Below are 57,671 nucleotides of genomic sequence, written 5' to 3'. Positions count from 1 at the left end.
AAAGATTCACGAACTCCCCAATAAACTGACGAAATCTCTTCGTAACACCTAATACTAGTAACATAAACACGAACGCCCAAACGATGCGGTGTGCTAATATTTCATCTGCAGGGACTTCCTCAACCCATTTCCAATAGATTGGTAGTATTCCCCACATCGTATACGCACCAGCCGCATATATAATCCCTTTTTTTTGCTGTGCTGATTGACTCCCCATCTTCCTTTTTCTCCTCTTCTCATTTTTTCTCCATTATACGGTTTTACATGCTCACTTTACCAATAATCAATCTGCATTTCTTTCGACATTTCTCATACAACGAATAATAAACATACCGTTATTACAACAAGTAACGGTATGCCGAAAACAAATTTCTTTTTATGAGTTTTATGATGAAACATATACATACCGATCCAAGCTCCAACTGCTCCCCCAGCTGTTGCTGATAAAAACAACGTACTTTCTGGCGTTCTCCACTGTTTCTTCTTCGCTTTTCGTTTATCAAGCCCCATAAGGCTAAAAGCTATAACGTTAATAATAAGAAAATAAATCCATTTCATCGCTTTCTCTCCCTATGAAAAATTCGCTTAATGGTAACATGAAAAAACGATGAAAACAACTGAAGAACGCTTTTTATTGATTAGTTACCTTCATATTTACATAGCCAATTAAACAGAAAGATGTTATGGGCAAAATCTTATATTTCATTCCCTTCACCCACTACCTTAGCATCGAAAAAACTTCTCTCAATCTCTTTTTCATCAAAATGAAGAACTACGATTAGCCCCACATATAAAGAAACGAAATTTAGAAACCATTCCTCATTATCATCTTTCTTAGCTAAACATTTAAATATCTCTTGAAATTGCATACGCTCGTCTACAGCAATAATCGGTCGCACGCCAAAATATTTCAATACAAGATGTAGGTTTAGCTGCACGGATAATGATAAAATATACTTTAATAGCTCCGTATAATGAGCAACATTTTTTTGACTATATAACTTCACAAGCTCTTGATGTAAAGTAGAAATCGATAATTCTTCTTTAGTCACTTTTGTTGCGTCTATCATTTCAATCATCTTTTTCATATCCATTACATTTACCCCTCCTGTTACAAAACAAAAGCCAAAGTGTATTTATTTTATAATCAGCAATAATTGAGTATTTCTCCCCTCTCTTTCTTCTTCACTTACTAAGTCATACTTTTTTAAAAGGTGAAATACATCATTTAACATTTCTTGTGAGTGATTACCTTGTAAAAAATTTTTTAACCCTTTAAAAATCTCTTCAGTTAAAAAACTCTTTTGACTTTCAAGTTTATTCATTACATCTTCAATAGAATGATCGATATTACACGCCATAAAAACCCCTCCTCTATCCTTTATAAATAATATCTTCTGCTAACGATGTAAACACTTCTCCAACAAGAGAATCTTCATCATATACAGATGAACCGCTATTTTCTTCACGTTTTGCAAAAGGTACTTGTGCGATTACTTCTGTTTGCAATTGTTCTGCTAACATTTCGCCACCGCCTTTTCCAAACAGATAATTTTTCAATCCATCTTGTTCTTCATAATAAGCCATGTTTTCCACAATACCTAAAATCTCGTGTTTCGTATGTTTTGCCATTACGCCTACTCTAGATGCTACGAATGAAGCAACATTATGTGGTGTTGTAACAATAATTTCTTTCGCCTGCGGAATCATTGCTGCAACATCAATGGCAACATCTCCTGTACCAGGTGGTAAATCAAGAAGTAAATAATCTAATTCTCCCCAGTGCGTATTCGCAAGGAAGTTTTGAATCCATTTATTTAACATCGGTCCGCGCCACATAACCGGATTATTTCCTTCTGTAAAAAATCCCATCGACATGATTTTAACACCGTGACTAATAACTGGAATTGCTGTTTGATCAATCATCGTTGGTTTTTGATGCGTTTCCATCATAGCTGGAATGCTAAAACCATATATATCTGCATCTAATATCCCCACTTTTTTGCCCATACGAGCTAAAGCCGTTGCAAGATTAATTGTTACAGTTGATTTTCCGACTCCACCTTTTCCGCTCGTTACAGTAATAAATCGTACTCCTGAATCAGGACGAAGCATGCTCGGCATACCAGTTTCTGTTCTACTATTTTTCTTTAACTTTTCTGTTAGCGCAGCTCGTTCTTCTTGTGTCATAGAACCAAACGTCAAATCTACTTTAGATGCACCAATTGCCTGCAGAGACTCTTCTACATCTTGTTGAATTTTTGCTTTTAACGGACAACCTTGAATCGTTAGCACTACTTCAAGTTTAACCTCTGTTCCATTCATTTGTATATTTCTAACCATGTTTAACTCTACAATACTTTTGTGTAATTCTGGATCCTCTACATGTTTTAACGCATTCATTATTTGTTCTTGAGTAATCATAAAACTCATCCCTTCTCGTATTCTAATTTATCCGACTTTAACTAATAATCAGTGTGGGATGAAGAACCCCCCCACTGATTAAAGTTTCACTTTATATACAACATCTTCTTGTCGTTGCAAGAAACACTTATTATCCACCACTAACAGGCGGGATGAATGCGACGATATCTCCAGCTTGTATCATCTCGTCATTCGTTACAAACTCTTCATTAACAGCCACCATCACTTTATCAAACGATTGTAAGCTATAATTTGCTTTGAGCCATTCTTTTAATTGCTGCACTGTCACTTCTTGTTTTTCTGAAATTACGAATTGATCTAATCCGACTTCCTCACGCAAATTTGCAAACAGTAAAATTGTAATCATTTTCTCATTCTTCCTTCTTCGGTTTTCCTGCTGGATATGGTGTATTTTCAAGTTGATCTCCAATCCACATCGTCCCATCTTCCCAAAATTCTTTTTTCCATATTGGGACGATTCGCTTTATACGTTCAATTGCGTATTCATTCGCTTCATAAGCTACTTTGCGATGCGGTGATGAAACTGCAATGACTACCGCAATATCCATTATTTCTAGCCGGCCTACTCGGTGAGTAATTGCTACTTTTGCATCCGGCCATCTTTCACTAATTTCTTCACCAATTCTCATAAATTGCTTTACTGCCATCGGTTTATATGCTTCATACTCTAAATGTAGCGTTCGTTTTCCTTTTGTTAATTCTCTCACTGTACCAATAAAAGTTGTAATCGCACCTGCCTCTCTTCTTGCAACTTTATTCGTTACTTCTTCAACTACAATCGGTATATCAACAATCTCAAATAGCACTTGTCCCATTGGAACCACCTCTCACTTTGCGAAATGTCCAAGGCCATTCACTACCTTCGTTATCTTCCAATAAAAGAACATCCACAAACATATCTTTTTTATATCCTCTTGTCCCACCTGGTAATACGATAAAAACATTCGATTCTGCTAATGAAGAGACCGAACTAGATTTATCAAATCCTGAAGGACAAGCAATTAACTGACCTTCGTTATATGTCAGTTTCGCTCGTACAAATCTTGTAAATGGATTTGGCTTTAGAAAGTCTTCTCCTAATAACGCTTTTTCTCTCTTTAAATGTGCTTTTTCACTAAACATATACGTCCGAATACAAGGTCTTACAAATAATTCAAACCCTACGTAACAAGCAGATGGATTTCCTGATAAACCAAATAATAACTTGCCATTTAATTGTGCTACAGTCGTAACACTTCCTGGCCTCATTGCAATTTTATTGAAAAGAACAGATGCACCTAACTTTTCATATATAGCTGGTAAATAATCGTAATCCCCTACTGATACACCGCCTGTTGTAATGAGCATATCTACTTGGCCAAGCGCTTCTTTTACAGCTTTGAAACATGTATGAAAATTATCGCTAAACTTCCCAAAACATTTTACTCTTCCGCCCGCTCTTCGAATTTGAGACAATATCATATACGTATTACTGTTTCGGATTTTCCCTGGCTGTAATGAATCGTTTACGTCCAGTAATTCACTTCCAGTCGCTAATAGTCCAATTACAGGCTTTCTAGCCACCGGTACCTCGCTATACCCAAACGTAGCAAGAAGAGCTGAAATACCTGGATGAATGTATGACCCTTTCTTTGCAAGAACCGTGCCTTTACGAGCATCTTCACCTTGAAAAGAAATATTGTCGCCCGTTTTGAATGATCGCTTCACTTCCATATATTTGTTGCCATCCTCCTCATATTGACGAGTTAGCTCTAACATAACAACCGCATCACACCCCTTCGGAATTTGCGCTCCTGTCATAATTCGAACTGCTTGAAATGGACCTACTTTCTCATCGAATAGCGATCCTGCACCGATTTCACCCACTACTTCAAATACAATTGGCGTTTCATAACTTGCTAAATCCGTATCTTTTGCTCTAATAGCAAATCCGTCATACGGCGAACGATTAAATGACGGCACATCATGGTCAGCTACTAAATCCTCTGCTAATATACGTCCATAAGCTAATTCAATAGGTAGTAGCTCCTTTAATCCTTTATGAGCAAATCCCATTACTTTACGAACAGCTTCTTCAACCGTAATTGGCACTCTTCTTTCCATTATTGACAACCCTTTCTATTAACCGAATACACGATAATATAATTGTTTCGCTTTCGAAATATCATTTGTACCATGAATGAAAACGCGACCATCTCGAAAAATAACAACGCGGTACTCATCTATTTGGCAAGATAGTAAATACGGATTCCGATCTACTTTCCCCACTTTTTTTAATACTTTTTCTATATCATCAAAATTGTATTTTCTATTGTCTACTGGTCTAATTTGAACTGTATTTCTTCCGCATAAAGCAGCTACCTTCGTTTGATTTTCGTATGATAAATAAGGATAAATGCGATTCAAACCGCACGAAGAGCAATTGTCTGTCTTGATTTTCCCTAGTTTTATAAAATGGTTTTGATTACTCCATATATCAAATATGAAAAATGTTTTTCTAATTGCTGCAAAATCTTCTACTAAAATTTTGAGTGCTTCCGCCACTTGATATGCTGCGACGATTTGTACAGTCGGGCTAATAATTCCAGCTGTATCACACGTCACACCTGTAACTGGAACGTTTTTCAGCACACAATGTAAACACGGTGTCTCTTGCGGAATAATTGTATAACACATACCGTACGAGCCAACGCAAGAACCATATACCCACGAGATATTATGTTTTTGTGATAAGTCATTTATTATAAATCGAATATCGAAATTATCTGTTGCATCAATGATTACATCGACATTTTCTAATAGCCCTTCCAAGTTTTCTACACATGCATCCATTACGAAAGCATGTATTTGTACTTCCGAATTAAGTTTTTCTAGCCGATTTTTAGCAGCAATTGCTTTTGGCAATTTCTCTCTTGCATCTTGTTCAGAGTACAATTGTTGCCTTTGTAAATTACTCCATTCAACGTAATCGCGATCTATAATCGTCAACTTGCCAATACCTGCACGTACGAAACTTTCGGCACTTGCACTTCCTAATGCGCCTACTCCTACAATTAACACATGTTTATTTCGAATTTTTTCTTGCCCTCTACTCCCAATTGGTTTAAACAAATGTTGTCGTGAATACCGCTCAGCCATTACATACCCTTCCTCTCACGAACTCTATTTCATATTTGAATGTTGTTTTTGATAACAAGCAAAGTACGCAAATCCAACAAAACCAGCTCCGCCAATTACATTTCCGATAAAGACAGGAACAAAATTTTTAGCAAGATCCATCCATGTCAGATGACCTGCAAAAATAACTGCTGAGATGACAAACATATTTGCTACCACTTGCTGAAATCCAATCACTACAAATGCCATAATTGGAATCCAAATTCCGATTATTTTTCCGACAAAATCACTCGTCCCATAAGCGAGCCAAAGCGCCAAACAAACGAGCCAATTACACCCAATTGCTAAAATTAAAGTTCTCCCAAATGATTCATGTAACTTTCCTTCTGCTATCGCTACCGTTTTATTTAAATAATCTCCCTCTGTTAATCCGCCAAGATGCCCGAAACAATACGCTACGAAAATAGCTCCTACAAAATTCATGAAAGTAATCCAAATCCAGTTATTTAGCACACTAACCAATGTAATTTTCTTTGCATATAGCGCCATAGATAGTGACATCATATTTCCGGTAATTAATTCTCCTCCTGCTAATACGACGAGCATGAGTCCAACAGGAAAAACCGCTCCTCCTAAAACATTCACTAAACTCCCCCAGCGCTCAGGCAAATTACCTAAAACGCGAATGTTAAGTAAAAAACCTAGCGAAATAAACGCTCCTCCTAAAAAACCGAGAATAAGCATTGCTGGCAAGGTCTGACTTACTTTTTGAACACCGGCCTCAATTACAAGCTCAGCAATTTGTTCCGGTTTATGAAATGCCATTACTAATTCCTCCATTTTCTCCAAATAAAAAAGCAGCTTCAAAAAACCTCCTCAAAATAAAGGTTTTTGAATGCTGCTTAATTTCTCTGCACATCTTTTACAGAGAGATCAATCATCACTTTTACTATAAAATAGAAAATCTACAAACGTTGCACATCTTCCATTTTGTATATACTGCATCATAGTCTCACGCTTATATATCAACCACCAATATGTGACATTTCAATTTTAGGTGCTCTTTTTTTACTTGTATGACTTAAGCGTTCATCTGAATAATGATCTTCTCGTTTGTTCCATATATCGCGTACGACATCTGTTATTTCCTCGTCAGTGTATTCAGATCGAAGCAGTTCTCTCAAATCATTTCCTTTAGAAGCGAACAAACAAGTATATAACTTTCCTTCTGCAGAAATACGGGCTCTCGTACATGAGGAGCAGAAGGAGTCTGTTACTGATGAAATAATACCTAGTTCTTCATCACTTCCAATATAACGATAGCGAGTCGCAACCTCTCCTGCATAATTCGCTTCTATTCGTTCTAATGGCATAACTTGATGAATCGTATCTACTATTTCTTGTTTAGAGACAACCTCTTTTAAATCCCAACCGTTATAATTTCCAACATCCATATACTCAATAAAACGAAGGATATGTTTATTTCCCTTAAAGTATTGTGCCATCTGCAAGATGTCCTGTTCGTTTTTCCCCTTTTGAACGACCATGTTTATTTTAATTTTCATACCGACTTCAGCTGCAGCTTGTATTCCTTCCAGAACCCTTTGTACTTTGCTTCTATTACCATTCAAATAGAAAAATCGCTCTTCTTCTAAGGAATCTAAACTAACTGTCACACGTGATAAACCCGCCTTATATAAATCAGGAGCAAACTTTTTAAGTAACGATCCATTAGTTGTTAAACCGATATCCTCCACACCATCTATTTTATTCAGGCGCTCGATAAGCTGCGGAAGACCTCTTCGAAGTAACGGTTCTCCGCCTGTAATCCGTAATTTTCTAACACCTAAAGAAACGAAAATACGTGTTATCCTTTCAATTTCATCAAAAGATAAAATTTTATCATTAGACAAAAACGAGTAATCAGGACCAAATATTTCTTCTGGCATACAATATCGACAGCGAAAATTACAGCGGTCAGTAACTGAAATACGTAAATCCTTTAAAGGACGTTGTAGTTTGTCTAATGTGACAGATTTCATATTTATTGCCTCGCTTTTACTTATTTTATATTTAAAACACGCTCCGGATGCGTATATACATTTAAGGATTGATTCCGAATAAATCCTATCGTAGTAATACCTAGTTCTTCAGCTAGCTGCAAAGCCAACTCAGTTGGCGCTGATTTTGACAGTATAATTTCACAACCAATTTTTGCAACCTTCAATAGTATTTCCGAAGAAATACGACCACTAAAAACAATGATTTTATCTCTTATAGAAATATTATTTTTTAAGCAATAACCGTAAATTTTATCTAACGCATTATGTCTACCAATATCCATTCGACTTAAAATAATACCATTCACATTGCACAAAGATGCATTATGAACGCCACCTGTATGATGAAATGTCTCTGCAGATTGCTGCATTTCTTTCATTAATCGAAAACAGTCTTCTGCAGTAACCTGTACATGAACGCCATTCATTTTCTTTGCGCTTAATGCATCATTTGCAAAAACAAACCCTTGTCTACTCATACCACAGCATGAAGTAATATAACGTTTATTTTGCATTTGTTCGTAATACGGATTTACTTTTGCCGTCGTGACATGTACAAATCCTTCTTTCTCTTGTACCCATATGTCATCAATATCTTCATACTTCCGAATAATTCCTTCAGATGCTAAAAAGCCTATTACCATATCTTCTATATATTCTGGAGTACTAACCATTGTAACAAACTCCTGTCCGTTCATTTTAATCGTGACTGGAAACTCTGTTACAATGCTGTCCTCTATATATTTAAACGCCCCTTGTTCATAACGAAAGATTTCTCTTTCTACCTGTATCGGTTTCACGATCAGTATCCTTCTCTCACGTTATATTTTTATCAAAAACAAATACCGAAACTGCAATATCTTCTTCTACTTTCATATCTGAAAACAAATTCACCAATTTCGCTCCAACAAGTTCCTCCAAATGTTCACGGGAATTCGCAGCATACACTTCTTGAATCATTTTCGTTCTAGCCATATGAACCATTTCCGCACCGTCCATCGTACTTGAAATGAATTTTTCAGTAGGTGTTAAGTTTCCGTAAAGAGTCGCAATCGCCATATTTTCAGCAAAAACAGTATGAATTCGTTCTGGCCCTTTTCCGAAAAGTTCCTTTCGAAGTTTTCGTATCATATCATTAAATTCATGTACTTTTTTTGACATACCATTATACCTCCCAAAAGCCTCATTTTACTTTATTATATATTTTACCAAAATGAGCCTTCCGCCCAAACTATTTCGTACAAACATTTGGGCGAAAAGATTCACTTCGTGAAGGTTACTCGTCTTTTAACCCTTTACCCATACCTTTTAAGAAATGAAGCCCAAACCCGATAGCACGGTTAATGTCTGGATCTTTCAATACTTTCATAAGATCGAATACCCCTACTTTTTTATTACTCTCTAGATGTTCATTACCTTCTTCTAGCCCTACTAATAAGCTACCTATAAGCTTTTTCGTAAGTTCCGGATCAAGTTCTGTTAAAGCACCCGCAGCCCCCATCATATTATTAATTAAATTTGTAACCGGCTCACGAGTCACTTGGCCAAGAACAATCTTTGCGATTGGTTCTTTCGCCTTTAGCATAGAATTTGCAGCTTCTAACATGCCAATATCATTCAATTCCCCTACTATGTTAAACATTTGATTTAGAGCGTCTTCATTATTAGCTAGAAGCTCTTTTAAATCATCTAATTTTTTCTGTTTTATTTCTTCCTCAGTTAATTCTTGTTTTTGAATCATTTTTATAGGTGCAGCCATATTTTTCTCCTCCTACTTATCCGTTAAATGCACATACCCTGGACGTGCCCACTTACGATGTACCTCAATGCCAGCTTGAGGGTGACGTTTTTTATTACGCGGATTCGCTTTTGGCATCGGATTTTCGCCATCAACTTCTAGCACTTCCATACGCACTTTCGTCTGTTTATAAGCAGGTGTGTTCGTACGCGTATCAACGGCAGGACCTGTTAAGAAATTAATTGCTGTTTCATTATCTGTAGAGTTCATCGGTAAATATAACTCATTCGCTTTTACACGGTCTGTTACAAGTGCACGTAATTTTAACGCTCCAAACGGAGAGACAAGACGGACTAATGAACCAGTTTTTACTCCACGTTCTTTTGCAAGTGCTGGAGAAACTTCAACGAAAACGCCAGGCACTTTCGTTTGAATACCTGTTGATTTATTTGTCATATTCCCTTCATGGAAGTGCTCAAGCATACGACCATTATTAATATGAAGGTCGAACTCAGCCGGGAATTCAGCTGGGCGCACCCAGTCAGCAATCGCAAAACGAGCTTTTTTATCTGGGAAGTTAAATCCATCTTGGAAAAGAAGCGGTGTATTCGTTCCATCAAAACTTCCCCAATGGAAACTATTCCATCCTTCCAATACTTCATAGTTTGCTTGTGAAAATAGTGGTGATAAACTTGCCATTTCAGCAAAAATTTCACTTGGATGACTATAACTCCAGTTTGCACCTAATTTATTCGCAACTTCCTGCACGATCCACCAGTCTGGCTTCGCATCTCCAAGCGTAGGAAGAACTTGATATAGTCTTTGAACACGACGCTCTGTATTAGTGAAAGTACCTTCTTTTTCAAGAGATGGCGCTGCTGGTAATACAACATCTGCATATTGAGCCGTTTTAGATAAGAAAACATCTTGCACAACGAAGAAATCAAGGCTTGATAACACTTCATGTACATGGTTCGCATTAGAGTCTACAAGAGCCATATCCTCTCCGACAAGATACATAGCTTTCATTTTCCCTTTATCAATTGCGTGAAGCATTTCAATATTATTCAGACCTGGTTCACTATTAATTTTCACTCCGTAAGCCATTTCAAATTTCGCACGTTCCATATCGTTAGTAACGTGCTGATATCCAGGAAGCCATCCTGGTAAAGTACCCATATCACAAGCACCTTGTACGTTATTATGACCTCGAAGTGGATATGCACCAGCACCTGGACGACGATAATTACCTGTTGCAAGTAGTAAGTTTGAAATCGCGGCGGAAGTATCAGATCCACCTGTATTTTGCGTTACACCCATTCCCCAAAGGATACATGTACCATCTGCATCACGAATCATTTCAGCTATTTGAATCAGTGTTTCTTGCGAAATACCAGTCATTTCTTCTGCATATTCAAGTGTATATTCTGTAAGGCTCTCTTTGAAGTCTTCAAAGAAATTTACATTCTCATCAATAAATCGTTGATCGTGCCAGCCTTGATCAATCATATATTTCGTAACAGCCATTAACCATACTTGATCTGTTCCTTGTTTTGGACTAATAAAAACATCTGAACGCTCTGCCATTTCTGTTTTACGAAGATCAGCCACAATTAATTTTTGTCCGTGTAATTTATGTGCACGTTTAATACGTGTAGCTAAAACAGGATGACCTTCTGTCGGATTACACCCTACAATAATAACAAGACCAGATTGTGCAATATCTTTAATCGTTCCAGCATCTCCGCCCATACCAATTGTACGGAATAATCCGTCTGTCGCTGGTGATTGACAATAACGTGAGCAGTTATCAATATTATTCGTTTCAAATACTTGTCGAGCTAATTTTTGAATCACATAATTGTCTTCATTCGTAATTTTAGATGAAGAAATAAAACCGATAGCATCTTTACCGTACTCTTCTTTAATCGCTCCTAATTTACTTGCAACTACATTCAATGCTTCTTCCCATGTAGATTCAACAAACGTTCCATTTTTACGAATTAAAGGTTTCGTAATTCGTTCTTTAGAATTTACGAAGTCCCAACCAAATTTTCCTTTTACACAAGTAGAAATTGCATTAACTGGCGCATCAGAAGAAGGTTGTACTTTAAGAATTTTACGTCCTTTCGTCCACACTTCAAATGAACACCCTACACCACAAAATGTACATACTGTTTTCGTTTTCTTCGTACGAGTATCACGCATGGCCGCTTCCACTTCTGATACCGCAAAAATACCGCTATATCCAGGCTCAACTTCTTTAATTAAATCTACCATTGGTTCAAGAATATCTGGTTTTAATCCCGTCATAAATCCAGCTTCACCGAGCATCGTTTTTTCCATTAAAGCGTTACAAGGGCAAATCGTTACACATTGACCACAGCTCACGCATGAAGAATCATTAATATTTACTCCTTCATCCCAAATCACTCGTGGTCGCTCAGCTTCCCAGTCTATCGATAACGTTTCATTTACTTGTAAGTTTTGACACACCTCAACGCATTGACCACATGCAATACATTGATTAGGGTCATAGCGATAAAACGGATGCGTCATATCAACTTCACTTACATCTACTTTCGGTTCATAAGGATATTTTTGATGTTCGATTTCCATTAATTCTGCTGTATTATGCAGTTTACAGTTCCCATTGTTGTTGTCACATACTGTACAGTATAATAAATGATTTTCTAATAACCGATCCATCGCCTCTGTTTGTGCTTCTTTCGCACGAGTAGAGTTCCGTTCAATGTTCATACCTTCTGTCGCTACTGTCGAACAAGAGCGCATTAACTTTCCGTCAACTTCTACAATACAAGTGTCACATGTTTGAATAGGATCTACTTCTGGCACGTAACAAATTTGCGGATGTTCAATCCCGTTCTCGTTCATAACACCCAATATCGTTGAACCGGGCTCCGCTGTATACTTTTTTCCGTCAATTGTAATATGAACCATGTTGTTATTCATGGTCTTTCCCCCTTTTTGAGAATAAAAAAACTCCACCACGAAAATATACGCACCACATTTCGGCACGTTATTATCATGGTGGAGTAGTTTATTAGCACATCTTGCTAAAATACCAATCCATTTATTCATAAATAAAACGATAGATTCATAACAGGTCATATCACGATTCCATCTTTAACACTATAATTATAGCGTTAAAGTTAAAAATATACAATATAAAATTTAAACTACGCATATGTCAGCTTGGAACTATCCATAATAACCCATATAAAGTGAAACTTTAATCAGCCCTCACCAATCGGGATAAAACATAACAAGGAGTAAGCAAACAAATGGGGTCTTTTAATAAATGGATTCGTGGTGAAAAATCTTTTTCTACCCAAGAGCAAGCTGATCACACATTAAATAAACTTATCTCTTCTTCCCTTTCCCTTAATTTAAAGCACTTGTCCAAACTGTTTAGCGGTATTCCAGAATTAATAACACGCACTTTTCCATTAAAAAACGGACAGGAAGCTTCACTTATATATATGGAAGGACTTGTAGACAAAACTGTTATTAACGTAAACATTCTTCGTCCTCTCTTATTTAAAGAGTGGAATGAAGACGATTTTTGGGAAGCCTCTGTTTCTATCGGAAATATTAAAAAAGTTCAACAGTGGACAGACATTGAACAATCTCTTTTACACGGCAAAAGTATTTTATTTATAAACGGGCAACTATCCGCTTTAGAGCTTGATACGCAAGCGGCACCAAAAAGGAGCATTGAAGAGCCTACAACAGAAAGCGCCATAAAAAGCTCACACGAAGGATTTAATGAAGTGGCAAGCGACAGCCTTGCACTTATTCGTCGATATATTCCAAATCGCGAATTGAAAGTAAAGGAATTCACTGTTGGTGAACGAGCTACTTCAAAAGTTTTTTTGCTGTACTTAGCAGACATTGCAAATGAAGATGTTGTACAAGAGATGGCCTGCCGCATCGAATCAATCAAAGTAGATGCCATTCTTACTACCGGAGAATTAGAAGGATTTGTTGAAGATAATTCCTATACTCTCTTTCCGCAATTATCGATAACTGAGCGCCCTGACACAACAGCACATCATATTCTAGATGGGCGAATTGCTGTTGTTGTAGATCGTTCACCAGGCGTATTAATAGGACCCATGACCTTTTCAGCTTTTTTTCAGACGATAGATGATTACAGCTTCAGACCAATGATTCCATCTTTTATACGATTACTTCGTTTCACTGGATTATTTATTGCAATTTTTGCTCCTGCTCTTTATATTGCTATGATTTCCTTTCATTATGAAGTGATTCCACTTAAATTATTGTTAACGATTGGAGAATCTCGAGCTAAAATTCCTTTTCCTCCTATATTAGAAGCACTTTTGATGGAATTAGTACTTGAAATGCTCCGCGAAGCTGCAGTTCGGCTTCCTGGTCCTGTTGGACAAACCATCGGCGTCGTAGGAGGGATTGTCATTGGACAAGCTGCAGTTCAAGCAGGAATAGTAAGTAATGTCATGGTTATCGTTGTATCTATTACTGCAGTCGCTTCTTTCATCATCCCTAACTTAGAAATGTCTGCAGGAATTCGACTTCTTCGATTCCCAATGATGATAATTGCCTCTTTATTTGGTGTCATTGGCATTATGGTTGGGATGGCAATCATTATTATTCATATACTTTCTATGGAATCTCTCGGTGTTCCTTATGGTAGTCCTTTTTCTCCGTTATTTGCTTCGGATTTAAAAGATATTCTTATACGTTTACCATGGAAAATAATGAAGAAGCGCCCACTATCCCTTAACTTAAAACAAGAGAATCGACAACGCGATATAGAAGGAACGGAGGAAGATAAGTGACAAAGCGTGCAAAGAGGGCGATTAGTTTATTTCAATACATTTTAACGATTAGTGGTGTTCAAGTAGGATTCGGTGTACTTACACTGCCACGTGAAGTTGCACAAGGGGCGAATACAGATGGCTGGATGTCTATTATTATTGGATGCGCTATCACTACTTTAGTCAGTCTATCTATTGTAAAAATCATGGAAAAGCATCCTGGATATACTTTACTCGATGTGCTAACTCGTTATCTTGGGAAATGGCTAGGAAGAGTAGTAATGATTTTTTGGATTTTATATGCTGTCCTTGCAGCTATTTCCTTAATTTTTTCCCTCTTATACGTTATTCACATTTGGATTTTACCTAGAACTCCAATGTTTTTAATTATGATTTTACTATCTATTCCCATGCTTATGCTCGCATGTAAAGGCGTTCTTATTATAAGTCGCTACGCTGTTTTCACTGTGTTTTTCACACTGTGGATGCCTTTTCTATTGTTTATCCCTCTTAAAGATGGGCATTGGATATACCTCCTCCCTCTTCTTAAAGAGGGCTGGATACCAGTTTTAAACACCGTAAAATCAACTATTATTGCATTTCTTGGATTTGAGTTTGCATTTGTCCTTTATCCTTATTTGAATAACAAATCCTCTGCTAAAAAAGGGATTGTTATCGCAAATTTAATTACCCTATTCCTTTATCTTCAAGTCACGTTCGTTTCTTTCGTTTATTTTAGTCCAGATGGTATAACAAAGTTTTTATGGCCCACCCTTTCTCTTGTTACACCATTTCACTTTTCGTTTCTTGAACGGTTTGAAATTATCTTTTTATCTTTTTATCTCTTCATTATTTTTGATTCTTGCATTCCTTACATATTTACTGCTTCAGATGGAATCAATCAATTACTTAACAAAAAAGGGAGTTCCTTACCTATTTGGTTTTTATTATTCGGGTGTATTGTTGTCTTATTCTTTTATATCCCTTCCTCTTACCAAATAAGTGCTTTGCGAGACTTTTGGGGAACTGCCAGTTATTTTATCGTTTTTCTATTTCCAGTCGTATTTCTCTTATACATGACACTTTATCAGCATTGGAAAAGGAGAAGAGTTTAAATGAGGCGCTTTATTCATTTCACTATACTTTACTTTCTCATAACCTTCTTAACAGGATGTGGAGATCGACTCGACTTAGAAAAACAATCAATTTCATTAATTTACGGCTTTGACGCAAAAGCAAAAGGAAAATTAATTGTGTACCACGTAAATCCTATTTTTAATGAAGACGTAGAAAAAAAGTACGAAACACATGAAGCGAAAGTACGTACACCTCGAGAAGCAAAAGCAACGTTTAATAGTTCAAGTGGCGGTTTAGTATCTACAGAAAAGTTACAGCTTATTTTATTTAGCACAAATTTTTTAAAACAAGAAGGGGCTATGCCTTACCTTGATGTTTGGTATCGTGATCCTAAAAACACTGGAAACATGCGTATGGTTGCAGTAGACGGTCCAATTTCTTCAGTTATATATAATAACTTTAAAGACAAGCCTGCCCTTCCCGAGTATTTAACAGATTTAATTAATACGAACAAACTGTACAATCGGACCGTTTTTACGACATTCCATGAATTTCACAGGCAAACGTTTAATAAAGGTATAACACCTGCTATTTCAGAAATAAAAAAAGGTAAAAAAGATGTTATCGTTACCGGTTCCGCGCTATTAACTTCTCGCGGAATTTATAAAATGTCATTAAATCGTTATGAAAGCGCCCTTCTTCTTTTGTTACAAAAGAAAGCGAATACACCGGTTTCGCTTACATTGAAAATCCCTTCTACTTCAGTTGAAAGTAATAGTGATTTAAAAGATACCGATGGCGGCGATTTCGTAACAATAAATGTTCTTAGCATGAATCGTGATATCCATACAGACTATAGCGATAACCGCTTCAAATTTAACGTTAAAATGGATTTAAAAATTGCTGTATCTGAACTTACATTCAATATGGATATAGACAAAGATAGAAAGAAATTAACTTCTCTTATTACAAAACAACTAAACAAAGATTTGAACGATTTAATCCACAACATTCAAAAACAGCAGCTTGATCCATTCGGATTTGGTGATTATGCGAGAGCGTTTCAATATGAAGAATGGAAAAAAGTTGAAGACGATTGGCCGAGTGCCTTTTCAAAAGCTAACGTAAAAGTAGCACCTACCATTAAAATTTTAGAAAATGGGATTATTAAATAGCAAAAACACGCTACTTGTTCTTATACGTTTAAAGAACAAGTAGCGTGTTATCATTTTTATTTTGAAGCTTCTTATACAGTTACACTTCTGTTTCTGGTTCTTCGTTTTCCACTTCTTCCAATCTTTGCTGCTCTGCAATTTCAGCTGAAATCATTCCATAATAAATTTCTGGATACAATCCAAATATTTGATATACACTTCCTAAAAACGGCATCGGAATCCCTCTTTTCTAAAGTTGTATTGCCACTTTTAAGGATTCCCTTTTCATTCATTATACATTCGTTTTTGGCGTTTCTTCTTCATCATGAACGCTTAATAAATTTTGCCACTTTTTATAAGGCGCACTATTTGGATCTACATATCCTTTCGCGTACGAACGATCCCACAATTGTTTAATAAACATCTCTTTCTCTTTCTTGGCAACCATATCAGCACCTGTACCGTAATAGTTTTGGAAATATAACTCAATTTCATCAAGGAACAGCCTTAATAATTCATCAGAAGTTTCTTCTAACGTTGGATCATATTTCGCTTCACGGTCATACATTAAAATCATATCTAAAATATTATGGACATGCTCTTTACGTAGCCATCTAATATCTTGAGCACCTAATACAAATGGATGCGTATATAAATGTCCACCTTGTATCATCGCCTTTTCTTGTTCTTCTTCAAATCTGGACAAGATGTTTTCATAAATAAATGGGTTATGAAGCAATGCTCTGTGTAATTTATAACTTTCGCTTGAAATATTTTTCCCCATCGACTGAATTAAAAAGCTACGTCCAACACCATTATATTGATACACGAACTGACCATCAACAGCAACTAAACTTATCCAGCGATACATGTACGCGTATAGAAGAGCTCGATTACATTTATCATAATCTAACTTCGTTTGCGTTGCATTTAAGTCTGGCATGAATGCTGGTAAGTGCCAATACTTATCTAAATGCGGTGTTAAACTAGATTTTTTACTATTCAACTTGTTTACACGGCGATAGTACGACTGAAAATAATCACCTTTATCATTCATAAATCCATTTGCAATATGTCCAGAAGAAAGCTTAGGAAAGTCTTGTAGTGATAAACCGTAATGTGCACGATAACAAATGACTTCAAATGGCGAGAAAGCTTCATTTACTGTATCTTTTTCTTTAAACATTTCTTGCATTAATTCCTCTTGCAGTTCTTTCTTTAAAGATGGATGTATGCCCCAATATTGTAATTCCCTATGATGAGAAACTTTCGGCACGAATGGACTTGCTAAATGGAACAAGTCTTCAATTTTTTCACGAACATATTCATCACGATCACGATTCTTATAATCCGCCTCTTTTCGTAATGCCTCAACGATATTCAGCTCTAATTTATCGCGATAGCGTATTTGTAATTCATCATAGCAATAGCTTAGTATGTGCTCACGATAAAAGTCTTCTACCTTTTTCGATTGAATTTCTTCTGTTTTCGCATCCCGGCAATATTCCCCGTATAAGCTCATATAAATTTCTGCTGATATATCTTTCGGTAATACACCTAAATTTAAATGTTGTTGCATATCTTGCCATATCTTTTCTTGTAACTTCTCTTCCGCTAATACGTATACATTCGTTGGGTTTGTTTTCCCTTCAAATTCTTTGCTTCGTTTTTGAATTTCGAACAATAAATTTTCACGTGTTTCATGTAAATTATCAAAAAACCTTTCCCAATATTGAATCATTTTATTAACTGCTTGATATAGCGATTGATAAACGAGTTCTAATAGCATTTCTTTACGGTATTCGTTTAATTTGTGTACGTACTGCGTTACAATATCTTCAAATTCCTTTTTAAATAAACGCTGCTGATTATTAATCATTTTTCCGAACCAACCTTGTTGTTGCGCAATTTCTACTCGGCGTACAGCTGTTACCGTTCCATCAATGTTACTCACATTAAATTTCTTATCGTAATTTTGAATTAAATTACGCTTTTGTTCATTATTTTCATGTAGTCGATTCATTTTTTCCACTAACTGCTTTCGAATTTCATACAACATAAAACGAGCTGCTACTGGATGAACTGGATCTGTTTTCTTTAAAAACCATGTATTTAATTGATATGACTGGCCTTCAGAGCCACTCGGTGAAAAACGGTCTGATTCAATCATGTCATATAAAAGTGTCGTTACATGTTCATGTACACGGCTCGGAATCGCATACGCATATAAACGAACCGCATGATCGACCCTTGCTACTTCACCTTTCATTTGTTCCATCATTTTCAGCTTGGCAGCCGAAATTTTACACTCATGCTGCAGACGATTTAATTCCTCGTCTTTTTGCACCGTACGCTGTACATAACTTTCTACAGCTTCTAAAAACAGTTTAGATTTCGCAACTCCAACCTTACCGCCTTCTGCTCCTTCACGCGTTTCATTGTACATTTGTCTATAGAAAATATGAGCCTGCTCTGGACGAGTAGCAAGATGTTCTAAATCTTCTAAATAACTTTTCCCGCGCTCTGGCTTTTCACGTTGCATACCACGTTTTACATCTTGGTCATACCTTTGTTTCTTCTCTTGAAACAGTTGATCTAAATGAAGCCACGATTCATCTAAACCTTGCACAGCCCATTTTAAAGCACAATATTTTAACACGTGCTCATACGGATAAATAATCTTTGCCGTTCCTGCCCCGCAATATCGCCCTTTCCCGCTTGATTCTGCTAATTGCTGAATTTGATTATCTTCCTGTGCAAAATGGTTTGCAGACATCGGACTAAATAACTGTAAATAAATCGTATTTGCCATTTGCTCCATATAATCTGATAAATTGTGCAGATGGTGTCCATGTAAATTTTCGTAATCGTATAAGAAACAATAATTGTACGGTAAATGATGTTGTTTAATTGTATGATTCGTTCTTCCGTCTTCATCTACTTGATCCGGTCGATACTCTAATTCAATCGTAACCCCGCCGCGTTTTGATAATTCTCCAGTAGAGCCGAGCGTAATAGCATGTAATTCTTTTAACGAGGCATATCCATTTGCTTGCACCGTTTCAAACTCTTTCGCACTAACCGTTCTCGTCTTCACTAACACATCCGGCATTAGAAATGCACCGCGTATTAAAATGTTGTGATGCTGCAGTTTTTTCCGAAGCATTTCACGTAAATATAATGCAATTTGTAGAAACATTCCTGAACCTGTTCCGCCCGCTAGTGATGTTACGATAATGACACGCACTCCATATTCTGTTTGATCGCTCGTAACCGGAAAAATTTTCTCAATTTCTTGCCAAAAGGACGTGAGTTTATCTTCTTTCATCGCAGCACGTAGCGCTAAACGGGAAATAACGCGTAACTGTCCTGCCCCTTCTGTCAGTGGTTTATCAAGTATAGTCGGGTCCATTGGAAACCATTCCGGAATCGTTGGATCTCCTGCAATATACTCCCTAGGCGTTTTGCTCGAACTCGTTTGCGTCTTAAACTTTCGAATATGATCAAATTTACTCAATGTATTCACATCTGTATCAAATACGTGCATTGCTACTTTTTTTCGGCGCTCCTCAGGCAGCCTTTCATATATTTGATGTGTCACAGTACTACCGATTCCACCTAAACCAATTAATATCGTTGGAACTTGTAACGTCATGTGAACCACCTTCCTATTCTTGCTTGTTTGAAAAGAGAGGGAAAGATACTATTGTCCTCTTCTCTCCACCTACTATTCACACTCGTATTTGTAAATCTCCTTACCATATCCTCTATCAATTACTAAAAGTTCATTTGGATATAGTGTCTTATGTTCCATTCCAACCTCATCCTCTGTTATAAACATCCCATCAATAATCATTCCTACTACTTGTGACTCTTTCGCTACAAATATCGATTTTGATCCTTTCTTCGCTATAAATGTAACGGATTGTACAGTCTTCCTTTCCGCTCTAAACGGAATACCAAAATAATGTTTCCACCATTTATTTTTAAGTAATTCTGGCTCAGATTGATATAACCAATCTTTCGCTACCTCTTGATCCCATTCGTAATACAATAGTGCTTTACGGTGAAATCTCGGACGGACAATCCATCCTAAAACGATTATTCCTACTATTAACAGTAATAAAGTGATAGGAATAACAAACTTAAAAATAAGCGCATACTTTTCATAAAACGGTGCATCTTGAATATGAAGTTTTATGTTTTTCTTTACTTCTTGTAACTTTGAATCCTGTACTACGATGGTAGCTTCTACGGTGCCGGTATCTGTAAAATTGAACGTGTCGGAGTAATGAGGTCGAGGATAAATATAAATTTGATTACCATGTTGTTTTATTTCATAGTTGATGGATTGTTTAGATGTGACACCAGTAGATTTTAATAGTTTTTTTACAGCCTCTTCTGTCATCGGCTTATCATCTAACTGTGGTTGTATAATAAATGGTTTACTACTCTCTAAATTCGTTACTTTTTCTTCATAATCTTTCGTGACAGTTCGAAGAGATAATGCAGGCTTTTTCGTTGTTTCGATTTTAAATTCTTTCGTCTGTCTGTAAAATCCTTTTATGTTCATATGAACTTTCCCGCGTACTAATCCTTTAGTAAGCTTCGTTGCGTAATAAAATACATGTCTTTTATCGTCCCACTTCATCGCATATTGCTTTCCGTCTATTTCTACTTCTGCCTGAAAGTAAGAAGACTGAACTGGCAACTCAGTAGGTTTTGCTTCAATAACAGCTGTCACACCTTCATACATTTCCTCAACATTTTTTCTATCCTTATCCTCTTTGTCATAAGTAGAAACAGTATAATTAAGCGCCGGTTCGACTAGTACTTGTAACCCTTCTTTCTCAATATCTCGGTCCACTTCTATCGTATACGTCCCTGGTTTAATAACTTCTTCATTTTCCGTACTGATATGAACTATATTTCCGAACAATTTCGCTTCACCTGGTGCATGTATGGAAAAAGAAGATTGTAATTGTAATGGTTTAGAAATTTGTGTGACCTGATAATTAGACAAAGAAGGCGATTGTCGCACAAGCGTCATACGCTTTAATGGAAATGGTGTTGTAATCTCTACTTTCTTTCCTACCACTTTCGTTTTCACAATCGATTCAACAGATGAGAACGGATCACGATTTGCAACTAATGCCGCCACTTGATTGACGCTTTTTACAATACCATCCTCTCCACTAGATGGCATCGTAACTCCATTTATCTCTTTTTTCCATATTTCTTTAAACGTATTTAGTTGTGCCTTTTCTTGCTGTCCTAAATCCTCTTCCATCGTAATTAAAATTGGATGTAACGATATCTTTTTTGCATCCATTTCTTTCTTAAACTGTGCTAACTTTTGTGTAATTTGTTCTTTTCCGCCAATCTTATCTTTCTCTAAATCATTAAATGCCCCGTCAGTTAAGACAATAAGCCAAAATTCACGTTTCCCATCTATATCTGCTTCCTTTTTTATAGATTGCATCGCTGTTTCTACTGCGCTAAACGGAGTATTTAAATACGTTTTCCACGCTCCAATTCCCTCAATTTCCGTTTGTCTCTTATCCTTCGTTAACGAAATGTTTAATGGATCATTCGGCTTGCTCATTGGAACGTAAGAAAATGTATCTTTTTCATCTAATAGCGCAACTAAACTTTGCAAAGCATAATTGGCATATTTCCAGCGATCGTTATTTCTCATGCTGCCCGAATCATCATATACAAGTGAAACGACCCTTTCCTTTGCCTCCTCTCCTTTTGCAAAAGTCCAAAAAGGATGTAACCATATAAATAGAAACAACATGAATGTGGCACAAATTCGAATTTTCATGATGAGGCTTCGCCACCTTTGTAGACAAATTCCTATGTTTAAATTTATGAGAGGATACAAGATATATGACTTGTATTTTAGGACAACGAGCACAGCATAACTTTATTATGTAAACAGTTATAAAAGCTGAATATGATTCCTTCTAGCGTTTTCTATCCAATACTATAAGTAAAAAAGCCTGTTTAAGCTCTACACTTAAAACAGACTTTTCCTACTTTTTATTTTAAAAACACATAACAAAAAGTTTGATTTTTGACTTAACACATCACTTCTATTGTAAATCCACCAGGTGCTTCCACGTAAAACGTATACGCATGTGCACGTTTAGGAGCCTCAACCAAAAATCCATCTTCCTTCAATCTTTGATTTATCTTATTTACTTGTTCTTCACTTTCTTGTGGAAATCCTACATGAAATGTTTTTGGATAATGTACGTCTTTTCCTTTCATTAACGTTAATATAAACCCATCATTATCACGCATAACTGCAAAGCCATTTCCCCTTGTTCCGCTACAAGTTAAACCAAAATACTTTTCTAAAAACTCTCTCGCGGCTAGTACATCTGAAACTGTTAGATTAAGATGTTTAATTTTCAAATCATCACCATCTTTCTTAATTTTCTAATATTTTATCATACAAATAAAAAACACGCCTTTCACAGCGTGTTTTATTTCTTCACATACACTTCCACAATCGGATTATCTTTATGATCCGCATGCAAGCGTATATTCTCTTCACTTGTACGATAAACGCTAGCTAATAACATAATCGTTAACATATTAGGAGTTTTTGCATCACTCCCATATTTCCTTTCCAGCGCTTCCTTATATTCAAAATCCAAATCTCCTTGCACATATGTATACACTTCAAAACCATCTTCTAAATTGCAAACTACTGTATCAATAATATCTGCCCCTACTTGCTTCTTCATTTCCTCTCGCAATGCTTCAATAAATTCTTCCCACGGTACTTCGTATGTCTGAAACTGATCTGTAGATTTCATGCCTTTTCCTCCTTATATATCCTCTTCCTATATTTCCCCTTTCCTATAACAATTATGATAGTTAGGACATTCGTACAAGCCGCACTTGTCCCCTTTACATATCGTATTACTGTAATGGGGAAGGAGGAATGAATATGCATAGACAAAAATGTTATGATACGTGCCAACGTTATTTCGGTAAAGTCGTTCGCATTGAAGATCGTGATGGTCGCATTCATTTAGGCAAAATAATTGATGTGACGAAAAACTCTGTATGGATTGAACCAGTGCAACAGCACTCATCTTTTGATTCAGGATTCGGATACTATGATGCATATGCAAACGGTGGTTGCGATCTTTGCGGCGGCATTAGCAGATGCGATAGTTGTGGATTTGGATGCGGTGGTGGATTCAGCAGCTGTGGATGTGGCGGCCGTGGTTGTGGTAGTTGTGGTGGCGGTTGCTGGGGCGGCGGCGGTTGCGGCTGGGGTGTTGAACTCGGATTTGGTTTTATCTTCGGAATTACATTAGCTGCATTATTTTTCATTTAACATAAGTAAAGAGTTGACTATCTTTAGCCAACTCTTTTTCTTTATTTTTCACATATAAAAATACGATGCCCTAAAATGTTTTGGTACATAAGCCTTATATTTTCATGTTGCACCCATGCCTCATATAACTCATTCGGAATAAATTGTGATACATTCCATTCCGGCTCTTCTATATAAGCAGAGATTGTTTCTGCAATTGTACCACCGCCAGCAATAGTAACCCGCTTAAAATTTGCTTTCTGAAATAATTGTACCCACTCACTCTCAGTTAATAGCTCTTTCATCCCGTATAATTGAGCGATTTTCTCTTCCTCACCCTTATCAATATGCCTATCAATAATCATTTCAATGACAACAAGCTTACCATCTTTCTGTAGTACACGATAGCATTCCGAAATAACCCTTTCTTTCTCTGTAAAAGCAAGTATCGATTCTCCGAGTACCAATTCAAATGAGTCATGCAAACAAGGTAATTGCTCTGCCTTTCCTTCAATTAATTGAATGTCTATTCCTTCAAACGACCACCTATCTTTCGCCTTTTGAATCATAATTTCATTCTTTTCCACCGCTGTTACTTTATATCCAAAATTCCTCGCCATATATGCTGCGGTTTTTCCCGTGCCACAACCTATCTCTAGGACATTCGCCCCATGTCTAAGAGGGAGTTGTGCTAACAATTGTTTTGTTAATGTAAAACCACCAGGATGAGCACTCCCTATTCCGTAATAAGCTAGGAAATCGATGTATGTGTTTCGTTTCATGGGATTCTCCTTTAAATTTTCTATAATACATATATTCATCCTGAAAAAAATAGTGCACAGAAAAAAAGCATTTTCAAGTGCCATACCGCAACTTGAAAATGCTTTTTTTTACTATTTCTCTTCTACATACGCCCATTTGAAACTATATTCCGGACTAATATTATGTTTCACGATTCCCTTTATATTTGGTTTCATTACATATGATCTAGCATTTTGATATAATGGTACAAGCGCTACATCGTCTTCAAGTAATATTTTTTCAGCCTTCCCTAACTCTGTCCAACGTTTTTTTGCATCAGCCATCCATTCTGTCTTACTTTTATTAATAATGTCATCATATTTTGAATTTGAGTAGCTCATCTGGTTTTGCGAATTTTTTGTTTCAAACATATCAAGATATGTCATTGGATCCGCATAATCTGGATTCCAGCCACCATATGAAAAATCATAATCTTGGTCTGATTCTAATTTTAGTTTTTGCTTAAATGGTTGCAGTTTAATATTTACTGTCACGCCTTTTAGGTTTTTTTCAACTTGATCTTTTACATACTCCCCAACTTTTTTCGCATTACCAGTATCATAATTTAATAACTCTATCGTCACTTGATCTTTTCCTAGTTCTTTTTTCGCTTCTTCCCAGGCTGCCGCTGCCTTTTTGGAGTCTTGTTTTAAACCATTCTTGAACGTTTCTGCAAAATCTTTACCGTCTGGTCCACTCGCTAAACCTTTTGGTACTAAGTAATCCACTGGTTTTGAACCATCATTTAAAATAACATTCGTTAAAGCTTTCTTATCAATAGATAATGCAATTGCTTCACGTAGTTTTTTGCTCTTTAATGGTGTATCTTGCCCACCACGTTTTTGATTTAAACGTAAGTAAAACGTACTTGTTTCCGAATATGCGCCAAACTCTTCTTTATTATTTCTATACTTATCAACAAATTCACCTGATAGAAGCGCGAAGTCAATTGCACCTGTATCATATAAATTCACTCGAGTAGCCCCTTCTTTTACTACACTATAGTTAATTTCATCTAATTTTACAGTCTTTTTGTCCCAATACTGATCATTTTTCTTTAATTTCCAGCCTTGCTCATGTTTCCAATCAGTAAGCACAAATGGACCATTATAAAGCGTTGTATCAGACTCTAAACCGAATTTATTTCCTTTTTCCTTTACAAATTTTTCATTTAATGGATAGTATGAAGCAAATGCCATTAAGTTCAAGAAATATGGTACTGGTCTTTCTAGTTCCACTTCAAGCGTATAATCATCTACCGCTTTTACACCTAATGTAGAAACTTCTGCTTTCCCTTGATTAATCGCTTCTGCATTTTTAAGATAGTAAGCGATAAATGCATATTCAGCAGCTGTTTTTGGATCTACTAGGCGTTGCCATGCAAATACGAAATCTTTCGCTGTTACAGGATCACCGTTTGACCACTTTGCATCTTTCCGTAATTTAAATGTATATTTTTTACCATCCTCGCTTTTTGTGCTAGATTCCGCTACAGCTCGGATTGGCTTATTATCTTTATCAAGGCGATATAAACCTTCCATTGTATTCCCTAAAATTTGTGAACCAAGTGTATCTGTATTTTTGGAAGTATCCATTGTCGGAATTTCATTCGTTTCTGTACGATTTAACACTTGCTTTGCCGCATATTTAATATCAGATTTCTTCTCTTCCCCACCATTATTAAACGTTGTAGTCGTTTTTTTCTCCCCACCAGAAGATCCAGAACATGCTGTTAAAGCCATACTCATCGCTAAAACTGGCGCTACAACCGCCGTAAACTTTTTCATCTTTTTCTTCATTTTTGTACCCTCCCCAATTTATATGTACGAAACTAACTTTGAGAGATTTCTTTCGTTTTATTTTTCGGAAAATTATCACTAATTACCGTTCTACTAATTTCTTCTAATTTGTAAAGTTTTTTGATAATATTAAGAATAATCACTCTAACAACTATAATAACTATTACTATACGAATTCTCCCACATCTACTATATGTAAGTACCACTTTTCTTATTCTTCTCTATTTATTTAAATTTAATTGAATAGTAAAAGAGCGTTTAAAAATAAATACTTGAACTGCACCCCAATTGTTAGACACAGTCTAACAATTGGAGGTGCAGTTTTTCTATGGCTAAATTTACAGCTGATGAAAAAATACAAATCGTTCTACGTTATTTGAACGGAAATGAAAGTTATCGAGAAATGGGTAGATCGCTCGGTATAAGTGACACAATCATTTTGAATTGGGTAAACCAATATAAACAGAATGGTCTGGAAGCTTTTCTAAAACGATGTACAAATTATACACAACAATTTAAACTAGACGTACTAAACTTTATGATTGAAAACGGTATGTCCTTATTTGAGACGGCAGCTATCTTTAATATTCCTGCCCCTTCAACGATTTCTGTTTGGAAAAAACAGCTCGAAACACAAGGAATTTGTGCCCTTCAATCTAAGAAAAAGGGGCGTCCATCTATGAAAAAAGATTCAAATAAACAATTAAAACAACCTTTAGCTGAAGGGTCAGTCGAAGCACTTGAAGCACGCATTAAACAGCTTGAGATGGAAAATGAGTACTTAAAAAAGTTAAATGCCTTAGTTCAAAACAAGGAAAAATCACAAAACAAGACAAAGCGCAAGTAGTCTATGAATTAAGGCATAAATATTCGGTGAAGGCACTTGTGGAGCTAGCTACTATTCCTCGAAGCACGTATTATGATTTAGTAAAGAAAATGAATCGTCCAGATGTAGATGCTGATTTGAAAGCTGAGATTAAAGCGATTTATGAGGAAAATGAAGGTCGTTATGGTTACCGTCGCATTCGTGATGAATTAACGAATCGTGGCCAGAAAGTGAACCACAAGAAGGTTCAGCGCATTATGAGAGAGCTTGGGTTAAAGTGTGTTGTGCGTATGAAGAAATATAAATCCTATAAAGGAAAAGTCGGTAGAATTGCACCTAATATTTTAGAGCGTAATTTTCATACAGATGCACCGAATCAAAAGTGGGTAACAGACATTACAGAGTTTAAATTGTTTGGAGAAAAACTGTATGTATCACCTGTATTAGATTTGTATAATGGTGAAATTATTACCTATACAATTGGTTCTAGACCGACGTATTCGCTTGTTTCAGACATGTTAGAGAAAGCATTGGAACGTTTACCTGAAACCCACCAGCTACTGATGCATTCGGATCAAGGATGGCATTATCAAATGAGACAGTACGTCCGGACACTTGAATCAAGAGCTATCGTCCAGAGTATGTCTCGAAAAGGTAACTGTTACGACAACGCAGTAATAGAAAATTTCTTTGGGATTATGAAGTCAGAGTTCCTCTACATAAAAGAATTTGAAAATGTAGAGCACTTTAAAATAGAATTAAAAAAATATATAGATTATTATAATACGAAACAGATTAAGGCAAAATTAAAAATGAGCCCGGTACAATACCGGACTCACTTTTATCAAGCTGCTTAATGAAATAACTGTGTCTAACTTTTAGGGGTCACTTCAACTATATTTTTTAAACGCTCTTTTTCTTATTTCTCTTCCGTTACATACGCCCACTTAAAGCTATATTCTGGACTGATGTTATGTTTCACAATTCCTTTTACATTTGGTTTCATTACATATGCTCTTCCTGTTTGATATAAAGGAACTAATCCTGCATCTTCTTCAAGGAATAATTTTTCTGCTTTCCCTAACGTTTCCCAACGCTTCTTCGCATCACCCATTAATTCATTACCTGCTTTTTGTACCATTTCGTCGTATTTTGCATTTGAATAACTCATTTGGTTATATGGACTCTTCGATTCAAACATATCAATAAATGTCATTGGATCCGCATAGTCTGGACTCCAACCTGCATAAGAAATTTCATAATCTTGTGCAGTCTCTAATTTTAATTTTTGCTTGAATGGCTGAATTTTCGTATTAATCGTTACACCTTTTAAATTTTTCTCAATTTGATCTTTAACATAATCAGCAATCTTTTTCGCAGTTCCATCATCATAGCTTAGTAATTCAATTGTAACTTGATCTTTTCCAAGCTCTTTTTTCGCTTCTTCCCACGCTGCTGCTCCTTTTTTCGGATTATATTTCAGACCATTTTTAAATGTATCTTGATAATCTTTACCATCTGGTCCTGTTGCAAGCCCTTTTGGAACCAATTGGTCTGTTGCTTTTGATCCATTATTTAGAATTACATTTGCCAATCCTTTTTTATCAACTGATAATGCAATTGCTTCACGAAGCTTTTTGCTCTTTAACGGTGTATCTTGTCCGTTACGCTTTTGATTTAAACGTAAGAAGAATGTACTTGCTTCTGAATACTCACCGTACTCATCTTTGTTCGATTTATATTTATCGACGAATTCTCCTGATAGTAGTGTGAAATCAATTGATCCTGTATCATATAAGTTTACTTTCGTCGCAACTTCTTTTACTACACTATAGTTAATTTCTTCTAATTTTACAGTCTTATTATCCCAATACTTATCATTTTTCTTTAGCTGCCATCCTTGTTCATGTTTCCATGAAGACATAACGAACGGCCCGTTATACAACGTTGTATCTGCTTCTAAACCGTACTTATCACCTTTTTCTTTTACAAACTTCTCATTTAACGGGTAGTATGATGGGAATGCTACTAAGTTTAAGAAATACGGTACTGGCTTTTCTAATTCTACTTCTAGCGTATAATCATCTACCGCTTTTGCTCCTAAATCTGTTAGAGGTTTTTCACCTTTATTAATTGCTTCTGCATTTTTAATATAGTAAGCAATAAACGCATATTCTGCTGCTGTATTTTTATCCAGTAAGCGCTGCCATGCATATACGAAATCTTTCGCTGTTACTGGATCACCATTTGACCATTTTGCATCTTTCCGTAATTTAAATGTATATTTTTTGCCATCCTCGCTCTTCGTACTAGATTCCGCTGCAGCTGGGATTGGCTTATTATCTTTATCAAGACGATATAATCCTTCCATCGTATTTCCTAAAATTTGTGCCCCTAACGTATCAGTAGATTTAGAAGTATCCATCGTCGGAATTTCTTGATTCTCTGTACGATTTAATACTTGTTTTGCTGCGTATTTAATTTCGGATTTTTTCTCGTCCCCACCACCACTAGACGTCGTAGTTGTTTTCTTCTCCCCACCAGATCCAGAACACGCTGTTAACGCCATACTCATTGCTAAAACTGGCGCTACAACTGCCGTGAACTTTTTCATCTTTTTCTTCATTTTTATACCCTCCCCATTTATATGTACGAAACTCATTTTGAGAGATTTTCTAATAACTAGTTATCAGAAAATTCTTATTAATTAATATTCTACTAATTTTTCTGGTTTTGTAAAGTTATTTTTAAAATATTTAGAAAATTTATTTTACTTAACAATAGTAACATTCTATTATCTATGACCATACTACACGTATCCTCCATCTACTACATTTCATTTCATTTCTTCTCTACTCTTTCATTTTCACGTTCAATGGTACAACAAAAAAAGTACTTCAAGGCATATAGACTGCTTTGAAGTGCCCCCCAATTGTTAGACACAGTCTAACAATTGGGGGCACTTTTTATGGCTAAATTTTCTTCAAAAGAAAAAATTCAAGCGGTGAAACGATATTTAAATGGTTCAGAAAGCGGAAAAACAATTGCTAAATCTATAGGAGTTACTCCTAGCTTACTTCGTGGGTAGATTAGAAGATATGAATCTTCAGGTAAAAATGCTTTTGAAAAACGCTATACATCCTATTCTACCCAGTATAAACTAGATGTACTTAATTATATGAATGAACACGAGACATCTATCGGAGAAACAACGAGTCTTTTCAATATTCCGTCTTATGAAACACTTCGGAAATGGAAAATTGCCTATGAAACAGGAGAATTGGATGCCCTAAAATCAAAGAAAAAGGGGCTTCCAACCATGAAAGATAAAAAAATAAAGCCAATAGTAGAAGGCTCAATAGAAGCACTACAAGCGAAAAATGAGCGTTTACGTATGGAGAATGCATATTTAAAAAAGTTGAATGCCTTAGTTCAAAACAAGGAAAAATCACGAAACAAGACAAAGCACAAGTAATCGATGAGTTAAGGCATGAATTTCCTATCAAGGAGTTACTTCAACTCGTAAACATTCCACGTAGTACATATTATTACTGGATGAAATAGTTCAATCGTCCTGATCCAAATATGGAGGTAAAAGAACTGATTCAAGCTATTTATCATGAACATGATGGGTGTTATGGATATCGTCGTATTCGTGATGAACTGATGAATCATGGGCACAAAATAAATCATAAAAAAGTGTATCGCCTTATGAAAGAATTAGGGTTAAAATGCCTTGTTCGCATGAAAAAATATTGTTCTTACAAAGGGACAGTTGGGCAAATTGCGCCCAACATTTTAAATCGCAATTTCCAAGCGAAAAAACCAAATGAGAAGTGGGATACAGATATTACGGAGTTTAAGTTATTTGGGGAGAAGTTATACCTATCACCGATATTGGATTTATTTAATGGTGAAATTATCACGTATAAAATTGGTTCAAGACCGACCTATTCCCTTGTTTCAACAATGTTAGACCAAGCCTTTGAACACGTAACAGATCAAGACAAACTCCTCATTCATTCTGATCAAGGGTGGCACTATCAAATGAAACAATACCGTCATTCTCTTAAGCAATATGGCATAACACAAAGTATGTCTCGTAAAGGAAACTGTTATGACAATGCCGTTATTGAAAAGTTTTTCGGTATCATGAAATCGGAATTTCTGTATCGAAAAGAATTTGAAAGTATAACACATTTCAAACAAGAATTAGCAAAGTATATAGACTACTATAATCATAAAAGAATTAAGGCAAAATTAAAGGGTATGAGCCCAGTACAATACCGGGCTCATACCCTAGAGGCTCCCTAATGAACCGACCTGTCTAACTTTCGGAGGTCACTTCATTAAAAGATACTTTTCTTTTTATCCTAGTGTAAGCTATACCGTCCTGATACCTATTCCTCTTCCCTACAAAATAGGTATTTTGTAATTTCTTCACTTACAAAATTATTTTCACGTTTCAATTTCTCTAAACTAAATGCACTAAGGTTTACTAGTATTTTCTAAACTCATCTACTCAATTACATTTAATTACAAGTGAAATTTAAATCTCTCTTCTTTACACAAAATACTACATTTCTGTTTGTTTTTTGAACAAGTAAACCTTCATTTAATTATATAAAAAATATATAACTAAATGAAGGTTTTAACTTTATATATTCACATCAATATATATAATAATCTAAAAATGAAATACCCACATTATTCTTCCCTTTCATATGTTTCTCTAAATAGATTTTTGTTGTTTGAATATTTTCATGTCCCAAGGTCTGCATTAAATGATATAGATCCGTATTTCCTTGTTCAACTGCCATAATTGCAAAAGCATGACGGAATGTATGCGCCGTTACAGGATTTTCACGATACTTTAGAAACTCTAAATTTGTCTTTTTTATCATATCTGTTACCTGATTTGATAACGTTTTTGAATTATAAAAATTACCCCTTTGATTTACTAATAAAGGACTTTCATCTCCTCGATCCAATACAGTTTTGAACCCCTCTTCTCCTTCTCATTTCGCTAATACATTGGAATAAATGCTCAGGAATGAAAAGTTCAAGTACTTTATCCCCTTTCCCTGTGACTTTTAACCAATACTTTCCGTCATAATGTAAGTCTTTCACTCTAGCGGTGCACAATTCTTGAATTCTTGCACCAGTACTTGCTAGAGCTAGTAAGATTGTATAATCTACTAAATGTCCTTTTTCTTTATAAAAACCCAAAATTTTCATCACTTCATCATAAGATAAACCCCGATTCGGCCGATCTTGTTCATTTACATTAGCGCGCTGCAGTTCTTCATGAAGAGATCTTTCAATATAAGCAAATACATGAAAATGTTTTAGAAAAGAACGTATAAGTACTGATTTTTTTGCAAGTATTGCGACCGCGTACGTTTCTCCATTTCTACCTTTCTCTACCTGCTTCAACCAGGCATTGTATTTATGAATATGCCAAGGCTGCAATGTTTTTAATAAAGATTCATTTTGCTGTACCTCTTCCCCATTCAGTTCAAAGTCTTCTGCATGCTGTACCATGCACTGACAAAATGACAAGATTTCAGATATATAGCTCTTTTTCATAGCCTCTTTTCTATTCTTCTTCTCATCCATATCATTTTGTAAATGTACAAAATGATAAATGACTTCTATATCACTTAAATACGGATACTTACTCTTCCACTTTATCTACATAACGATTGTTATGCAGAAATGGAATGATAGCACTTATATTCTCTACATATGTATCCATATATTTACTTTGATTGTTTATAACAGGTAAGTTTTCCTTTATATTGTTATGATCCATATTTCCAATTCACCTCTCCTATTGAAGATTATGAATAAAATTCTCTTTATTACCTATACTTATTATTTTATTTTACTTCTATCCATTATACAAATGATAATTCATTTTCTTTCTGTAAGAATCTTATATTCTTCTCTATTTACCTATAATTATATTTTTTATACTTTATTAACAAATAGATATCGTTTAATTATTACTACTTAACATTAATATTACTTTTATAATAAAATCAACTATAAATATCTATTAAAATATAAAGCGAATTAAAACTATTTTTGAAATATAAAAAATTATAAGAACTTTAATAAATTTTATTTCTTATTTTAAATATAAATCATATTCTGATATGATTTATATTTAAAATACTAGTAAAAAATAGTTATGGAGGTGTCCTTTTATGACACAAGATTTATTGTTCATTACAAAACCTACTGTAACGACAAAAGAGGCAGCCGACTTATTAGGAGTAACGGTACAAACAATTTAAAAAAAGAAAAAGATGGATTAATAGAATGTGTACATAAAGATAATCGGAAGCAGTTCGGTAGTAAGATTTTCTATTTAGAGGATATTGAACGTTTAAAAAATAATAATGAGGTTAAAGGCCTTAGCACGAAAGAAGTAGCTGAAATTCTTAATGTTGCACCATCTACTATCTTTACATACATCAAATCCGGAAAATTACCCGCGACAATGGTAGAAAAACGAGGAAAACAAGTATATCTTATCGATGAAGAAGAGATAGAGATTTTTATGCTTGATTATGAAAAAACTAAAACAAAAGAGCGAAAAACATTCATTACTAAGATTCAACATGAAGAGATATATTTATATCAATTATTAACACATAAACATATTGGAAAAACAGCAAGGGTAATAGAGATTAATGGAGCAGATGGAAAGGTTCTTACAGAGGACGAAGAAATTTTCCCCCTATCCACTTATAAGGAACATAATTACTCCTTTGAACCTTTCCATAAACAAGCTGTAATTACCAAACGAGGGTATTTATCTTTTTCATTTAAAAAACCTCAGCTATTTAATTCCATTACTTATAATCTAATAAATTTATTTTACAAAGAGCTAGGTGTCACAAATATGCGATTGAGTATTTCATCTGATACTATTAAATTAGAAATTAAACCTTTTGTATTACAAGTTGATCCATTACAGTTTCAAGAAGAGATTAAATACTTATATTCTCATATGAAATCAGGTACTATCCTTCCACATGTAGAGGGAGTTTACTTTAAAAGTAATGTAGAGCCATTAACTTTTCATGCAGATTATGAATTCAAGCAAAAAGTAGTGCAAATGGCAGCGGATGCAGGTATGAGACAGGAAGAATTTCTATTGCAAGCTGTAAAATCTTATATGGTAAATTTAGAACAACAGTAAATATTTATTAATAATAAGAAGCGTAGAAAATAAATCATTCTACGCTTTTTTAAATTTATAAATTTCAAATTAATTTTCTTTATAGGGTAACACCAACATGCCCATCAACTTAAGAAGAATCAACATCCCTAAAATAAAAAATAAGCTGACTTCTCAAAATAACTAACGATAGAGAATGAAAATTTTCATTTGAGGGTTATTTCAAAGTCTTAACTTAATAGCAATGTGACACTACCTCTAGTAGACATACAATTTCAGAAACACACTCTTACAGATATTTAAATCCTGTATGAATTGCTTGTTCCATTCTGATTTTCTTTTAACTACTACACAACTTTTTATATACGATTATCATGCCAGAAGTTTATTGGAAAATGATCATTCTCATTATAAGCTTCAAATTCATAACCTTTTTCTTTTAAACCCTTTTATAATCGCTAGGACTTCAGCAATTGATTGTGGATGGATATCATGCATTAGAACCATTTTTTTGAAAATGTTGTGTCTACTAAACGTTTTGATATGATTTTTTCTAAATTATTTTTAAAAAGGTTACTTACCTCTAGCTACTTCCTAAATATTATTCCTTATTTACTAATCAATTTCTGTTTTTTCTAAATTTTTTAACAAAATATTCTCGTTCATAAAAAATGATAAAACAAATATTATTATGAATGCTGTTAAAGACATAAGGGGAATTGTTATAAACCCTCCCCACTTACCATAGATTGTTAGGCAGCTACTTGTAACACTACAAAAGCTACTTTTCTGTTGAATAAATTGAATATAATTATGGTAAGAAGAAATAACTATACCTATTCCTGAAAAATAACGAAGGTAATATTTTACATTCTTATCATTAGTTAGTATTGAAATGAACATTAATAAAGGTATTGGATACATTAAAATTCTTTGATACCAACATAGACTGCAAGGAACGTAGCCCTTTACTTCACTAAAATATAAACTCCCTATTGTTGCTACTATTGAAACAAGAAAAGAAAAATACACCATATATTTACCCCTTTAAAAGATTAAATTGATTTAAAGTAAATTTATTCTACTAAAAATGACTTTAATTCAGCTTTAGATTGCACTCCCTCTATTCGATTGATTTCTTCTCCATTTTTATAGTTTAGTAGAGTTGGTGTTTTTTGGATATTATTTTTTTTCAAAAATTCAATATCCATGTTTTCTTCAGATTCCATATTTATAGCAAATATCTTTTTTTTATCTTCTTTAATCACTTCATTTAAGAATGGCTTAGTAGTTTGGCAGGCTGTACAGCTAGTTTTGTAAACATATATATAAAAATTATCTTTCGAGTGTATTTTATCTTTATATTCTTTTATATCAATGTTTTTATAATTAGGTTTTTCTAAGTCTTTTGAAGTAAATATAAAAAAAAGCGAACCAATACTTAGTAGAATAACAAAAGTAGAAAACATGATCTTTTTTGACATTTTCTTCACCTCTAATTTAATTGTTTCTCAAATTCTTTTTGTATTTTGATTATAGATTTTTCTTTAAAAACATATTTTTTATCATATTTAGTTATATACTCAGGATTATGAGTAATAAAAATTATTATCGCATTTAAATCTAATAAAGCATCATAAATTTTTATGAAGTTATCAGGATCCACATTACTTAGCGATTCATCTAAAAGCAGAACACTTGGTTTATGGAGAATCGCTCTTGCAAGGCATAATCGTTGTTTTTGTCCAGTAGACAAATTAGAATTACTATCATTTATTACAAAATTAAATTCTTTGGGAAGTGAAGTGATTACATCATAAATATGTGCAATTTTACAAGCTTTTATTATTTCATCTTCAGAAAAATTTTCACCCATACATAGATTTTCTTTAATTGTATTTTTGAAAAGAAATGGATTTTCATTTAAATATATAAGTTCTTTTCTTAAACTATTATCATTAACTTCATTAATATCAATACCATTAATATATATTTGCGATGGGCTAGTTTGATAAAGTTTGTTTAATAATTTTGAAAACGTAGTTTTTCCTGAACCACTTTCGCCAATTAAGATAACTTTTTCATTATCAAAAATATTCATGTTAACATTTTTAATAATACAGTGATCATTAATATGAAAGTATAAATTTTGTATAGATATGTCTTTAATCCTTGTAATATCTGTCTGATGTTTATTTTGAACTACTGGATAATTTATTACATCCGTTAACCTTTCCTTAGCCACTAATGATTTTTGAATTTCTCCTTGTAATTCAATTAAGCCTGTCAAGGAGCTTAGCATAAACATAGTTAACGAATTTATAAAAAGGAAATCCCCTAATGATATAGTATCCGCCATAATCTGTTTAGCACCAACATATAATAATATGATGGAAAATGAAGTTTGAACAAGTTTTTTAAGTCCATTATTATTCGTTATTGTAACTGCTTCTTTTAACGCCGAATTAAGTTCTCTATTAAATACTTTGTTAAATACAGAGAAAAAATATTCCTTCTTGTTTAAAGAATAAATATTAGGCATATTTTTAATAAATTGTATTAAAAAAGATTGTGTATCAGCATTCTTACTCATAGAATCTTTATTTCTTCTTTGGATGATATCATAATACATTAAAGTAACCGCTATCAGAATTAATGTTAAAATAAAAACTGTAAAAAAAAGCAAAATATTAATACTATAAAGAACAAATCCAATTCCCAAAAAAATTACAGTATTTAATATTACTGAAACAAAGGCTACATTTAATAAATTTCTAATATAATAAATATCATTGAATCGCGATATAATGTCACCATCATCCCTATTTTCAAAAAAAATAATAGGTAATTTTAATATTTTCCGAAAAAATTCTTTCGATAGAGCTTGATCTAATTTTATTGAGGCTTTATTAATTATGTAAGTTCTTAGATAATCAAATACATTACTTAAAAAATTGATTCCTAAAAAAATTAAAACGAATTCTAACAGTAGGTAATCATAACTATGGGGAATTATCTCATCTATTACAAGTTTAAAGAAGAACGAATTACTAATAGAAAACAACACAAACAAAATAGATAAAAATAAGACAAACAAGATACTTAATTTATTATTTTTTATTAATTCCTTCAAGAAGTTCTGATGATAACCTGTTTTTTCAACAGAACTACTGTTTTTAAATTCAATTAAAAGAAATATGCCTGTAGTATGTTTTTTAAATTCCTCAATAGTAATTTTAGATATTTTGTCATTGCTCGGATCACTTATTACTAATTTATTTTTCTTTTTTTTATAAATAATTATATAGTGACCTTCATAAGATTCGTTGACCTCTTTATTTATTAAGGCTATACAAGGTCCTTCAATATGTTTTAATGCTTCTGCAATGTCTTCTTTATTTATCTCAACAGCTTTACATGAAAAATGATTAACTTGACTGAATAACAATATCAAATCTTTTAAATTAAATCCGTTCTTATAAACAACTTGATCCCTAAGGTAATTAATACCATGATGCAAATGATAATATTTAAAAATAGATGCTACACAAGCAATTCCACAATCATATTCTTCTTGTTGCTTTGTATGTATGTATTTCATTTTATATCACCTTTACAAAATATTAGGATTTTAAATTAAATAAGTGCATATTATATAGTAACAGATCCCAAAATACTTCTTCTCTAAATAGATTTTGGAATCTGTTATAGAATATTTTAAAAAGGATTTAAGTCAATATGTATGAATAAATGAAAATCCAGATTATCATTCTACTATTATACTGACTTTTATAATTTTTGAGATTACTATAAATATTACAATGAAACAAAATTCATTTTATACATTATTTACACTCTGGATAGCAAAACTGGTCAAATATTTTATATACATTAATTTAATAGGAGCAAAACTTATTCCATAAATCGCATGATTTTATATCATTGCGTTGACACTTCAATAGTAACGCCTTACAATTTGGTCCTGCTCCTCCACCATCATGAATTACTGATTCATTTTTAGGATTAATGCCTCCAACATGTTTTGTTAATTCTTCTGTTTTTAGTTCACGCATAAGTTTATTCATCTGTATTCCTCCTTCAAGATTTTCTGTTACAATAATTACAATATATTACTTTTTTTGGGATGTCAATATAAATATTTTAATTTTGAGAATATTCTAATATTCAGAATTTATCGCTAATCTCGGTTTATAAAAAACAAAATTAAATTAATATTTTTCTCATTAAAAAGCATATTCGATAGTAGTAGTTGAAAAACATATAAAAAGGAATACATCGAGGTGCTCTTACTATACTTTTTTTATTAACTATAAATACGATACTCTATAATATTTATTAACAAAATCTACTTAATATTTTCTTATTTTATAACTATACTTAATTAAAACGATAAAAAACCTCTTTTGTATTAATAGATTCACAAAAGAGATTCTTATTTTAATAAATTATCTTACAAGTTACTAGACTAATTTATGCCTTTCATACACTATTCTCGTCCCTAATACATCTATTATCCTTATGTTCACAAAATTTTTATAATAACCTTTTAGGATTTCAATAAAAATCATCGTATAAATACATTCTTTTTTCGATAGAAAGATTGCAACAAGTTTAATACAGTCCTTTTTCTATCCTAATTTGTTGACTAATTGGATACTGAATGGAGTAAATTTTTTCAAGTTTTAAAAGCTTTCTTTGCTTTTGTTTCCAACTCATTATCCATGTATTTAACAGCTTGTACACCAATTCATCAAAAAAGCCTCCGCAAAGAATAAAAGTTTCGCTTCCCTGTATACCACCAAATAATTGCAAAATAAATAACCCATTGAAATGCCGATTAATGAATATATTACTTAGAAAAATAAGATGCATATTAAAATTTCGACCGCCATTCTTTTAACATTGAGCCTTCGAATGTTACCAATCCCAGTTAAAAAGGACTTAGGAAAAGTCCTTACCAGTTTATTAATCAGTAAACCACTGCCTGTACTTATATAAATTCCTTGCAACCATCTTGTTATTTTTGCACCTGCCCCTTTTTCAAACATATTTTTCAACTCTCTACTTTATGTCTTGAATAATATTATCTATACATTTCCTAACAATATTATTTGGAAAGCGATTTGACATAGCACATATAGAAAGTTTGTAATTAGAATCTATTGGATATTGTGTAAAGAAATAAGAAGCATTATTAATATCTTTTTCTACTATAATATCTTCTTTACTATTTTTTTTAATTGTAAATGAATCAAGAGGAATAGAGAGACCTTTCCCTAAAGCTTTTATGTAACTTTCTTTTAATGTCCATATATCATAAAAATGATTTATTCTTTCAGTATATGGCTTAGCATTTAAATTTTTCACTTCCATAGCAGAGAAGAATTGTGAAACGAAATCTAATTTTATATTATGTATCTCCTCAACATCTATTCCCACAGGTGCATTATCAGTAATACCTACAATCCAATCACCTGAATGTGAAATATTAAAAAAAAAATCACTTTTTCCTTTCCAATACGGTTTACCATATTTGTTATACTCATATTCAATATTTTGATTTAGGACTTTATATTTCTTACAAATTATAGATCTTATTAAGACATCACCTAACAACGATCTATAAGAATCTTCTTTGTTTACATAACTCTCTATTTTTCTTCTCTTATCTGCAGACACTATTTTTATTAAAATATTATATCTATTTTCATCTATAACCCGTGGCTTTTTTATTGCATATACACTAATCATCTTAGTCATTATCTCACTTTCTCAGTTGGATTTAATTTATATACTAAAACTATCCTAATGGTAGAAGAAGCTAAAAGATTAATTACTTAATGCCCTTACTAATAATACATGTATACTAAAACATTTCGTACTATTCTAAAAATTAAATACACTTAAAAGCTACATTTCTATTTTAATACATTCGACTATCGAATTACCACAATAATATATTTTCATATATTCTAGTAGAGTATACGATATTTTGTGTAAATAAATAGAATTGAAAAAAAGGAAGAACATTTCTTGATAGAATTGAGTTACCACACAAAATTCAAAGAAAAGAGATTTTCCCACGAAATAGTTTACATCAGAATTAATCGAATCACTAGCCCAAAAAGAGATATTACGTACATTGTTTGTAAGCACTTAGAAAAAGCACTAAACACATTACCAGCAACAAAATTAACTATATTTTTAAACTAAGAAAAAAATGCTCGCACCGCATTCAATTCAAATAATTCACGTAATGGTTCATATTCTGGAACATTTCACACAGATTACAGAGTTTTAAACAAACGACAGTCGCACCCTACCAGCGCTTAATTAATACGCTAGAAGCGACAGTTATTCATCTCTTCCAGAAAGCAATTATTATGACAGAAATCACGCATTTAATTGAAAGTATGTACGATCATTATTACACACTTCAAGCAATCTGAAACAAGACAAATATCGTATCTAAACAAATAGAGGCTTTTAATCAACGTTCTTTACATGCACGTGTGTATGTAAAGGTAACATATTTCCCTCTGTGAAACCGCGGTAAAAGAAACTGTATACATCGCTGTTTGAATTTGTGAGAATAGCCCAAAAGAAGTGCTTGCATATACGATTATACTAACTGAGTCAGCTTTTAACTGGTAAAAGCCCTTAGAAGAGCTAAAAGACCATGGTGTAGAGAACATACTTCTGCTTATTTCAGAAATCTTAAAAGATAGGACAGATGCTATCTCAAACGTGTTTAATCCATGTAGTACACAATTTATCGCACAAAGTTCGATTAGAAGAACGTCAAGTAGTGTATGCGAATTTCAAAACAGTTTATAAAATCGCTTGTCAGAAATCTAGTTAGAAAGCACTTGATGTTTGCTGTTCAAAATGGCCAAAAACCTATCCAAAAGTGTTGAAATCAATGCAAATAAATCAACTCTTATTGAAGTTTTACAGCTTCTCAAAGTATATTTTTAGCAGTATTTATTCAATGAATTTAATCGAGTCTTTTAATAAACAGATCAAAAAAAGAGAAAGCGTAAAGAACAATTTCAAAAAGAAGAATCAATGGGATGCTTCCTAGTCTCGTAATTTGAGGACTATAATCAACTCTTCAAATAAAGTTTTTTTACTAAGAGTGACATTCTATCTGAAAAGGGCGAAAGGTCATTTATACAAAAATATTTTTGCTCCCCGCAAATTAACAAACTTATTTTAATTTTTAATAATTATATATTAACCTTACAAATACTAGGACCTATCCGTCATATTGGTGTTATCCATTTTACAAATCCCTTAATCCCCATCCTCCCTATGACAAATAAAATAGCTTATTATTTATTAATTCTCCACACCTAAAACCTTGCTTTTAAAATACAATTTTATTATTTACTATTTATCAAATCTATTTTTTTGAATGTAATTATCACAATCTTAAGGGATTTTCCAAAAATCAATTGATGAAGAATTACTCCATTTATAATGCTTATACTAATTAAAATATCAGATTAAGTTAGCTTATAATAGTCTGATTAAATTACGAACCCTAACAATTATAAAGATTCTAGCTTTATGTATAATCATTCTCAAAGTTTTTACATAATGAGACGTGCATAATAATTTCCCTATCGGTATTCTAAATTCAAATAAATTATAGTAATAAATCTTATTATTATAATTTATTTTGTCTATTGACAATTTACTGAAAAATCAGTTATGTTTATGTCAAGAAATACTGACTAGTCAATTGAAAGGAACATGTTTAATGAAACAACAAGATTTATTAATTTTAAATAACTATGAGCAATTGAAGGTATTAAGCGATCCTTTAAGAGTAAGAATTCTTTCCTATTTAATTGAGGAGCCTCTTTCTGGACAACAATTATCTAAAATAATTGGTTTATCTCGATCAAAAATCCATTATTACTTACGTGATTTGGAAAAAAACAAATTGATTCAACTAGTAGAAGAGAATAAAAAAAGGAATATGACTCAAAAAATATATCAAGCAGTAGCTAAAAGTTTTATTCCATCTAACGACCTCTTGCCGTTTTCTTCAGAATATGGAAAAAGCCGTAGGCTGGTAACAATTGCAACTTTAAATCGCGCGAAAGAGCGCGCTTTGGCAGCTCCTGAAAGCGCATTTTTAACAACTTCTGAAAAACCAAACGAATGGTGGAGAGTATCAAGTCAATTAGAAGTGAGAACAACTAAAGAACATTTTGAAGCATGGGTTGCGAAATATCATACTCTATTAAAAGAGCTTGAGGACATTAATGATTTAGAGCAATGTGATGCTAAGTGGTTCTATGTAGCAACAGTTGGCTTCCAAATTGATAAACCCTATTTTAAAGGAGATGACTAAAAGTGAGTGAACCTGTTCTACAAAAAACAAAAGTTAAGATAAAAGATACCTCATTGATAAAAGAACGCTCTTTCGTTTTACTCTGGATTGGTACGTTTTTTACTGGGTTAAGTTTTAGCATGTTTTATTTTGCTGAAGCCTGGTATGTAGTAAAGATGTTAAATTTAGAATCTTCGTTAGGAATCATTTATATTGCAGGTGCCATTCCTAGGATTATATTTATGTTGCTAGGTGGCGTATTAGCTGATAAAGTGAGCCAATCCAAAGTTATGTTCTTTTCAGATTTTACGAAATCACTAATTGTTGGAGCACTTGTCATTTTATTAATGTTAACAGGTGAAATACATTTATGGACTTTAATCTTTTTTGCATTAATTTTTGGCGTACTAGATGCTTTTTTTTGGCCAGCTTCGAGTTCAATTATTCCTGCAATTGTTCCCAAAGACTCACTAACAAGAGCTAATTCAATTATTCAGACTACTAGCCAATGCACTTCTATTTTTGGTCCAATGGTAAGCGGCATTATTATTGTAAACTTTGACTATACAGGCATTTTTGGATTGGTTGCTAGCTTTTTATTACTAGGGAGTATTTTTGTATTATTCATTAAGATTGATAGCAAAAATACTAATATAGAAAATAAGCAGCCAATTCTTCAAAGTTTAAAAGAAGGCATTAGTTATGTACAAAAAAAAACCGTTTTAAAAGCTTTCATTTTAAAAACTCTATTCTTAAATCTTTTTTTTACAGGTCCATTAACTATTGGGCTCCCTATTTTCGTTAAAAATGTGCTCAAAGGGAATACTTTATATTTTAGCTTACTTGAATCATGTTTAGCTATAGGAATGGTTATTGGATCTGTCATTTTGAGTATATTGAATCTTAAGAAAAAAAGAGGCGTTGTAAGTCTTAACTCACAAATGCTACTAGCACTTTGTTTTTTATTGTTTAGCTTTTCGTTTGAATCATGGCAAAGTATTACTATTGCTATTTTTCTAGGAATTTCAATGACTGTTTCCTCCATATGTGCTGTCTCCCTTATTCAAACTGAAACAGATTCAGATATGACCGGTAGGGTAATGAGTATTCAAACACTTTCTTCTATGGGGCTTACACCAATCTCATTTGGGTTAACATCATTACTCCTTTCACTTGGAATAAATATACAAATAATTATACTTATCGGGGCGTTATCTTTATTAATATTTACATTTCTTCTTTATTTTAAAATACCTATATTACGTGAAGTGGACTAAAGTGTTTGCATTATTAACTTTTAAATTACATCTTAAAAGTTGGAGTCGTCCAGATCTTCTTATCATTGACGAATTAACGACCAATATATTCCATAACAATAAGAACAAGGTGATGCACTTATTGTAACTTCCACTAAATATTTTATTTAGTGGGAAAATTTGTGGGAGATGAAGTATAAATCAAGGCCATGTTAGCCGATTTTAACATCACGCAACGATATTTTATTTTAAGGGGGGATTTATATAGGCTTCGTGTGAAGAAAAAGCTGAAATACAGCCAATAACATTAAACCGCTAATACAGTAGAATTTATATCTGTTAAAAAAGAGTAAATTTGAATAGGTTATTAACACCCTGCATAAATGCATCACTATTTAAAAAAGATAATATGCTCTCCATGAGGTAGAGAGATAAAAAATAAAATCTGTTTATTTAAGGGAGCGTATTTTCTATGGATCGAATGAAATATTCTAAACTTGAAAAATTGATTATTTTATCTATTTATAAAGGTAGCCATCATTCAATAATCAGCATTACGGCTATCTTTTCTGTTGATTTCGAATAAAAAAAAGATATGAAATAAATGATGAAGATTGTTTAACGCTTAATGTATATCGTTGGATTAAAGTCTGTGATTCGTCGATAAACAACGCGTTATGTTCCCTCACCCGCACAATATGTCGCTGAAAATCGAATCAATCGTAAGTTTACTGCAAGCAGCCAAATGAAAAATGGGCAACAGGTGTCATCGAGCTTAAATTAGGGAACTGAAAGAATACATATTTAAGCGCCATTTTTAATCTTTACGATGCCTCTATTATTTGTTATGTATCGGGACATTGAAACAATAATTAATTGGTATTTCAAACATTTGAATAAATTATCACCATATTAAAATAACATTAACGTAGTAATTGAAGATATTAATATACATTACATGGGTTTAAGAGAAAAATTGAAAAAGAAAATATAATTCATAGTATGTCACGTATAGGAAAATGTATAGATAATGGACCAATGAAATCGTTTTGAGGACCGTTATAGTGTGAAGGGTATTACTTAAAAAGTATGAAGCATTATAACAAACAATAGCTAATTATATCAAATTCTACAATAACATACGTTATCAAGAAAAATTAAGCAACTTAACCCCATTAGAATACATTGTTCAAGCTGCTTAAAGTATTATTCTTATTTCCACTTTCTACTTGACAGTATGCTCTACAAAAATGACTCAAAATGAATTGTACCTATTTGAAATAGACCTTTTATAAATTTCGTTATTTTAACACTCTAGTATAAAAAACATTTCATTATCTAAAGAGACTTTTAAAAAATAATTCATTCCAAATCCTTGCTTTCAATAAGTTAATCTTTTAATATATCTGAAATAACCTGTAACGCTTGATCTAGATCCTTCTTAGTAATCCCTGCATGTGTTACTGCACGAATACGCCCGTGTCCAAATTCACCTATATTTACTCCTTGTTGATGAGCTTTTTGAACGAAATCATTCAAAGTAAATTTATTTCCTCTTAATTCAAATATAATAATATTGGTATGAATTGAATTTAAATCAATATTAACACTTGGAATCTTTTTTAAACCTTCTGCAAAGTATTGAGCATTTGTATGATCCTCTGCCAATCGATCTATCATTTCGTTAAGAGCCACAATCCCTGCTGAAGCTATAATACCAGCTTGACGCATACTTCCTCCCAGCATTTTTCTTATTCTTCGGACTTTTTTAATAAATATTGAATTCCCTACTACAATAGAACCTATTGGAGCTGAAAGACCTTTAGATAAACAGAACTGCACTGAATCAGAAAATTTAGCAATCTCTGAGGGTGATATATTTAATGCTACTGCCGCATTAAATATCCGAGCACCATCCATATGAAGAGGAATACCTTTATGTTGAGTATAGGCATAAAGTTCTTCTAAATACTCAAGTGGCAACACTGCACCACCACAACGATTTTGAGGATTTTCAATACAAACTAATGAGGGTAAAGCAAACTGAGGGTCCTCTAGATCATCTGGAAATGCCTTTTCTAAATCGTTAATTAATAAACGCCCGTCTCTCTGTGTCTGAATCGGTTCATAGACAATACCTCCACAAATGGTTGCACCACCAGCTTCATATATATATATATCTGATTCATTACCAACTATAGCTTTAGTCCCACGGGGACAATGTGCCATAAGTGTCGCTAGATTTGCCATGGTCCCACTAGGCATAAAACACCCTGCCTCTTTATTTAATATTCTAGCTGCTAATTTTTCCAATTCATGAACAGTTGGATCCTCACCATAAATATCATCTCCTAAAACTGCATTCGACATTGTTTTTAGCATTTTGTCAGTTGGTAAAGTAAATGTATCACTTCTTAATTCTATCATTTTAATCGCTCCTTTTTAATTTCCTACCATTATTTCTAGCTTTTCTATAGATTTATTAAGTCGTGCTTCCGTTTCTTCATACGAATTTCCTTCAACTATTACATAACCTAGTCGATCATAGGCATTTTTTGGTGAGATAACCTTTTCCCCTCGATTAATATTAATATTGACTTGGTTGACACCTTGAAGTGTTCTAACTTTTTCAATACCCCTAATATCATTTAATATTCCATCTAAATCAGAAACTATAAATTTAATTCCAGCATATTTCTGATAATTTAATATTGGTTCTTTATATTTCCCTACTGCCAATAGTAGTTGATATTCTAACATATCAATTCCTGTAGAAATTTGAATAAGTTTGGGTATCATTCCTCCAGCAAGCCTTGCATTAATTTCTATAATAGCGCAACCCTGAGGAGTAAGCTTGACCTCTGTATGAGTTGGTCCATTAGTTATTCCTACTGCTTTAAGTGCGGCTTCAACAGTGTTTTGAATTTCTCGAGTAACATCAATTGGTAACTTTGCTGGAAACACATGTTGATGCTCCACGAAGTGTGGAAATCCTATCAATTTTTTTTCAGTAATACCAACGCATATCCCCTTTCCCTCAAAAGAAAATATTTCAACACTATACTCTGGAGCATCAATAAATTCTTCTAAAAGGACTGTCTGTGCTGTTGCTTGTCCACGGGAATTCTTTTTCCATGATAAAATTTCTAAGGTTTGCTCTTTAACCTCTGCAACAGTTTTACAGAATCGTACTCCATTTGAACCACTATCATCAACTGGTTTTACAATACAAGGAAGACCAATAATATTAAGAGATTTATTTATATCTGAAATAGAAGTAACTTCTTCAAATTTTGGTTGCCTAACTTTACCCTCTTTTAAACACTTTCTTGTTTCTAGCTTATTTCGACAGTTACGTATCGCTTGTACAGAATTCCTGGGTAGACTATATTTATGCGCTAATTCAGATACAATTTCTAAATAAAATTCACTGGTGGTAGTAATACCTTGAATTTTATCTACTTCTAAATTATTATTTATAGTTTCGTATAAAATTTCAATGTTATTCGTATCACAGGTGAATATTAAACATTCTGCTTTTTCTAGGCCAATATATCGATCTGGATTATTAGTAAAAAAGACAGGTGAAAAACCACATAATTTAGCTTTATTTAAAGCTAGCATCCCAGTCCCCGTTGTATTAGCTTCAATAAATAAAAGTATGTTCTGCATTTCTTGCTTCTCCTTTCAAGGTTGCAAAAGACCATGATTTTACTACTGAACCATATGGTACTTCGCCTGGATTAACTGGTAACGAAAATACATCAATGTCTTTCTCCTTCAAATATTTATCATTAAAAATAGTATTAAAATATCTATCACCACGATCAGGAAAAATAGCCACGACTTTTGCTTCCTTTGATATTTTATGACTAAACCAACGAGAAACTGCATAAACCGAACCAGAACTATTTCCAGCAAATATTTTTTCTTTATGTGCTAACTCTAATGTTGCAGAAAAAGCTTCTTCATCATTTAACCAATGAATCTCATTGATGATAGAATGTTCTAAATTTGGTGGAATCAAACTATTTCCTAATCCTCCCTGCAAACGATAGGGTTGATCAGGTTGTCCAAATAAGACGCTGCCCACACAATCCACTGCTACAACATGCAAATTAGGATTTTTTTTTCGCAATTCCTTCGCAGTTCCACAAAGTGATCCACCGCTTCCTATTGATCCTATTAATACATCCACATGATGTAAATCCTCAATAAGCTCATTTGCTAATTCGCTATAAGCGTTGGGGTTTTCTGGGTTTTCATATTGACGTGACCAAAAGGCTCCTGGATAATCTTTCATGAGTTCTTTTAATTTTTCTAAACGGGCACTTTGCCAGCCTTGACTGGTCATTTTTTCTACAATATGTACCTTACACCCCATTGCATTTAATTTTGATAAAGTAATTGGATCAATACGTGGGTCAGTAACAATATGAACTGGATGACCTAAATATGTACCAACTAAAGCAACCCCCAGCGCCATCGTTCCCGAAGAGCTTTCAATAATAGGGACACCATCAGGTAATATCCCTTGTTTTTTTGCCTTAATGATTATTTGTTTTGCAACACGATCCTTCATTCCAAATGGATTCATCGACTCAAGTTTGGCATATACTGATCCTATCGAGTCTTGATCTAATTGAAGTTTAACTAACGGTGTCTTACCAATTGCTTGAATAATATTTTCAGCTAGCATACTTTTATCCTCCCTTCTCTTAGTTCCACGATTGGTAAATTGTGAATTTTTTAAATCTTTTACTTATACGTTCAGAAACTGTGTGCAACTGTTCTTTGTACTTCTTATTATCCGGTGAAAGCAGTATCCCTAAGCACGTTCCACTATGTGCCACAACAACTCCAAGCCCACCAACTTCTTCACATATGGAAATCAATTCATTGAGGGACTGTTTAGGTCTGAGTTTTTGATTAAGTATAGCACTTCGAGAAGCTACCTCACCAATAGTAAAGACATCTTGATTTTGAATTGCAGTAGAAATTGTACTTAATAATTCACGATATTCCATTTTATCTTCTGCTGTAAAAGGCTTAACAATTTTATTAAATTCTATAGTGTCTACTTCCCCCCCCTCATCAGTACTTACAATCGTCAGCGGTGGTAAGTTACCAAGGAATTTATGTAACTGTACTTTTTTATGATAAAAAGAAACTGTACCTTCATACATCACACCATCCGATGGTTCAATTTCAGACATAAATATTTGAAGTTGAGCAATAGGAATTTTAATGTCATAACAATCCTCTATTGCTCTAGCAACTGCTACAAGATCAGCTGAAGAGCTTGCTAGCCCTTTACCAGAAGGTATCTCGCTATTAATTACTAAAATTCCACCCTTGGGAAGGTTATAATAATCAAGAATTCGATTAGCTAACTTCTTAGCCTTAATTTTAAATACAGGAAAAACCTCTATTGTCGATTCCTTTGTTCGAACTGTAAATTTAGCATAAGAAAAGCGAGAAATAGGGAGTGTGACAAGAAAATCTACATCCCCCTCGGGAAGAACACCTTGAAGCAATTCACCAAATGTTCCAAAGGCTACCCCCTCTCCACTTATGACAGTTTTTATTGCTTTTTCAAGATTATCGCATACTTTAACAGCCATCACTTCTCACCCTTTGCTACAAAAATAAGAATCAATTCTTTCATACGCTTCCTTAACTTGTTTCTGTTGTAGACACCATTGTTTACGTATTTGTTTAATTTGTTCTTCTTGTACTTTAATTAATTTCATGACTTCCTTTGGACTAGTTGCCCCCGCTGTATTCTTTCCAATTAAATTTTGTTGAGGATCAAACGCCTCTCTTATTAAATTTTCAGGAATACCAATCTTATAACCTTGCTCCTGACAAACTTGCTCAAGCAGTTTATAGTTTACTTCTGATGGTTTCAATTGCTCATCCATAACCAGTACAATATAACGCCCCACTATAGCCTGTGCTTCTCGATAAGGAATTCCCTCATGTAGTGTCAAACAATTAGCTAGAGCAAAACCGCCAAAGTAATCATTTATACATATTTCTTTCATTCGTTCTTCTTTGAATTCTATATTTTCCATTACTGTGGTAAAAATCTTTAATATTGAACGTGTTGTTTTAAATAATGTAATTAGATTACTATTAGCCTCTTTAGAGACTTCGACTAAGTTTGTAAAAGCCGTATTCCTTTGTCCCATAATTAAATCTAAGTAATAAGTAGAAATATGAGCAGTTTTACCACGTATTCTTTCCAGAATAGTGAAATTTTTCTTTTGAGGCATTGCTGATGATATGCCCGAAAGCTGATCCGGAAGATCAATAAATCCATATTCTCCACTGCCCCATTGAATTAAATCTGTTACAAACCTGCTTAAAAAAACACTAAATGTGGAGAGTTCTCCCGCTATTCGTAGGGCCCACTCTCTTGAAGCAACTGATATCAATGCATGATTTTGTATATTATCAAAACCTAGCATTTTGGCCATAGTTGGGCGATCCCAATCAAGTTCTAATCCGGACATCGCACCAGTTCCTAGCGGACTCTTGTTAATTCTATTGTAAATAAATAAGAGATTCTTTAATAATTCAATAACTTGTTCAGTGACTGCCGAAAGATAGAATCCCGGGCTAATTATTTGAGCAGCTTGATAATGAGTATAACCTGGCATTAACATTGAGCTAGTAAGCTCCGATACGTGATGCACAACATCTATAAATTCAAATAAATCTTCAATAATTAAAAATACTTGTTCTCGTGCAAACATTAACTGAGCACATGCCTGAAAGTCATTACGACTACGATCCATATGCCAAGCCGGCACTGGTTCTGATATCCTTTGGTTTACAAATTGTTCTATAGCAAATGCTATATCAGACATATTATTAGTTAAATCTGCACATAATGTCTCCTGATTGATTTGATTCAGTAAATTAAATATTTCATCCACAGATTTTTTTTTTATTAATTTCATACGTTGATATTCTAGTAGCATTACTTTTTCAATTAGTATATATCCAGTTAAAAAGTAGTTAATTTCATAATTAAATTGAGGCTCTAGAATTTCCTTATGTAACAACATACTTGGGTTGCTTTTTATTCTACCTGTAAAGGTATTTTTTTTAAAATTCTCTTGCATCTGCATATCTACCAACCTTCCTAAAATTAATTGAGACCGATATAAGAATTAGCTGCTGTAAGACCATATCGCGAATTACACCGTTAAGTAATTTAATGCTTTCTTTATACTTTCTGCTAAGGTAATAACATGTGGTGGAGTATTTAAATTATGATGGTTTCCTGTTATTTCAAATACATGTAACTTACCTAATGTACGATTAGACCAATCTTGCGATTTAACCAAAGGAAGTGGATCTACAGATGAAGTCTCTGATACCTTATATAAAAAAATATCAGAATGTATTTTACCGATATAAGTATAATTGTCCTTTGCATATGCATTAGATACTGCAACTTGCATCTTTCTTTGAAACGTGATTGGATTCTCTCCTCTTGGTAATTGATTAAGCTCCTGAGCTCGATTCAAAATTAGAGATAATAGTTTTTCTTCATCATAATTTTGAGATACTACATCTTCCAATCCAATTGATGATGCTACCTGACTCAAAACTCGGATATGTGGTGGTTTATTACTAGTACTTATAGTAGTTGGAATAGTATCAATCAAACCTAAAAACTCAACTTTTTCTCCTATCATTTCAAGCTGTCGAGTCATTTCATATGCTACATTACCACCAAATGACCAGCCCGCTAATCGATATGGCCCATGCGGAACAACTTTTTTGATTTCTTTAATATAATGTGTTGCCATAGTTTCAATGCTTTGTAATGGTGTTTCATCAGATTCGTACCCTACTGACTGTAAACCATAAACTTTTTCTTTTTCCCCTAAAGATTTTACCAAGTGAAAATAACCGAATATGCCACCTCCACCGGGATGTATTAGGAAAAGCGGTCTACTTCCCTCTTGTCCCTCTTGAATTGGAACCATACAACTACTATGCGCTATTACTGTTTTACCTCTAAGAAAATCGCATAGCTCTATCACAGTAGGTTTTTTGAATAATATAGCTAGTGGTAAATCAATATCAAAATGCTCATTAAATGTAGCTAATAATTCTAAAGCCTTTAAAGAATGTCCACCAAGCTCAAAAAAATTATCAAATATACCTATATTTTTTCTCTGTAATATTTCTTCCCACAGATTAACCATTTTTAACTCTACCTGATCTCGTGGAGCTGCGTAACTATCATTAAGTTCTAGTTTATTGATATTAGTCTTTTTTAATAATCCTCTATCTATTTTCCCATTTATAGTGAGTGGCATAGTATCCAGTTTTTCGAATACAGAAGGTATCATATACTCCGGTAAATATCCCCTTAAATATTGACGCAGCTCATTACTTGATAACACTTGATCTTCTTTAAATGTTATATATGCTACTAAACGTTTATCTTTCGTTTTATCTTCTTGAATTAATACCGCTGTTGAATCTACTACAGGATGTTGAGACAATAATGTCTCAATTTCTCCTAATTCTATTCGATACCCTCTAACCTTAACTTGATCATCCATTCGGCCTAAAAATTCTATATTTCCATCTCTTAAATAACGACCTAAATCTCCTGTTTTATATAACCTTGCTCCCTGTCTTCCACTAAAAGAATCTATAATGAATTTTTCTGTAGTCAATTCAGGCTGATTCAAATATCCACGTGCTACTCCTTCCCCTCCAATATAAATCTCACCTTTTACACCAACTGGTACTTGTTGTAGGTTTTTATCTAATATGTAAATTTGCACATTAGATATAGGACGCCCTATTGGAACTTGTCCATTTATAAACGTATCCGATGAAACTTCGTATGTAGAACATCCAACTACAGTTTCTGTTGGACCATACTCATTTATTAATCGGGTGTTAGGTGCATATTTTCTCCATAATGCAGTATTCTCTTCAAAAAGTGGCTCGCCACCAATTACAATTGTATGTGCCTTTCCAGCAAACTCTTCTGGCTTAAGTTGCTGACTTAAAAGTTTTAAATGTGCTGGCGTTATTTTAAGTAAACTCAAGGACTTACTCCCCTTAATAATTTCACCAAATGCTTCAATATCAGCTGATTCTGGTATTAACGTAACCTCTTTCCCTACTAATAATGATGGGAATATACTTGTAATAGTTAAATCAAAGCTAAGAGAAGAATGGACAATCGTTCCTTCGCCATGTGTGACATCATATTCTTTAATACACCAAACAAGATAGTTAGTGAGACTATAGTGTTGTATCATGACACCTTTCGGTCTTCCCGTTGAGCCAGAGGTATAAATAACATATGCCAAATTATTAGATGTTACTTTACTTACAAAGTCATTTTTACTTTCTTGTAAAATTTCTTCCCACTGTCTGTCTAAACAAATTAAATTTTCATTCAATTGAGAAAATAAAGTGATTAACTTTTGTTGCGTTAATAAAAGTGACACTTGAGAATCCTTAAGCATATAGGCAATCCGATCCTTCGGATAAGTAGGATCAATTGGAACATACGCTCCACCTACTTTATGAATACCTAAAATCCCAATAATCATCTCACAAGAACGCTCTAAACAAATTCCAACTAAAACTTCAGGACCAATCCCCTGTTTCTTTAAATAATGAGCTAACTGATTAGCACGGTTATTTAACTCTCTATATGTCAATTTTTCCTCTTCAAAAGACACGGCAATTGCATCTGGAGTCTTCTCTACTTGTTCCTCAAATAATTCATGGAAACATTTTTCCTTTGGATATGGTGTCAAAGTATTATTCCAATTAAGTAAAGTATCATTTTCATGCTCACTCAATACAGGTAATTTAGCAATTAGTTGGTCTGGGCTATTTACTATCCCTAATAGTAGAATACAAAAATGTTCTATCATTCGTTCAATGGTTTTCAAATCAAATAAATCCATATTGTATTCAAGATACCCGATTAAACTATCAGTCTCTTCTTCATCCATAAAAGTTAGAGTTAAATCAAATTTTGCCGCTTCTCTATAAATAGATATCGATTCAACTGTTAAATCTGACATCGTTGCAGGTTTTATTGGTGCATTTTGATACTGAAACATTACTCTAAATAATGGAGATTGACTCATTCCCCTATCAGGCTTTAGCTCTTCAACTAACCTATCAAAAGGGTAATCCTGATGAGTGTAGGATTCTAATGCCGCTTCAAGAACTTGCCTTAACAGCTGTCGAAAAGTAAGATTTTCCGAAAAATTTGTTCTTAATACTAGGGTGTTTACAAAAAATCCAATTAAATTCTCAACTTCTTCTCTATCTCGATTTGCAATTGGCGTTCCTACTAGAATATCATCCTGCCCAGAATAACGATGAAGAAGGACATTATATGCTGCAAGTAATAACATATACAAAGTGCTACCTTCTTCTTTACATAATGACTTCAACTTTTCATTCAAATCTTTTGGGATTTTAAATTCGTATAAAGACCCCCTAAGGGATGGGCTATTAGATGGCGGTCGATCTGTTGGTAGTTCTAAAGTCGGCAAGTCTCCTCCCAATTTCCCCTTCCAATATGCCCCTTGTTTCTCTAATACTTCACCTTCTAGCCACTCACGTTGCCAAACTGCAAAATCTGTATATTGGATTGGGAGTTTAGGTAAAGGAGAATTTAGTCCCTTATTAATCGCTTCATATAATACGGTGAGTTCTTTTATTAATACCCCCATTGACCATCCATCTGAAATAATATGATGCGTGTTGACTACTAAGATGTGCTCAAGTGGATTTAATTTGATTAAAGTAAATCTAATCAACGGTCCCTTTGATAACATAAATGGTTTCTGAACTTCCTGTTTAGCTTTTTCAATTGCTAGATTTTCTCGTTCATCTTCCATTAAGTCTGACAAATCAATTATTGGAATAGTTAACTTTTTATATGGATTAACATTTTGAACAGCTTTTCCTTTTTCACTGGAAATGGAGATTCGTAGAATATCATGTCGACGTAAAATCTCATTGAGACTTTTCTCTAAAACTTTAACATTTAGTAAACCGCATAACCGTAAAACAAGGGGGTAATTATACACAGGACTTCCCGGCATAAATTGTTCTAGAAACCACAATCTTTGTTGAGAAAAAGAAAGAGGGAAAGTGTTAAATCCCTCTGATTCATTTAGCAGTATCTTCTCTAAAAGCTTTCTACGCTCATCATGTGAAAGAGAGTCAATATTATTATCAATGCTACTCATTTTTTGTCTCCTTTGTTTGCTAATAAATTTTGTAATAAAATCGTTACTTCTTCATCAGACATATTATCAATTTTTTTTAATATATGCCCATTTCTTTTTGGGATAATTTTTTCTATAGAATCTATTCTTTTCTCTTGATCTTTTTTCTCAATAACTAATTTTGCTAAACCTGCAATTGTAGGTTCTTCAAATAGGCTCCTTACAGATAGTTCAATATTAAAACCTTTACGTAATCGAGAAATTACTTGCGTACCCAACAATGAATGACCTCCCAATTCAAAGAAGTTACTATGAATTCCAATCTCATTTAGCTCAAGAATTTCACACCAAATCTTAGAAATTCTCTCTTCTACTTTATTACGAGGCGCTTCATACTCTTCTACTTCCTTACTTATTGACGGTAACTGCGGTAACTGCTTCCGATTTACTTTTCCATTTGGAGTCAATGGTAAATGTTCTAAATAGGTAATGTGTGTAGGAATCATTACAGCAGGTAAAAGCTTAGATATATAATTTTTTAATTCTTTTTTTGAAACTAAATTATCTTTCACAGGTACAACATACGCAGCTATGTTATCGTCTTTTTTATCATTTTTAAGATTAATTACTACACTAGACTTTACAGATGGATGTTGAGATATAATCGCATTTATTTCATTTAAATCAATACGTACACCACGTATCTTGATTTGATCATCGTTTCTACCAATAATCTGAAGATTGTTATCCCATCGATAGTATCCTCTATCCCCCGTATAATACAGCAAATCTTCTTGATCATCCCTAAAGATATTTTTAATAAATCTTTTATTATTTCCTTCTATATTATTAATGTATCCCAACGTACGGAATGGCGTGCGAATTACAATCTCACCCGGTTCATTTATACCGCAATTCATTCCATTTTCTGACAATACGAGCACCTGAGTTTCAGGCATTGGTATACCAATCGGCTGAATACCAGGTAAAGGATTTTTAGGAACTATATAAAAACATTTTGCTAAGGTTGTTTCTGTTGGACCGTATAAATTCACAATATTACCAATTTTATCTGATGAATTGCGCAATCTTTTTACAAGAACATCGCTCAATGGTTCTCCTGCAAAAAATATCCATCGTAAAACATGCAAACCTATATTGAGATCTGAATCTAAAAGCCATGATTGTGCTAACGATGGTACAGTATGAAGTATTGTTATTTTTTCACGTTCTAACCATGGCAATATATAGTCTGAACCCAAATCTTCAATTTTATCAGGTAAACAAAGAGTTGCACCTGATGTTAACGGTAAGAGAATATCTCTTAGTACTACATCAAAAGATAAATTAGTCAATTGAGCAATTCGATCCCTTGGCACAATATTAAACGTATGCATTTGCCAGTGTAGAAAATGACTTAGCCCTTTATGATTACCTAATACACCTTTAGGAATACCTGTTGTACCAGAAGTGAAAAATATGTAAGCTGTATCTGTAGCGGATAATTTAGGAAGCTGAACTTTTTTATAGTCACATTTAATCTCTGCACCTATAAATTCATCCATTCCAGTTTTAATACTTATTACATTTAAACTTGGAATAAATTTCTCGAATTCCTCCGTATATTCAGATTGATTTACATTCAAAATGGTTTGACATTTCGCTTCTTTCATCATACTTAATTTACGATTCATAGGTAGATTTTTATCGATAAGGAGTAATACTCCTCCACTCATAAAAACTCCCAGTATAGATGCAACCACCTCAAAACTCCGTGAACCAACTACTCCTACTACTTCTCCTCGTTTAACTCCTTGTTCCACTAGTTTTTTTGCAATTAATATTGCCCTTGAATTTAGATTCTTATAAGTTAACACCTGTTTCCCCTGTGATAAAGCAGTGTGTTCTGGTTTTTTTTCTGCCCAAGATTGGAAATATTCCGACACCAATGGATAAGTTTCCTCTGGTAAACATTGTGTAATATCAGAACGAATTGATTCCGATTGTGATGTTATAAGTGAATAATTAGTTATAGATTTTTCGGCATTTTCAACAAATTGTTTTATTAGATATTCCAGTTGCTTTAACATAATATTGATGAGTTCTTCTGAAAACAAATCCTCTTGATATACTAAATCGAATTGTACTCTATCTTGTTCTTCACCTATGTAAAGTGTAATTGGAAATTTAGCTAATGGCTTCTCCTCTTCAAGATAGTCTAATATTAAACCTGAATTTCCCCATGAATTTTGCTCTATATGTGAAAAATTATTATAATTAACTATTATTTCAAACATTGAATTTCGATTTATCATTCGATCTGGATGTATTTCTTCCACTAATTTCTCGAATGGGACATCCTGATGAGCGTAAGCTTCTAAAGAAGTCTCTCGTATAAGCTTTAAAACCTCTCTAAATGTCTTATCTCCTGAT

The 57,671-nt window shown here is 33.6% G+C and carries 44 protein-coding genes and 4 pseudogenes (1 of these 48 running past the window's edge); 11 read left to right on the top strand and 37 right to left on the bottom strand.

What is annotated here, in order from left to right; translation table 11 throughout:
• From rarD to fdhF, 15 genes are all read right to left on the bottom strand, one after another.
• Positions 1-217: the start of an EamA family transporter RarD gene (gene rarD / locus MR079_RS03555; protein ID WP_242293534.1), read on the bottom strand. The gene continues 725 nt to the left of window position 1, outside the view; the window shows 217 of its 942 coding nt (coding positions 1-217); its start codon is at positions 215-217; the stop codon falls past the left edge of the window.
• A 92-nt stretch (positions 218-309) separates the two neighbouring features.
• Positions 310-558 carry a DUF1294 domain-containing protein gene (locus tag MR079_RS03550; RefSeq protein WP_000871352.1) on the bottom strand — a complete coding sequence of 83 codons (249 nt, stop codon included), beginning with the start codon at positions 556-558 and terminating at the stop codon, positions 310-312.
• 137 nt (positions 559-695) lie between these two features.
• Positions 696-1,094, bottom strand: a complete 399-nt coding sequence (locus tag MR079_RS03545) for a hypothetical protein (RefSeq protein ID WP_139866289.1) — start codon at positions 1,092-1,094, stop codon at positions 696-698.
• A gap of 42 nt (positions 1,095-1,136) precedes the next feature.
• Positions 1,137-1,361 (bottom strand): group-specific protein, encoded by a 225-nt coding sequence (locus MR079_RS03540; RefSeq protein ID WP_139866290.1) that lies wholly within the window; start codon positions 1,359-1,361, stop codon positions 1,137-1,139.
• A gap of 13 nt (positions 1,362-1,374) precedes the next feature.
• A complete protein-coding gene (locus MR079_RS03535) occupies positions 1,375-2,424 on the bottom strand; it encodes a P-loop NTPase (protein WP_242293533.1) in 1,050 nt (349 codons plus the stop codon).
• A gap of 130 nt (positions 2,425-2,554) precedes the next feature.
• Positions 2,555-2,791 carry a molybdopterin converting factor subunit 1 gene (moaD, locus tag MR079_RS03530; protein ID WP_139866292.1) on the bottom strand — a complete coding sequence of 79 codons (237 nt, stop codon included), beginning with the start codon at positions 2,789-2,791 and terminating at the stop codon, positions 2,555-2,557.
• Between the two features lie 4 nt (positions 2,792-2,795).
• The gene (moaE, locus tag MR079_RS03525; protein WP_242293532.1) at positions 2,796-3,260 is read right to left on the bottom strand and encodes a molybdopterin synthase catalytic subunit MoaE; all 465 of its coding nucleotides are present in this window, start codon (positions 3,258-3,260) and stop codon (positions 2,796-2,798) included.
• Complete coding sequence (locus tag MR079_RS03520; protein ID WP_139866294.1) at positions 3,241-4,548, bottom strand: molybdopterin molybdotransferase MoeA; 1,308 nt, start codon at positions 4,546-4,548, stop codon at positions 3,241-3,243. The genes moaE and MR079_RS03520 overlap by 20 nt, the downstream gene beginning before the upstream one ends.
• An 18-nt stretch (positions 4,549-4,566) precedes the next feature.
• Positions 4,567-5,583, bottom strand: a complete 1,017-nt coding sequence (locus MR079_RS03515) for a molybdopterin-synthase adenylyltransferase MoeB (protein WP_242293531.1) — start codon at positions 5,581-5,583, stop codon at positions 4,567-4,569.
• Positions 5,584-5,607: 24 nt separating this feature from the next.
• Positions 5,608-6,387: a formate channel gene (locus MR079_RS03510; protein WP_000864003.1), complete on the bottom strand. Its 780-nt coding sequence runs from the start codon at positions 6,385-6,387 to the stop codon at positions 5,608-5,610.
• Positions 6,388-6,587: 200 nt separating this feature from the next.
• A complete protein-coding gene (gene moaA / locus MR079_RS03505) occupies positions 6,588-7,604 on the bottom strand; it encodes a GTP 3',8-cyclase MoaA (protein ID WP_139866296.1) in 1,017 nt (338 codons plus the stop codon).
• Positions 7,605-7,624: 20 nt separating this feature from the next.
• Entirely contained in the window at positions 7,625-8,422 is a 798-nt protein-coding gene (gene fdhD / locus MR079_RS03500) for a formate dehydrogenase accessory sulfurtransferase FdhD (protein ID WP_139866297.1), read from the bottom strand.
• Between the two features lie 16 nt (positions 8,423-8,438).
• Complete coding sequence (locus tag MR079_RS03495) at positions 8,439-8,783, bottom strand: Na-translocating system protein MpsC family protein (RefSeq protein WP_000039582.1); 345 nt, start codon at positions 8,781-8,783, stop codon at positions 8,439-8,441.
• 115 nt (positions 8,784-8,898) lie between these two features.
• Positions 8,899-9,381 carry a helical membrane plugin domain-containing protein gene (locus tag MR079_RS03490; RefSeq protein WP_000729887.1) on the bottom strand — a complete coding sequence of 161 codons (483 nt, stop codon included), beginning with the start codon at positions 9,379-9,381 and terminating at the stop codon, positions 8,899-8,901.
• Positions 9,382-9,393: 12 nt separating this feature from the next.
• Entirely contained in the window at positions 9,394-12,333 is a 2,940-nt protein-coding gene (gene fdhF, locus MR079_RS03485; RefSeq protein WP_139866298.1) for a formate dehydrogenase subunit alpha, read from the bottom strand.
• A 332-nt stretch (positions 12,334-12,665) separates the two neighbouring features.
• On the opposite strand from fdhF, the gene gerSA reads away from it, so the two are divergent.
• Genes gerSA through gerSC form a run of 3 tightly spaced genes read left to right on the top strand, consistent with a single transcriptional unit; the run spans position 12,666 to position 16,435 of the window.
• The gene (gerSA, locus tag MR079_RS03480; protein ID WP_139866299.1) at positions 12,666-14,204 is read left to right on the top strand and encodes a spore germination protein GerSA; all 1,539 of its coding nucleotides are present in this window, start codon (positions 12,666-12,668) and stop codon (positions 14,202-14,204) included.
• On the top strand, positions 14,201-15,298 hold the full coding sequence (locus tag MR079_RS03475; RefSeq protein ID WP_242293530.1) for an endospore germination permease: 1,098 nt from the start codon (positions 14,201-14,203) through the stop codon (positions 15,296-15,298). The genes gerSA and MR079_RS03475 overlap by 4 nt, the downstream gene beginning before the upstream one ends.
• On the top strand, positions 15,299-16,435 hold the full coding sequence (gene gerSC, locus MR079_RS03470; protein ID WP_139866301.1) for a spore germination protein GerSC: 1,137 nt from the start codon (positions 15,299-15,301) through the stop codon (positions 16,433-16,435).
• Positions 16,436-16,514: 79 nt separating this feature from the next.
• Here the strand turns inward: gerSC and MR079_RS03465 are convergent, their stop codons facing one another.
• From MR079_RS03465 to MR079_RS03445, 5 genes are all read right to left on the bottom strand, one after another.
• Positions 16,515-16,649, bottom strand: a complete 135-nt coding sequence (locus MR079_RS03465) for a hypothetical protein (protein WP_044793378.1) — start codon at positions 16,647-16,649, stop codon at positions 16,515-16,517.
• Between the two features lie 57 nt (positions 16,650-16,706).
• Positions 16,707-20,069, bottom strand: a complete 3,363-nt coding sequence (locus tag MR079_RS03460; protein WP_139866302.1) for a tubulin-like doman-containing protein — start codon at positions 20,067-20,069, stop codon at positions 16,707-16,709.
• 72 nt (positions 20,070-20,141) lie between these two features.
• Positions 20,142-22,241, bottom strand: a complete 2,100-nt coding sequence (locus MR079_RS03455; protein WP_139866303.1) for a vWA domain-containing protein — start codon at positions 22,239-22,241, stop codon at positions 20,142-20,144.
• A 257-nt stretch (positions 22,242-22,498) separates the two neighbouring features.
• Positions 22,499-22,837, bottom strand: a complete 339-nt coding sequence (locus MR079_RS03450) for a VOC family protein (protein ID WP_139866304.1) — start codon at positions 22,835-22,837, stop codon at positions 22,499-22,501.
• 71 nt (positions 22,838-22,908) lie between these two features.
• Complete coding sequence (locus MR079_RS03445; RefSeq protein ID WP_242293529.1) at positions 22,909-23,244, bottom strand: hypothetical protein; 336 nt, start codon at positions 23,242-23,244, stop codon at positions 22,909-22,911.
• Between the two features lie 134 nt (positions 23,245-23,378).
• Here MR079_RS03445 and MR079_RS03440 point away from each other — a divergent pair, with 134 nt between their 5' ends.
• A complete protein-coding gene (locus MR079_RS03440) occupies positions 23,379-23,774 on the top strand; it encodes a hypothetical protein (protein WP_242293528.1) in 396 nt (131 codons plus the stop codon).
• A gap of 41 nt (positions 23,775-23,815) precedes the next feature.
• On the opposite strand, the gene MR079_RS03435 is transcribed toward MR079_RS03440, so the two are convergent.
• On the bottom strand, positions 23,816-24,535 hold the full coding sequence (locus MR079_RS03435) for a class I SAM-dependent methyltransferase (protein ID WP_139866307.1): 720 nt from the start codon (positions 24,533-24,535) through the stop codon (positions 23,816-23,818).
• 111 nt (positions 24,536-24,646) lie between these two features.
• Entirely contained in the window at positions 24,647-26,353 is a 1,707-nt protein-coding gene (locus MR079_RS03430; RefSeq protein ID WP_242293527.1) for a peptide ABC transporter substrate-binding protein, read from the bottom strand.
• A gap of 328 nt (positions 26,354-26,681) precedes the next feature.
• Here MR079_RS03430 and MR079_RS03425 point away from each other — a divergent pair.
• Positions 26,682-28,036 (top strand): IS3 family transposase gene (locus MR079_RS03425; protein ID WP_242293526.1). Its coding sequence is split into 2 segments (ribosomal slippage): positions 26,682-27,135 and positions 27,135-28,036, totalling 1,356 coding nucleotides; the frame shifts between segments, so codons are not numbered across the junction.
• 62 nt (positions 28,037-28,098) lie between these two features.
• Here MR079_RS03425 and MR079_RS03420 read toward each other — a convergent pair.
• The gene (locus tag MR079_RS03420; protein ID WP_242268589.1) at positions 28,099-29,805 is read right to left on the bottom strand and encodes a peptide ABC transporter substrate-binding protein; all 1,707 of its coding nucleotides are present in this window, start codon (positions 29,803-29,805) and stop codon (positions 28,099-28,101) included.
• Positions 29,806-30,147: 342 nt separating this feature from the next.
• Here MR079_RS03420 and MR079_RS03415 point away from each other — a divergent pair.
• A pseudogene (locus MR079_RS03415) lies at positions 30,148-31,493 on the top strand (IS3 family transposase).
• Between the two features lie 356 nt (positions 31,494-31,849).
• Here the strand turns inward: MR079_RS03415 and MR079_RS03410 are convergent.
• A pseudogene (locus tag MR079_RS03410) lies at positions 31,850-32,994 on the bottom strand (tyrosine-type recombinase/integrase).
• A 397-nt stretch (positions 32,995-33,391) separates the two neighbouring features.
• Here MR079_RS03410 and MR079_RS03405 point away from each other — a divergent pair.
• Positions 33,392-34,392, top strand: a pseudogene (locus MR079_RS03405) (helix-turn-helix domain-containing protein).
• 338 nt (positions 34,393-34,730) lie between these two features.
• Here the strand turns inward: MR079_RS03405 and MR079_RS03400 are convergent.
• From MR079_RS03400 to MR079_RS03375, 6 genes and pseudogenes are all read right to left on the bottom strand, one after another.
• A pseudogene (locus MR079_RS03400) lies at positions 34,731-34,881 on the bottom strand (polysaccharide deacetylase); the annotation flags it as partial.
• A 105-nt stretch (positions 34,882-34,986) separates the two neighbouring features.
• Positions 34,987-35,406 (bottom strand): disulfide bond formation protein B, encoded by a 420-nt coding sequence (locus MR079_RS03395; protein ID WP_242293525.1) that lies wholly within the window; start codon positions 35,404-35,406, stop codon positions 34,987-34,989.
• A 41-nt stretch (positions 35,407-35,447) separates the two neighbouring features.
• Complete coding sequence (locus tag MR079_RS03390) at positions 35,448-35,855, bottom strand: thioredoxin family protein (protein ID WP_242293524.1); 408 nt, start codon at positions 35,853-35,855, stop codon at positions 35,448-35,450.
• Between the two features lie 11 nt (positions 35,856-35,866).
• Positions 35,867-37,972, bottom strand: coding sequence for a peptidase domain-containing ABC transporter (locus tag MR079_RS03385; RefSeq protein ID WP_242293523.1), 2,106 nt, complete (start codon positions 37,970-37,972; stop codon positions 35,867-35,869).
• A gap of 295 nt (positions 37,973-38,267) precedes the next feature.
• Positions 38,268-38,456 carry a hypothetical protein gene (locus MR079_RS03380; protein ID WP_242293522.1) on the bottom strand — a complete coding sequence of 63 codons (189 nt, stop codon included), beginning with the start codon at positions 38,454-38,456 and terminating at the stop codon, positions 38,268-38,270.
• 997 nt (positions 38,457-39,453) lie between these two features.
• The gene (locus MR079_RS03375) at positions 39,454-40,152 is read right to left on the bottom strand and encodes a 4'-phosphopantetheinyl transferase family protein (RefSeq protein ID WP_242293521.1); all 699 of its coding nucleotides are present in this window, start codon (positions 40,150-40,152) and stop codon (positions 39,454-39,456) included.
• A 1,162-nt stretch (positions 40,153-41,314) separates the two neighbouring features.
• On the opposite strand from MR079_RS03375, the gene MR079_RS29430 reads away from it, so the two are divergent.
• The 4 genes from MR079_RS29430 (at position 41,315) to MR079_RS29425 (ending at position 45,194) form a co-directional block, all read left to right on the top strand.
• On the top strand, positions 41,315-41,476 hold the full coding sequence (locus tag MR079_RS29430; protein WP_396022956.1) for a transposase: 162 nt from the start codon (positions 41,315-41,317) through the stop codon (positions 41,474-41,476).
• A gap of 681 nt (positions 41,477-42,157) precedes the next feature.
• Positions 42,158-42,757 (top strand): ArsR/SmtB family transcription factor, encoded by a 600-nt coding sequence (locus MR079_RS03370; protein WP_137074585.1) that lies wholly within the window; start codon positions 42,158-42,160, stop codon positions 42,755-42,757.
• Positions 42,758-42,759: 2 nt separating this feature from the next.
• Complete coding sequence (locus MR079_RS03365) at positions 42,760-44,013, top strand: MFS transporter (protein WP_242293520.1); 1,254 nt, start codon at positions 42,760-42,762, stop codon at positions 44,011-44,013.
• A gap of 1,088 nt (positions 44,014-45,101) precedes the next feature.
• Positions 45,102-45,194 carry an IS3 family transposase gene (locus tag MR079_RS29425; protein WP_396022957.1) on the top strand — a complete coding sequence of 31 codons (93 nt, stop codon included), beginning with the start codon at positions 45,102-45,104 and terminating at the stop codon, positions 45,192-45,194.
• A 187-nt stretch (positions 45,195-45,381) separates the two neighbouring features.
• Here MR079_RS29425 and ltaE read toward each other — a convergent pair whose 3' ends face one another.
• The 7 genes from ltaE to MR079_RS03330 all read right to left on the bottom strand — a co-directional run.
• Positions 45,382-46,419, bottom strand: coding sequence for a low-specificity L-threonine aldolase (ltaE, locus tag MR079_RS03360; protein ID WP_137074583.1), 1,038 nt, complete (start codon positions 46,417-46,419; stop codon positions 45,382-45,384).
• 15 nt (positions 46,420-46,434) lie between these two features.
• Positions 46,435-47,664, bottom strand: a complete 1,230-nt coding sequence (locus MR079_RS03355) for an ATP-grasp domain-containing protein (protein WP_242293519.1) — start codon at positions 47,662-47,664, stop codon at positions 46,435-46,437.
• Entirely contained in the window at positions 47,639-48,691 is a 1,053-nt protein-coding gene (locus MR079_RS03350) for a cysteine synthase family protein (RefSeq protein ID WP_242293518.1), read from the bottom strand. Before MR079_RS03350 ends, MR079_RS03355 begins: the two co-directional genes overlap by 26 nt.
• Positions 48,692-48,710: 19 nt before the next feature.
• Positions 48,711-49,616 (bottom strand): GHMP family kinase ATP-binding protein, encoded by a 906-nt coding sequence (locus MR079_RS03345; RefSeq protein WP_242293517.1) that lies wholly within the window; start codon positions 49,614-49,616, stop codon positions 48,711-48,713.
• A gap of 6 nt (positions 49,617-49,622) precedes the next feature.
• Positions 49,623-51,131 carry an argininosuccinate lyase gene (locus MR079_RS03340; RefSeq protein ID WP_242293516.1) on the bottom strand — a complete coding sequence of 503 codons (1,509 nt, stop codon included), beginning with the start codon at positions 51,129-51,131 and terminating at the stop codon, positions 49,623-49,625.
• A 69-nt stretch (positions 51,132-51,200) separates the two neighbouring features.
• Positions 51,201-55,259: a non-ribosomal peptide synthetase gene (locus tag MR079_RS03335; RefSeq protein ID WP_242293515.1), complete on the bottom strand. Its 4,059-nt coding sequence runs from the start codon at positions 55,257-55,259 to the stop codon at positions 51,201-51,203.
• On the bottom strand, positions 55,256-57,671 hold a 2,416-nt coding region (locus tag MR079_RS03330), incomplete at its 5' end, for a non-ribosomal peptide synthetase (protein ID WP_242293514.1). The genes MR079_RS03335 and MR079_RS03330, both read right to left, overlap by 4 nt.

The sequence above is a fragment of the Bacillus cereus group sp. BfR-BA-01381 genome (assembly GCF_022663555.1).
GTDB lineage: Bacteria > Bacillota > Bacilli > Bacillales > Bacillaceae_G > Bacillus_A > Bacillus_A pacificus.
The sequence above is the reverse complement of the archived record's forward strand: the minus strand, read 5'-3'. Positions and strand labels throughout refer to the sequence as shown.

Coding starts and splice junctions, on each gene's coding strand:
- MR079_RS03420 (WP_242268589.1), bottom strand. CDS start 29,805: ATGAAGAAAAAGATGAAAAAGTTCACGGCAGTTGTAGCGCCAGTTTTA.
- moaE (WP_242293532.1), bottom strand. CDS start 3,260: ATGGGACAAGTGCTATTTGAGATTGTTGATATACCGATTGTAGTTGAA.
- MR079_RS03495 (WP_000039582.1), bottom strand. CDS start 8,783: ATGTCAAAAAAAGTACATGAATTTAATGATATGATACGAAAACTTCGA.
- MR079_RS03535 (WP_242293533.1), bottom strand. CDS start 2,424: ATGATTACTCAAGAACAAATAATGAATGCGTTAAAACATGTAGAGGAT.
- MR079_RS03460 (WP_139866302.1), bottom strand. CDS start 20,069: ATGACGTTACAAGTTCCAACGATATTAATTGGTTTAGGTGGAATCGGT.
- MR079_RS03380 (WP_242293522.1), bottom strand. CDS start 38,456: ATGAATAAACTTATGCGTGAACTAAAAACAGAAGAATTAACAAAACAT.
- gerSC (WP_139866301.1), top strand. CDS start 15,299: ATGAGGCGCTTTATTCATTTCACTATACTTTACTTTCTCATAACCTTC.
- MR079_RS03390 (WP_242293524.1), bottom strand. CDS start 35,855: ATGTCAAAAAAGATCATGTTTTCTACTTTTGTTATTCTACTAAGTATT.
- MR079_RS03465 (WP_044793378.1), bottom strand. CDS start 16,649: ATGCCGTTTTTAGGAAGTGTATATCAAATATTTGGATTGTATCCAGAA.
- MR079_RS03445 (WP_242293529.1), bottom strand. CDS start 23,244: ATGAAATCTACAGATCAGTTTCAGACATACGAAGTACCGTGGGAAGAA.
- gerSA (WP_139866299.1), top strand. CDS start 12,666: ATGGGGTCTTTTAATAAATGGATTCGTGGTGAAAAATCTTTTTCTACC.
- MR079_RS03385 (WP_242293523.1), bottom strand. CDS start 37,972: ATGAAATACATACATACAAAGCAACAAGAAGAATATGATTGTGGAATT.
- moaD (WP_139866292.1), bottom strand. CDS start 2,791: ATGATTACAATTTTACTGTTTGCAAATTTGCGTGAGGAAGTCGGATTA.
- MR079_RS03440 (WP_242293528.1), top strand. CDS start 23,379: ATGCATAGACAAAAATGTTATGATACGTGCCAACGTTATTTCGGTAAA.
- MR079_RS03540 (WP_139866290.1), bottom strand. CDS start 1,361: ATGGCGTGTAATATCGATCATTCTATTGAAGATGTAATGAATAAACTT.
- ltaE (WP_137074583.1), bottom strand. CDS start 46,419: ATGATAGAATTAAGAAGTGATACATTTACTTTACCAACTGACAAAATG.
- MR079_RS03490 (WP_000729887.1), bottom strand. CDS start 9,381: ATGGCTGCACCTATAAAAATGATTCAAAAACAAGAATTAACTGAGGAA.
- MR079_RS03375 (WP_242293521.1), bottom strand. CDS start 40,152: ATGACTAAGATGATTAGTGTATATGCAATAAAAAAGCCACGGGTTATA.
- MR079_RS03520 (WP_139866294.1), bottom strand. CDS start 4,548: ATGGAAAGAAGAGTGCCAATTACGGTTGAAGAAGCTGTTCGTAAAGTA.
- MR079_RS03370 (WP_137074585.1), top strand. CDS start 42,158: ATGAAACAACAAGATTTATTAATTTTAAATAACTATGAGCAATTGAAG.
- MR079_RS03335 (WP_242293515.1), bottom strand. CDS start 55,259: ATGAGTAGCATTGATAATAATATTGACTCTCTTTCACATGATGAGCGT.
- MR079_RS03350 (WP_242293518.1), bottom strand. CDS start 48,691: ATGCTAGCTGAAAATATTATTCAAGCAATTGGTAAGACACCGTTAGTT.
- MR079_RS03395 (WP_242293525.1), bottom strand. CDS start 35,406: ATGGTGTATTTTTCTTTTCTTGTTTCAATAGTAGCAACAATAGGGAGT.
- MR079_RS03430 (WP_242293527.1), bottom strand. CDS start 26,353: ATGAAGAAAAAGATGAAAAAGTTTACGGCGGTTGTAGCGCCAGTTTTA.
- MR079_RS29430 (WP_396022956.1), top strand. CDS start 41,315: ATGCAAATAAATCAACTCTTATTGAAGTTTTACAGCTTCTCAAAGTAT.
- MR079_RS03435 (WP_139866307.1), bottom strand. CDS start 24,535: ATGAAACGAAACACATACATCGATTTCCTAGCTTATTACGGAATAGGG.
- MR079_RS03455 (WP_139866303.1), bottom strand. CDS start 22,241: ATGAAAATTCGAATTTGTGCCACATTCATGTTGTTTCTATTTATATGG.
- MR079_RS03355 (WP_242293519.1), bottom strand. CDS start 47,664: ATGCAGAACATACTTTTATTTATTGAAGCTAATACAACGGGGACTGGG.
- moaA (WP_139866296.1), bottom strand. CDS start 7,604: ATGAAATCTGTCACATTAGACAAACTACAACGTCCTTTAAAGGATTTA.
- MR079_RS03550 (WP_000871352.1), bottom strand. CDS start 558: ATGAAATGGATTTATTTTCTTATTATTAACGTTATAGCTTTTAGCCTT.
- MR079_RS03340 (WP_242293516.1), bottom strand. CDS start 51,131: ATGCAGATGCAAGAGAATTTTAAAAAAAATACCTTTACAGGTAGAATA.
- MR079_RS03510 (WP_000864003.1), bottom strand. CDS start 6,387: ATGGCATTTCATAAACCGGAACAAATTGCTGAGCTTGTAATTGAGGCC.
- MR079_RS03345 (WP_242293517.1), bottom strand. CDS start 49,616: ATGGCTGTTAAAGTATGCGATAATCTTGAAAAAGCAATAAAAACTGTC.
- MR079_RS03515 (WP_242293531.1), bottom strand. CDS start 5,583: ATGGCTGAGCGGTATTCACGACAACATTTGTTTAAACCAATTGGGAGT.
- fdhF (WP_139866298.1), bottom strand. CDS start 12,333: ATGAATAACAACATGGTTCATATTACAATTGACGGAAAAAAGTATACA.
- MR079_RS03545 (WP_139866289.1), bottom strand. CDS start 1,094: ATGGATATGAAAAAGATGATTGAAATGATAGACGCAACAAAAGTGACT.